The following is a 46518-nucleotide window of genomic DNA, read 5'->3' as shown; positions in this document are numbered from 1 at the left end:
GGCTGGAGGAGAACAAGACCATCAACCTGGTCAGCAAGGCAGGCGTGCAGCTCGCCGCGATCGGTTATCCGCACCTGTCGAAGGAAGACATCTATCACGAGCTCGAGCACTTCTATCGGGCCTTCTACTTCCGGCCCGCGAAGATCTGGGAGATCGTGCGCGAGATGCTGGGCAGCTGGGAGATGATGAAGCGGCGCCTGCGCGAAGGCGTCGAGTTCTTCCGATTCCTGCGCGCGCACGAGGCCTGAGCGCGATGACCACGTCGCCGTCGCGCGCGCTGATCTTCACCGCCGACGATTTCGGCCTGCATCCCCGCGTCAACGCGGCGGTCGAGCGCGCGCATCGCGAGGGCGTGCTGACGGCCGCGAGCCTGATGGTGGCGGCGCCCGCCGCGCACGACGCGGTGGCGCGCGCGCGGCGGCTGCCCTCGCTGGCGGTCGGGCTGCACCTGGTGCTGGCCGATGGCGCGGCGATGCTGCCGGCGCGCGAGATCCCGGCGCTGGTGGGGGCCGACGGCCGCTTCGGCGACGCGATGGCGAGGGACGGCTGCCGCTTCTTCTTCCTGCCGCGCGTGCGTGCGCAACTGCGTCGCGAGATCCGCGCGCAATTCGAGGCTTTCGCGGCGAGTGGGCTGCCGCTCGATCATGTCAACGCACACAAGCATTTCCACCTGCATCCCACCGTGTTGTCGATGATCGTCGAGATCGGGCGCGACTACGGGCTGCGCGCGGTGCGCCTGCCTTTCGAGCGTTGCGCGCCGGCCTGGCTGCGCCCCTGGATCGCGCTGGTGCGCGCCAGGCTCGACCGGGCGGGAATCGCGCACAACGACTACGTGGTCGGGATCGAGCACACCGGGCGCATGGACGAGCGCGCGCTGCTCGATGCGATCGCGGCGCTGCCGCCTTCGGGCGTCGGCGAGATCTACTCGCATCCGGCCGAGCCCGGCGACGGCCCGATCACGCCTTCGATGCACGACTACCGTCCCGGCGAGGAACTCGCGGCGCTGCTCTCGCCGCGCGTGGCGGCCGCGCTCGAGGCGGCCGGCGTGGCGCGCGGCGGTTTCGCGGCCGTGTTCGGCGAAGCGGGCGACGCGAACGGGGCAGGGCGGGGCGCGGCATCGCGCCAGGGCGACGCGCAGGCGAATGCGGAGCGCGCTTCCCGCGCGCGCTCGCGATGACGAAGTGGGTCCGGCGGCTGGGCTGGCCGCTCGGCATCGCGCTGCTGCTTGGGCTGGTGGCCCGCGAAGGCGTCGGCGACGTGGTTCGCATCGTCGGACGCGCCGGTTTCGCCCTGCTCTGGCTGGTGCCCTTCCACGCATTTCCCTTGCTGCTCGACGCGCATGCCTGGCGCCTGCTGCTCGACCGGCGCGCGCCGCTGGGCTTCCTCTGGTGGGTCGCCACGGTGCGCGAGGCGGTGAATCGCCTGCTGCCGGTGGTCGGCGTGGGCGGCGAGATCGTCGGGATCCGGCTCGCGCGCTGGCGGGTACCGGACGTGGCGTTCGTGAGCGCCTCGGTGATCGTCGAGGTGCTGGTCACGGTGGCCGTGCAGTACGCGTTCTCCGCGCTCGGGCTGGTGCTGCTGCTGGCCGGCACGGGCCTCGGCGGCGGCGCGAGGACCATCGCGCTGGCGCTCGTGCTGTCGGTGCCGGTGCCCGTGCTGGCCTTCGCGCTGCTGCGACGCGGCGGGATCTTCCACGCGATCGAGCGTTTCGCCGGCCGGCTGCTCGGCGATGCCGGCGCGCTGCTGCAGGGCGTCGACGGCAAGCGGCTCGACGTGGCCATCGAGGCGCTGATGTCGCGCACCGGCCTGCTGCTGCGCGCCTTCGGCTGGCAGTTGGCCGGCTACGTGAGCGGGGCGCTGGAAATCTACTGGGCTCTGGCCCTGCTCGGGCATCCCGTGTCCGCGGGCGGGGCGATCGCCATCGAGGCCATGGTGCAGGCCGTGCGGCACGCGGCCTTCATGGTGCCGGGCGGGCTCGGCGTGCAGGAGGCGACGGTGGTGCTGCTCGCGCAGATGTTCGGCGTCGATCGCGAGACGGCCCTGTCGCTGGCGCTGGTCAAGCGTGCCCGCGAGCTGCTGTTCGGCGCCCTTGCGCTGGTGTCGTGGCAGGGCGCGGAGATCGTCGTGGCGCGTCGCGAAGCCGGGCGCGAGGCAAAGCACGAGACAAAGCACGAAGCCAGGCACGAGACGGCCGATCGCGACCGGTGCGAGCGACGCGAGAGACGCGAGAGACGAAGCGGCTCGACCGGGAATGCCTGAAGGCCGCCCCGCCGGAGCGCGGCCGCAGCATGGGCGACCCGGCCCGAAGCAGTCCTGATCGCTCGGCCCGGCCCGAATCCGGCGACCGATGTTGTTGCACGCCCCCATAGGCGCGTATCCTTCCAGCTTGTCCTTTTCCCCGCGCGAACCGCGCGCCCGTAATCGATGATGGAATCGGTAATCCGGCCGGCCCGGCCCTGGCTGCTCGCCTCGGCACTTGCCGCGACGTTTCTGCTCGGCGGCTGCGACAGCCACGAGAACGAGGTGGTCGTGCATCGACTCAAGGAATTCTTTCGTGCGATCCAGCCGGCGCCGTTGCTGCTGCGCGGCCTGAAGCCCGGCGTCTCGACCGAGGAGGAGGTGCGCTCGCGCCTGGGCAAGCCGGAGACGGAACGGCAGGCGATCGACGGCTCGAAGCGGCTCGAGTATCCGCGCGGGCCGATGGGCGACGAGACCTACATGGTCGATATCGACCGCAACGGCTTGTTCCTCGGCGCGACCCAGGTGCTGACGGCCGACAACTTCGCGATGATCCGCCTCGGCATGACGCAGGACGAGGTGCGCCAGTTGCTGGGCAAGCCGACCGAGGTCGCGCAGTATCCGCTCAAGCCGGAAACGGTCTGGAGCTGGCGCTGGCGCGAGGACGGCGTGAACCAGGACGCGTTCTTCAACGCGCATTTCGGTCCCGACGGGCTGGTATCGACGACCTCGCGCTCGGACCTGCCGACGGGGCGCTGAGCGGGGCACGCTGATGGTGACGACGATGAAGGCCGGCCCCCGAAACGATGCCCACTACTGGCGCTCGGAGCTGATTCCCGGCGCGGACATGGTGACGGCCCGCTTCACCGATCACGCCTATTCGCCTCACTGGCACGAGGCCTACACGATTTCGCTGATCGAGGGCGGCGCGGAGCGCTACGACTACCGCGGCACGCGCCACGTGGCCGATGCCGGCTCGCTGCCGATCATCAATCCCGGCGAAATCCACACCGGGTCGAGCGCGGCCGATGCCGGCTGGCAGTGCCGCACGTTCTATCTGCCGACCGGCTTCGTCCGGCAGGTCGCCGACGAGGCCGGGCTGGCCGGCACCGAGCCGCCCTGGTTCGGCTCGGAGATCATCAGGGACCCCGACCTCGCGGCGCGTGCCTTGCGCGCGCATCGCATGCTGGAAGCCGGCGCGGACCGGCTGGCCGCCGAATCCATGCTGCTCGACGCGGTCTCGACGCTGCTGGTGCGATACGCGCAGGCGCGGCCCCCTTCACGGCCGATCGGCCAGGACGGGGCCCGGGTGGCGCGCATGAAGGCGCGCATGCTCGACGACCTGACGGCCTCGCTCGAACTGTCGGTGCTGGCCGAGGCCGTCGGCCTGTCGAAGTTTCATGCGCTGCGGATCTTCACGCGCGAGGTCGGCATGGCCCCGCACGCCTGGCGCAACCAGGTACGCCTGTCCCGCGCCAGCGACGCGCTGCGCTCGGGCGCGTCGGCCACCGAGGTATCCGCCGCCTTCGGTTTTGCCGACCAGAGCCATTTCAGCCGCCATTTCAAGAAGGTCCACGGCGTATCGCCGGGCCGCTGGAGCCGGTCGCGCTGAACGGGCTGGCCGAGGCAGCGCAATAACGTTCAAGCGGCCGTCGCGGATCGCGGTCTACCCTCGCTTCGACAGGAGGACGCCATGACCGTGAATCAGCAGGCCGGCCCCATGACGGGGATCCCATCCACCGGCGGCAGCCCTGCCGCGCCCGAACCCGGCAAGTCGCGTCGCGGCGCCGACATCCTCGTCGAGGTGCTGCGCAGCGAAGGCGTGGAATATGTGTTCGGCAATCCCGGCACGACCGAGCTGTCCTTCGTCGATGCGCTGACCGGCGTCGATGGCCTGTCCTACATACTGGGCCTGCAGGAGGCCGCGGTGGTGGCGATGGCGGACGGTTACGCCCAGGCTTGCGGGCGTCCCGGTTTCGTCAATCTGCACACGATGGCGGGGCTCGGCCATGCGATGGGCGCGCTGCTCAACGCGAGGGAGGCAAACACGCCGCTGGTCGTGACGGCCGGCCAGCAGGACACGCGGCACGTGCATGCCGGGCCGCTGCTGCATGGCGACTTGCTCGATATCGCCCGGCCGGCGGTCAAGTGGGGGCATGAAATCCGGCATCCCGACGAGATCGCCGGGTTCGCCAGGCGGGCATTCCACGACAGTTGCGCCGCGCCTTCGGGGCCGGTGTTCCTGTCCTTGCCGATGGACGTGATGGAGCGCACCGGCACCGCCGAGCCGCCGGCGGCTTCCGTGATCCACCGCGGCGCGATCGCGGCCGCGCTGCCCGAGCTGGCGCAGGCGCTGGCATCCGTCGCGCCGGGGCGGATCGCGATACTCGCGGGCGACGAAGTGTTCGTGGCGGGCGCGAGCGAGGAGGCGGTGCAGCTTGCCGAGGCGCTCGGCGCGACCGTGTTCGGCTCGTCCTGGCCCACCCATCTGCCGTTCCCGAGCTCGCATCCGCTGTGGGCCGGCAACCTGCCCGGCACGGCATCGGCGATCCGCCAGGCCCTCGCGCCCTTCGACGCGATGCTCGTGCTGGGCGGCCATTTCTCGATCTCGATTCTCTACACCGAAGGGCCGGCCGTGCCGTCCTCCTGCCGGCTGTTTCAAGTGACGTCGGATCCGCACCAGCCGGGCCGCACCCATGCATGCGAGCTGGCTTGCGTCGGCGGCATCCGCGAATCGCTGCGCGCGCTGCTGCCCTTGCTGTCCCATCGCCAGGAGGGCCGGCGCCCGGGAGTCGAAGCCGCGCTGGCCCGCGCGGCGGACCAGCGCGCGCAGCGCCGCGGCGAGATTCGCGCGCGTGCCGAATCCGAGTTCCGCCGGCCCGAAACCACGCCCTGGGCGGCGGCGCACGAGCTGGCCAGGGCGCTGGGACGCGGCACGCCGCTCGTCGACGAATCGCCCGCGACGATGCCGCTGATCCGCGGCATGCTCGACACGGACGCGACGCGGCAGTACTACGGCAATCGCGGGGCGATCCTCGGCTGGGGCATGGGCGCGGCGGTCGGCGTGTCGCTGGGGCTCGGCCGGCAGCCGGTGGTGGCGGTGATCGGCGACGGCTCGGCCCTCTACGCGCCGCAAGCCCTGTGGACGGCCGCGCACGAGCGCCTGCCGGTGACCTTCGTGATCGTCAACAACCGTTCGTACGACATCCTGAAGAACTTCATGAAATCGCAACAGCACTTCGCCAGCGTGCGTGCCGGCCGTTTCATCGGCATGGATCTCGACGAACCGCCGATCGATTTCCTGGCGCTGGCGGCATCCTGGGGCCTGCCGGCACGTCGTGTCGAGCGCGCCGGCGAAATCGCGGCGGCCGTCGAACACGGCATCGCCTCGGGCCTGCCGAACCTCATCGAACTACCGGTCGTCACGGCCTGAATGTGAACCGCCGGGTGCTCACGCGCGGGTCGCGCGCAGGATGGCGGCGTGATTGGCCAGCTGGTCCAGCGTGACGACGAATTCGAAGCCCTTGTCGTTCTCGCGCGTGATGCGCAATCCCAGCTTGCGATGGAAGGCGATGGACAGGCGGTTGGTGCGGTAGACGTGGCTCCTGAATGCGCGGATGCCGCGCGCGCCGGCCAACTCGGCCAGCTTCGCCAGCAGCTCGCCGAGCACGCCATAACCGCGATGCCGGGGATGGATGCCGAACGCGCCTACGAACCAGCAGCTCGCCGATTCCGGACGCAGCATCGCGTAGGCCACCAGCTCGCCGTCGCGTCGCACCGAACGGATCTCGTAGGCGGCCAGCGCCTGCCGCAGCCGTTCGCGCTGCGCATCGGGATCGAAGGCGTCGCCGGCCTGCTCGGTATGCTCGCGCAGCGTCAGCGTATCGAACGCCAGCAGTTCCTCGACAGACGGCGGCAAGGGCTCGGTCGCGCACGTCACGATGCCGTCCCGGCGCGGGTGAAACATTGCTCGACGGTCTGGCTGCCCCATTGCGTTCCCTCGTGTTCCTCGCTCAGCACGAAGCCGAAGGACTCGTAGAGATGGCGCGCCGCGTCCAGTCCCTTGAAGGTGCTGAGCCAGGTTTCGCGAAAGCCCTGTTGGTCGACGAAGCGCATCGCCCGCGTCATCAGCTCGCGCCCCACGCCGCTGCCTTGCAGCGCCTCGTCGACGATGAACCAGCGCAGGCGCGCGATGCCCGTTTGCAGATCGCTGTCGATCGCGAGCGAGGCCAGCACGCGGCCCTGCTCGACATGCAGCCAGAGCGCCTTGCCCGCGGCCGGCAACTGGTTGGCGAATTCCGCCAGCTCGGTGGCCACCAGCTTCTCGAAGAACGCCGGCAAGCCGTAATGCTCGGCGTAGAAGCGCGCATGCAGGCCGGCGATGTCGCCGATGCAGCCCGGCAGGTAGCCCTCGACGATCCTCGAGGCCTCGGCCCGGGCAGGGGAGGGCTTGGCATCGTTGTCCCGGGCCAGCGCATCGGCATAGAGCGCGAAGGAGCGCAGCAGGTTCTGCTGGTCGGCCGGCGCCAGGTGGCGCAGCGCGTTCGACACCTGCTCGGTGGCGAAGCGGTCGATCCGGCTGCGCAGCTTCCGGCCCTCGGCCGTCAGGCTCAGCGCCGAGACGCGCGCGTCCTCGCTGTCGGCGCGGCGCTCCACGTAGCCTGCCGCCTCCAGGCGGGCGAGCTGCCGGCTGGTATTGGACTTGTCCAGGCGCAGCCGCTGCCCGAGGTCCTTGGCGCTGATGCCGGGCGCCATGCCGATTTCCAGGATCGCGTGCACCGCCGAGGGCGCGAGTTCGCTGTCGGCCAGCGTGGTGCGCATGAAGCCCAGCTCGCGCACCAGCTTGCGGGAGAAGTCCCGCAATTCGAGGATGGTCGCGTCGCGGCTCTGCTCGGGGAGGTCGATGAAATCCATGATGGGGCTCAGATGGTTGCGAGTCGCAACAGTATTGGTTGCGCCCCGCAACTCTGTCAAGACGAAATACGTCATGCGCCGCCGGATCGTGCCGCGCCCGCTATCGAAAAAGCGACCCGAAACTTGTAAAAACACGCGCGGCGGCAGCAGCGCCCGCAGCCGGCGCGCCCGCCCGTGCGCTCGCCCGGCTCCCCTGATTGCGGGCGCCCAGGCTTCCCGCAAGCTCGTCGCAAGCCGTTGCTGCGTCGCAGCATTCCGGCCGCGCCCCATTTGAGCCGGTTTTTTTCGCTTGCGAGTATCCGCCCCATTCCGAGGCCGTCCGCTCGACGGTCCCATTCGACTCGACAATCTCAGGAGACGCGCGTGTTCCTCTACGGATTCGGCCCCGTCATCTGGGCGGGCACCGTGCAGACCATCGAGCTGTCGGTGCTGTCGCTGGCCGCCGCGGTGATCCTGGGCCTGCTCGGCGCCGTCGCGAAGCTGTCCGCCAACCGCGTGATGCGCGGCATCGGCACCGCCTACACCACCCTGATCCGCTCGGTGCCCGACCTGGTGCTGATGCTGCTGCTGTTCTACAGCATCCAGATCTGGCTCAACGAGCTGACCGACCTGCTGGGCTGGGACCAGATCGACATCGACCCGTTCGTGGCCGGCGTGCTCACGCTCGGCTTCATCTACGGCGCCTACTTCACCGAAACCTTCCGCGGCGCCTTCCTGTCGGTGCCGCGCGGCCAGCTGGAGGCGGGCGCCGCCTACGGCATGAGCGGCCTGCGCGTGTTCACGCGGATCCTGTTCCCGCAGATGATGCGCTTCGCGCTGCCCGGCATCGGCAACAACTGGCAGGTGCTGGTGAAGGCCACCGCGCTGGTCTCGATCATCGGCCTGGCCGATGTGGTGAAGGCCGCGCAGGACGCCGGCAAGAGCACCTTCAACATGTTCTTCTTCATCCTCGTCGCGGCGCTGATCTACCTGGCGATCACGACGGTCTCCAACCTGGTGCTGCGGCAGCTCGAGCGGCGCTACTCGCTGGGCGTGAGGCACGCGGAACTATGATCGAGATCCTCCAGGAATTCGGCAAGGCCTTCCTGTTCTGGGACGGCCAGCGGCTCTCGGGCCTGGCCGTCACCTTGTGGCTGCTGGTCGCCTCGATCGGCATCGGCTTCGTCTGCGCGATCCCGCTGGCGGTGGCGCGCGTCTCGCGCAAGCGCTGGCTGTCGATGCCGGTGCGCGCCTACACCTACGTGTTTCGCGGCACGCCGCTCTACGTGCAGTTGCTGCTGATCTACACCGGCATGTACAGCCTGGAGTTCGTGCGATCGCACTCGCTGCTCGACGCCTTCTTCCGCAGCGGCTTCCACTGCGCGATCCTGGCCTTCGCGCTGAACACCTGCGCCTACACCACCGAGATCTTCGCCGGCGCGATCCGCGCCACCTCGCACGGCGAGGTGGAGGCCGCGCGCGCCTACGGCATGGGCGGCTGGACCCTGTATCGCCGCGTGATCCTGCCCTCGGCGCTGCGTCGCGCGCTGCCGCTCTACAGCAACGAGGTGATCCTGATGCTGCATGCCACCACGGTCGCCTTCACGGCCACCGTGCCCGACATCCTGAAGGTGGCGCGCGACGCGAACTCCGCCACCTACATGGCGTTCCAGTCGTTCGGGATCGCCGCGCTGATCTATCTTGCGGTATCGTTCGCACTCGTCGCGGCGTTTCGCCGGGCCGAGCGCCACTGGCTCGCGTATCTCGCGGCCGGCCGTCATTGAATCGACCTCATCCCGGGAGACGCCAGTTGGCTCAGACCACGCAGCCGAACGCCGCCAGCAAGCTGGCGGCCCACGACATCCACAAGCGCTACGGCGACAACGAGGTGCTCAAGGGCGTCTCGCTCGACGCCAAGGCCGGCGACGTGATCAGCATCATCGGCGCCAGCGGCTCGGGCAAGAGCACCTTCCTGCGCTGCATCAATTTCCTGGAGCGGCCCAATGCGGGGCAGATCGTGGTCGACGGCGAGACCGTGCGCACCAGGGCCGACAAGAGCGGCGCGCTGGAGGTGGCCGACCACAAGCAGTTGCAGCGCATCCGCACCAAGCTCGCGATGGTGTTCCAGCACTTCAATCTGTGGGCGCACATGAACGTGCTCGAGAACGTGATGGAGGCGCCGCTGCACGTGCTGGGCATCTCCCGTCGCGAGGCCGAGGAACGCGCGCGCGAGTACCTGGAGAAGGTGGGGCTGCCGCCGCGCGTCGAGAAGCAGTATCCCTCGCATCTGTCGGGCGGCCAGCAGCAGCGCGTGGCGATCGCCCGCGCGCTGGCCATGCATCCCGACGTGATGCTGTTCGACGAGCCCACCTCCGCGCTCGACCCGGAGCTGGTGGGCGAGGTGCTGAAGGTGATGCAGAAGCTGGCCGAGGAAGGCCGCACCATGATCGTGGTGACGCATGAGATGGGCTTCGCGCGCAACGTCTCGAACCATGTGATGTTCCTGCACCAGGGCCGTACCGAGGAGCAGGGCGACCCCGCCGAGGTGCTGTCGCGTCCGCAGAGCGAGCGCCTCAGGCAATTCCTGTCGGGCAGCCTCAAGTAAGGGGCGGCGCGGTGGTGGCAGCGATCGGTCGTCCCGGCGGCGCCGCGCGCGCGACGCAGGTCGCGATCGTCGCGTTGCCGCCCGTGTCGATGTCGGGCGTGGGCCCGATCGTCGATGCGCTCGCGCTGGCCAACGAGATCGAGGGCCGGGCGCTCTATCGCTGGCAGGTCTGCTCCTGGGACGGCAAGCCGGTGCCGCTCGCGGGCGGCGCGAGCTGGCAGGCCGACGCGGCCTTCAACGACGCTGTCGCCTGCGACTGGCTGATCGTGGTGAGCGAGCGCTTCCAGCAGTTCGCCGACTACCGCCTGTTCCTCGCCAGCCTGGCGCGCGTGGGCCAGCGCACGCCGCTGGTCAGCGGCATCCATCACGGCGTGTGGTGGCTGGCGATGGCGGGGCAGTTGGCCGGCTATCGCGTGGCCGTGAACTGGGAGACCTACCAGCAGTTCGCCGAGCAGTTCGAGCGCACCATCGTCACCCAGCAGATCTACGAGATCGACCGCGATCGCGCCACTTGCGCGGGCGGCCAGGCCAGCATCGATTTCATGCTGGCCATGATCGGCCGCGACCACGGCCCCGAGCTGCCCGAGCGGATCGCCGACGCGCTCGGCTGCGGCACGCCGCGCAGCGGCGAGTCGCGCCAGCGGATTCCCTTCGTGACCGCGCCGGGCGAGCGCCATCCGCGCCTCAACGATGCGCTGCAGCTGATGGAGGCGAACGTCGAGGACCCGCTCACCACGGATGAGATCGCGTCCCTGGTCGGCATCTCGCGACGTCAGCTCGAACGGCTGTTCCGCCAGTATCTCGGCGCGATGCCGTCCAAGTACTACCTGAACCTGCGCCTCTTGAAGGCGCGCACGCAACTGCAGCGCACCAGCAAGTCGGTGGTGCAGGTGAGCCTGGCCTGCGGCTTCTCCTCGGCCGCGCATTTCTCGAACGCCTACCGCGAGCGCTTCGGAGTGACGCCGCGCGAGGATCGCCGCGCCTGGCTGGAGAAGCAGCACGGCGGCGCGAGCGAGCCGCGCGCCGGCGCGCTGGTGGAGCGCGGCGACGAGGATTGAAGCGGCGGGGGCCGATGCCGCCAGGCTTGCAGCGTCGCCGCCGCGGCATGTTTCGTGATACCGGCCGGCACCGCGCGCCCGGCGCGAGGCGCCCCCGGCCAAGCCGATAGAACCCGTCGCAATTGCGCAAGACGTATCGCGCCCCGTTGCCTACACTGAACGCTGTGATTTCTGGACCAAGGAACCGCCATGACCTCCGAGAACGTGACCCGACAGACTTTCGATGACGTGATGGTGCCGGTATTCTCGCCGGCCCCGTTCGTGCCCGACCGCGGCGAGGGTTCCCGCGTGTGGGACACCGCCGGCAAGGACTACGTCGATTTCGCCGGCGGCATCGCGGTGACCGCGCTCGGCCACGGCCACCCGGAAGTGCTGAAGGTGTTCGAGGCGCAGGGCCGCAAGCTCTGGCACATCGGCAACGGCTACACCAACGAGCCGGTGCTGCGCCTGGCCCGGCGTCTCGAGAGCCTGACCTTCGCCGATCGCGCCTTCTTCGCGAACTCCGGCGCCGAGGCCAACGAGGCCGCGCTGAAGCTGGCGCGCCGCGTCGCCTTCGATCGCTTCGGCGAGGACAAGTACGAGATCGTCTCGTTCGCGCAATCCTTCCACGGCCGCACCTTCTTCACGGTCAGCGTGGGCGGCCAGCCGAAGTATTCCGACGGCTTCGGCCCGAAGCCGGGCGGCATCCACCATCTGCCCTACAACGACATCGAGGCCGCGCGCGCCGCGATCGGCCCGCGCACCTGCGCGGTGATCGTCGAGCCGGTGCAGGGCGAGGGCGGCGTGATCCCGGCCGATCCGGCCTTCCTGAAGGCGCTTCGCGAGGCCTGCGACGCGCACGGCGCGCTGCTGATCTTCGACGAGGTGCAGACCGGCGTGGGCCGCACCGGCCACTTCTACGCCTACATGGACACGGGCGTGACGCCCGACATCCTGACCACCGCCAAGGCGCTCGGCAACGGCTTCCCGATCGGCGCGATGCTGACCACCGAGGCACTGGCCGCGCACTTCAAGGTGGGCGTGCACGGCACCACCTACGGCGGCAACCCGCTCGCCTCGGCGATCGCCGACAAGGTGGTGGAACTGGTCAGCGATCCGAAGCTGCTGGCCGGCGTGGCCGAGCGCGGCGAGCGGATTCGCGCCAGGCTGCGCGAGCTCGACGGCAAGCATGGCCTGTTCAGCGAGATCCGCGGCAAGGGCCTGCTGCTCGGCGCCGAGCTGAACCCGGCCTTCGAGGGCCGCGCCAAGGACTTCGTCACGGCCGCCGCCGAGCACGGCGTGATCATGCTGATCGCCGGGCCCAACGTGCTGCGCTTCGTGCCCTCGCTGGTGATCCCCCTCGATGTGCTCGACGAGGGCCTCGAGCGCTTCGCGCGCGCGGTCGACGCGGTGGTCGCGGCGATCGCCGCGGGCCGCTGAGTCCCGCCTTCCTCCGTCCACAGGAACGACGATGCTATTCGTACGCCCCGGCAGGCTTGCCGATCTCGACGCGCTCGCGCAGATGGCCCGCACCGCGCGGCCGGTGCTGCATTCGCTGCCGCACGACCGTCGCGCGCTGGAGGCGCGCGTGGCGCTGTCCGAGGATTCGTTTCGCGCCGACGCCGATTTCCCCGGCGAGGAGTTCTACCTGTTCGTGCTGGAGGACAGCGAGACGGGGCGCCTGCTCGGCACGGCCAGCATCGTCGCGGCGGCGGGCTATTCGGAGCCGTTCTACGCGTTCCGCAACGACGCGCTGATCCACGCCTCGCGCGAACTGCACGTGAACCGCAAGATCCACGCGCTGACCATGTCGCACGAGCTGACCGGCAAGAGCCGGCTGGCGGGCTTCTACGTCGATCCCTCCCTGCGCGGCGACGCGGCGGCGCACCTGGTGTCGCGCGCGCGCATGATGTACATCGCCGCGCATCGCCGCCGCTTCACGCCCGAGGTGTTCTCGCTGCTGCTCGGCGTGACCGACGAGAACGGCGCCTCGCCGTTCTGGGAGGCGGTGGGCCGCAAGTTCTTCCGGCGCGACTTCGCCGACATCGAGGTCGAATCGGGCGGCCGCAGCCGCACCTTCATCGCCGAGGTGATGCCGGTCTATCCCGTCTATGTGCCGCTGCTGCCGGAAGCCGCGCAGCGCGTGCTCGGCGAGCCCAACCAGCACGGCCTGCTGGCCTACGACATCCATCTCGAGGAAGGTTTCGAGCCGGATCGCTACGTCGACATCTTCGATGCGGGCCCGGTGCTGACCGCGCAGATCGATCGCACCGTCTGCGTCACGCATAACGGCGCGCGCACCGTGCGCAATGCCGGCCACGCCGGCCAGGCAGGCAGTAGCGCCGATGCCGATGCCGCCGGCCTCACGCACCTGGTGGCCACCGGCGAGGGCGACGCGTTCCGCTGCGTGCTGGCCGACCTGCCCGAGGCGGCCGCGGGCAATGCGATCGACGCGCCGCTCGACGCGGCCGCGCGCGCCGCGCTCGGCGTGGTGGACGGCGACACCGTGCGCTGCGTGCCGCTGCATCGCCGCGACGAGACCAACACGCTTTCGGGAGACGCACGATGATCGTGGTTCGCGTGGTACAGACCGGCGACGTCGATGCGCTGGTCGCGCTCGCGCAGGAAACCGGCCCGGGCCTGACCACCTTCAAGCCCGACCGCGAGGCGCTGGCCGCGCGCATCGAGCGCGCGCGGCGCACCGTCGACGGCGCGGCCTCGCCCGCCGAGGCCGGCTATTTCTTCGTGATGGAGGACACCGCCAGCGGCGATATCGCCGGCGTGTGCGGGATCGAGACCGAGGTCGGCCTGGCCCAGCCCTTCTACAACTATCGCGTCAGCACGGTGGTGCATGCCAGCCAGGACCTGGGCGTGTGGACCCGCATGTCGCTCCTGAACATCTCGCACGACCTGACCGGTTATGCCGAGGTCTGCTCGCTGTTCCTGAGCCCGCGCTATCGCACCGCCGGCGTGGGCGGGCTGCTGTCGCGCTCGCGCTTCATGTTCATCGCGCAGTTCCGCGAGCGCTTCCCGGAGCGGATCTGCGCCGAGCTGCGCGGCCATTTCGACGAACACGGCAGCTCGCCGTTCTGGCGCGCGGTCGGTTCGCACTTCTACCAGATCGATTTCAACGCCGCCGACTACCTCAGCTCGCATGGCCGCAAGTCCTTCCTGGCCGAGCTGATGCCGCGCTTTCCCGTCTATGTCGACCTGCTGCCGCAGGACGCGCAGGACTGCATCGGCCTGACCCATCGCGATACGCTGCCGGCGCGCAAGATGCTCGAGGCCGAGGGTCTGCGCTACCAGAACCACGTCGACATCTTCGACGCCGGCCCGGTGCTCGAATGCCACGTCGGCGACCTGCGCACGGTGCGCGACAGCGTGCTGGTGCCGGTCGAGATCGGCACGCCCGAGGCGGGCGAGGGCGCGCCGCGCGCGCTGGTCTCGAACACCTCGCTGGCCGACTTCCGGGTCGGCATGGCCAGCGGCGCCGTCACCGAGGCGGGCCGCTTCGTGCTGAGCGCCGAGGACGCCGCCGCGCTCGGCGTGGCCGCGGGCGAGACGCTGCGGGTCTATGCGCTGAAGTCACAACCGAGATAACACCATGTCCGAACTCTTCATCGACGGCGACTGGGTCGCCGGCAGCGGTCCCGAATTCTCCTCGCGCAACCCCGGCACCGACGAGCCGGTGTGGCAGGGCGCCGGCGCCTCGCCGGCCGACGTCGACTTCGCCGTGGCCAGCGCGCGCCGCGCCTTCGCGGCCTGGTCGGCGCTCGACTTCGAGGCGCGGGTGGCGATCGTCAAGCGCTTCGCCGCGATCCTCGGCGAACGCAAGGAGGCGCTCGCCGCCGCGATCGGCCGCGAGACCGGCAAGCCGCTGTGGGAGGCGCGCACCGAGGTGGCGACCATGGCCGCCAAGGTCGAGATCTCGATCACGTCCTACCACGAGCGCACCGGCGAGAAGCGCACCGCGATGGCCGACGGCACGGCCGTGCTGCGGCATCGCCCGCATGGCGTGGTGGCGGTGTTCGGGCCGTACAACTTCCCGGGCCACCTGCCCAACGGCCATATCGTGCCGGCCCTGATCGCGGGCAACACGGTGGTGTTCAAGCCTTCCGAGCTGGCGCCCGGCGTGGCGCGCGCCACCGTCGAGGCCTGGCGCGACGCGGGGCTGCCGGCCGGCGTGCTGAACCTGGTGCAGGGCGAGAAGGAGACCGGCGTGGCGCTGGCCAACCATCGCCAGATCGACGGGCTGTTCTTCACCGGCAGCTCGGACACGGGCACCCTGCTGCACCGCCAGTTCGGCGGCCGGCCCGAGATCGTGCTGGCGCTGGAGATGGGCGGCAACAATCCGCTGGTGATCGGCGAAGTGGCCGATCTCGACGCGGCCGTGCATCACACCATCCAGTCGGCCTTCCTGTCGGCCGGGCAGCGCTGCACCTGCGCGCGCCGCATCTTCGTGCCGGAAGGCGCGCACGGCGAGCGTTTCCTGGCGCGCCTGGTCGAGGTCACGGCGCGGATCCGCGCCGATCGTTATGACGCCGAGCCGCAGCCCTTCATGGGCGCGGTGATCTCGGCGCGCGCGGCCTCGCGCCTGGTCGAGGCGCAGGCCTCGCTGCTGGCCGCCGGCGCGCAGGCGCTGATCGCCATGGAGCAGCGCGACCCGAAGCTCGGCTTCGTCAACGCGGCGATCCTCGACGTCACGGCGGTGCGCGATCTTCCGGACACCGAATATTTCGGCCCGCTCGCGCAGGTGATCCGCTACGGCAGCTTCGACGAGGCGATCGCGCTGGCCAACGACACCGCCTACGGCCTGTCGGCCGGGCTGCTGTCCGACGACGCCGATGCCTGGGCGCATTTCCAGCGCAGCATCCGCGCCGGCATCGTCAACTGGAACCGGCCGACCAACGGCGCTTCTTCCGCCGCGCCGTTCGGCGGCGCCGGCCGCTCGGGCAACCACCGGCCCAGCGCCTATTACGCGGCCGACTACTGCGCCTATCCGATGGCCTCGGTCGAGAGCGAACGGCTGAACATGCCGGCGAGCCTCTCGCCCGGCCTCCATTTCTGAGCAGGAAACGACCATGAACGCAACGCGCAACGCCATCGAGGCGAATTTCGACGGGCTGGTCGGCCCGACCCACAACTACGCGGGGCTGTCGTTCGGCAACGTGGCCTCGCTGAGCAACGAGAAGTCGGCGGCCAACCCGAAGGCCGCCGCCAGGCAGGGGCTGCGCAAGATGAAGCAGCTCGCCGATCTCGGCTTCGCGCAGGGCGTGCTGCCGCCGCAGGAGCGCCCCTCGCTGCGCCTGCTGCGCGAGCTCGGCTTCTCGGGCAAGGACGCCGACGTGATCGCCAAGGCCGCCAAGGAAGCGCCCGAGCTGCTGGCGGCGGCCAGCTCGGCCTCGGCGATGTGGACCGCCAATGCGGCCACCGTCAGCCCCTCGGCCGATACCGGCGACGGGCGGGTCCACTTCACGCCGGCCAACCTGTGCAGCAAGCTGCATCGCGCGATCGAGCACGAATCGACGCGCCGCACGCTGTCGGCGATCTTCGCCGACGAGTCGCGCTTCATGGTGCACGACGCGCTGCCCGGCACGCCGGCGCTCGGCGACGAGGGCGCGGCCAACCACACGCGCTTGTGTGCCGAATACGGCAGCGCCGGCGTCGAGTTCTTCGTCTACGGCCGCAGCGAATACCGGCGCGGGCCCGAGCCCAAGCGCTTCCCGGCGCGCCAGACCTTCGAGGCGAGCCGCGCGGTGGCGCAGCGCCACGGCCTGGCCGAGGACGCGACCGTCTACGCCTTGCAGAACCCCGAGGTGATCGATGCGGGCGTGTTCCACAACGACGTGATCGCGGTCGGCAATCGCGACACGCTGTTCTGCCACGAGCTGGCCTTCGCCGAGCGCAAGTCGGTGTACGACGCGCTGAGCGCCTCGCTCGCGGCGCGCGGCGCGCATCTGAACGTGATCGAGGTGCCCGAGGCGGCGGTGAGCGTGGCCGACGCGGTCGGCTCCTACCTGTTCAACAGCCAGCTGCTGTCGCGCGCCGACGGCTCGCAGGTGCTGGTGGTGCCGCAGGAATGCCGCGAGAACGAGCGCGTGGGGCGCTATCTCGACGCGCTGGCGGCCGGCAACGGGCCGATCGGCGAGGTGCTGGTGTTCGACCTGCGCGAGAGCATGAAGAACGGCGGCGGCCCTGCCTGCCTGCGCCTGCGGGTAGTGCTGAACGAGGCCGAGCGCGCGGCGGTGCGGCCTAACGTGTGGATCGACGATGCGCTGTTCGGCTCGCTCGACGCCTGGATCGAGAAGCACTATCGCGACCGCCTCGCGCCGTCCGACCTGACCGACCCGGCCCTGCTCAATGAGTCGCGCACCGCGCTCGACGAGCTGACGCAGATCCTCAAGCTCGGTTCGCTGTATGACTTCCAGCGCTGATCGCGGCGGCGCGCCCGCCTGGCTCGACGATTTCCTCGCCTTCACGCTGGCCGGCGGGACGCCGGACGCGCGCGAGGGCGTCTGCGCCGGAGGGGCGGTGCGCTACGCCTGGCACGGCGAAGGTCTGCTGGCGCTGAGCCCGGCGGCGTTGGTGGCGGGCGCAGCGATGCCGGCCAGCCTGCTGGTATCGGCCGGTGTGCACGGCGACGAAACCGCGCCGATCGAACTGCTGTCGATGATGGTGCGCGACCTGGCGCGCGGCGCGCTGTCCTTGGCGAACCGCCTGCTGGTGGTGCTGGGCCACCCGGCGGCGATGCGCGCCGGCACGCGCTACCTCGACGACGACCTGAACCGCCTGTTCAACGGCCGCCACGCGCAGCGCGAAGGCAGCCGCGACGCACCGCGCGCGGCCGTGCTCGAGGCCGCGGCGCGCGAGTTCTTCGCCGCCGCCCCCGAGTCGCGCCAGATGCGCTGGCACCTCGACATGCACACGGCGATCCGCGCCTCGGCCTTCGAGCAGTTCGCGCTGCTGCCGCATATCGGCGAGCCGCCGGCGCGCGCCATGATCGACTGGCTGGCGCGCGCGCGGATCGCGGCCGTGCTGCTGCATACCGAGCCCGGCAATACCTATTCGCAGTTCTGCGCGAGCGCCTGCGGGGCGCTGGCCTGCACGCTGGAGCTCGGCAAGGTGCGCCCGTTCGGCCAGAACGAGCTGTCGCGCTTCGCCGGCGCCGATGCGGCGGTGCGCGCGCTGATCGCGGGTGAAGTCGGCAGCGCAGCCGCGCATGCCGCCGCCGCGGCGCCCGCGTTGCCGCGAGTGTTCACCGTGATCGGCCAGCTCACCAAGCAGAGCGAGGCTTTCGAGCTGCTGGTGGCCGGCGACGTGGCGAATTTCACGCCGCTGGCGCGCGGCACCCTGGTCGCGCGCGACGGCGACTATCGCTACCTGGTCTCGCACGACGAGGAGCGCATCGTGTTCCCGAACCCGGCGGTCAAGCCAGGCCTGCGAGCCGGGCTGATGGTGGTGGAGACCACCGAGGCCACGCTGGCCGCGCTCGGCTGAAGGCGGCCCGGCGCGGTTTGGCTCGATGCGGCGCGGCCCTTCGCGCGCCGCGTCGCGCGGCAAGCCGGCCCGCTCGCGGCGGGGCGCGGCGCGCTCGGCGGTACAATCGCGCCCTTGCGGCGTTTTCCGCCGCATCACGGCTTGACCCGTGCGTAGTGTCCGGGCGCCCGTCCCACGAGGGCGCGCGCCCGTTTGTCCAAGAACCGATCTGTATCTCGAGGAGAACCTTCCGATGAAGTTGAACTGGCGAAAGATGGCCGCGGGCGCGGTGGCGACGGCCGCCGCGATGTCCACACTGTCCGGCGCGAGCGCCGCGGACCTGAAGCAGATCCGCTTCGGCGTCGAGGCCTCGTATGCGCCGTTCGAGTACAAGCTGCCCGACGGCAAGCTCGCCGGTTTCGACATCGATGTCGGCAATGCCGTGTGCGCGAAGCTGAAGGTCAAGTGCGTGTGGGTCGAGAACGACTTCGACGGCCTGATCCCGGCGCTGCAGGCCCGCAAGTTCGACGCGATCAACTCGGACATGACGATCACCGACCAGCGCAAGAAGGCGGTCGCGTTCACCGATCCGATCTACTCGATCCCGAACCAGCTGATCGCGAAGAAGGGCAGCGGCCTGCTGCCCACGCCCGCCTCGCTCAAGGGCAAGCGCGTCGGAGTGCTGCAGGGCACGATCCAGGAGTCCTACGCCAAGGCGCGCTGGGCCCCGGCCGGCGTCGAGGTGGTGCCCTACCAGACCCAGGACCTGGCCTACGAGGACCTGAAGTCGGGCCGCCTGGACGCCACCTTCCAGGATTCGGAAGCGGCCGCCAAGGGCTTCCTGGCCAAGCCGCAGGCCGCCGGCTTCGCGTTCGCGGGCCCGCAGGTGGTCGATGCCGAGATCCTCGGTTCGGGCGTCGGTTTCGGCCTGCGCAAGAACGACACCGACCTGCGCAACGCCATCAACGGCGCGCTGAAGGACCTGAAGGCCGACGGCACGATCGACAACCTGGCGAAGAAGTATTTCAGCGTGCCGGTGGTGCTGAAGTAAGCCGCCGCAGCCGGCGACAGGAAAAAACCGGCCGCTCCCGTCAGGGGGCGGCCGGTTTTTTTGTCCGTCGCGGGCGGCGGGCGCGGCTCAGTGCGCCTCGCCGTCCCGCAGCGAGAAGAAGCGGCTCAGCTCGGCGCCGATATTGTTGAGCACCGCCATCTCGCGATGGGCGATGCGCTGGGTGCGCTGCGGGCCCGACCAATCGCCGTAGAGCAGGGCCGCGCAGTGATCGCCGCTGCGCACCGGCAGCAGCACGAAGCCGTGCACGTCGGGCAGCGCGTCGCGGTACCAGGCGGGCAGGCGGCGGCGCATCTTCGGCTCGTGCGCGTCCTCGATGAAGATCCCGACCGAATTCGAGATCGCCAGGTGGAACACGTCGGGCTCGAAGGTCTCGTGAAAGCGCATGCGCGGCAGCGCGGCCTCCACGCCGAAACCGAAACCCAGCCTGGCCGAAAACACCCCGTCGGCATCGCGCACGAACATGATGGTGCGCGACAGCGCGAGGCCCGCCAGCACGCTTTCGGAAGCCAGCGCCAGCACGTGTTCCTGCTGGTTCTCGGTGGGCAGCGCGCGCAGGTCGGCCAGCCCGGTGTCGAGCGTGGCCTGCGGCTCGGCGGCCGCGCGTTCGAGCGCCGCCGCGTTGGCGCGCAGCGCCACGATCTCGCGCAGCACCGTGTCGCTGGCCTCGTCGTGGGCCAGCTCGCGGGCGATACGCACCAATTCGTCGGGCTCGATCTCGAGCGTGGCGGCGAAGCGCTGGGCCAGCGCCAGCAGGCGCGTGTCGCGCTGGCCGGCGCTCAGGCCCGGGGTGGTCATCACCGCGGCCACCTCGGTCGAGCAGTCGCTGACCGCGCGCAGCCACTGGATGCTTTCCGCGCTGGTTTCGTCGGCCGGGTCGAACGGCGCGATGCTGGCGCGGATCGACTCGGGCAGGCGCCAGCGCAGCGCGGCCTCCCGGCCGATCTCGTCGAAGCCCACGCCCAGCACGTCGACGCAGGCGGCGGCGTCGTTGCCGCCGAGTTCGGCCGCGCGGCGGCGGATCGCGTCCCACTCGCTGTCCAGGTAGAACACCACCAGCAGCTTGCCGACCTGGCGCATCAGGGTGCAGACGATCGCCTCCTCGCCGGCGCGCAGCTCCGCATCCTCGGTCAGGCTGCGCGCCACGCAGCCCGAGAGCAGCGCGCGGTTCAGCTCCAGCTTGGCATCGATGCGCTGCGAGGCGCCCTGGTGGAAGTGGTCGACCAGCTTCAGGCCGACCACCAGGTGGCCGACCGCGTCCATGCCCAGCACCATCAGGGCGCGGGTCACGGTGGTGATGTTGCCGCCGAACGCGATGTACATCGCCGAGTTGGCGAGCCGGATCACCTTCTGCGTGAGCGCGAAGTCGGACAGCACCACGCCCACCAGCGCGGTGAAGTCGAGGTTGTCGTTGTCGATCGCGGCCATGGTCGCGCGCAGCGAATCCGACAGCATCGGAAAATCGCCGCGGTCGTTCATGCGCGCCCACAGCTTGTCGAGCAGCGCCGCTTTCGGCAGGTGTTCGGTGTATGTCGTCATACGGTTAATGGCTCGGTGCCGGCCCTCAGGCCGTTTCGCGCAGGTGAAGCAGACGAGCCTCGAAACGCTGGGCGAGTTCGTCGGATGGTAGCGCACGACACACGAGCCAGCCCTGGATATGGTCGCAACCCATTTCCGTCAGCAGTGCGCGCTGGGCCTCGGTTTCGACGCCTTCGGCGACGAGTTCGAGGTCGAGCGTCTGCGCAAGTCCGACGACGGCCGACACGATCGCGCGATCATTGCGCGACGTCAACAAATTTTCGACGAAACTGCGGTCGATCTTCAGGCGGGCAAGCGGAAAACGTTGCAGGTAGGCGAGGCTGGAGTAGCCGGTGCCGAAGTCGTCGACGGCAAAACGAATCCCCAGCGCGGCCACCTCCTCGAGCAGGGCCTTGGCGCCGACCGGGTCGTGCATCAGCAGGCTCTCGGTGATCTCCAGCACGATGCGCTGCGGGCTGATGCCGGTCAGCGCGATCGCCTCGCGCACGCCCTGCACGAAGCGCGGGTCGCGGAACTGCTGCGGCGAGACGTTGACGGCCACGTATTCGAGCACGATGCCCTGGTCGTCCCAGGACACCAACTGCATGCAGGCGGCCTTCAGCACCCAGTTGCCGAGGTAATGAATCAGGCCGATTGATTCCGCCAGCGGGATGAAGGTGGCGGGCGGCACCAGCCCGTGCACCGGGTGGTGCCAGCGGATCAGCGCCTCCACGCCGGCCACCGCGCCGCTGCGGCTTTCCGTGATCGGCTGGAAGTGCAGCGAGAATTCGCCGTTGCGCACGCCGTCGTAGAGATCGGATTCGAGCTTGAGCCGCTCGGCGTCGGTCGGGTCGGCCGCGCTCTGGTGGAAGGCCAGGGTATTGCCGCCGAGCGCCTTGGCCTGCGTCAGCGCGTGGTCGGCGCGGCGCAGCAGCGGGCTGTGATGATGCGGGCGGGTGGCGGCCGGGCGCTCGTCCGGGTACAGCGCGATGCCGATGCTGGCCGACAGGTGCACCGACTGGCCGTCGTAGCGGTAGGGCGGCTGGATCGCCGCCTGCAGGCGCCGCGCCAGCGTCTGGGCGCGCTCGCGCGCGGCCTCGCGATCGGGCGCGTTGAACACGATCGCGAACTTGTCGCTGGCCACCCGGGCCAGCCGCTCCTCGTCGGCGATCGCGCCGCGCAGGCGCTGGGCGGTGTCGCGCAGCAGCATGTCGCCGGCGTCGTAGCCGAGCCCGCGGTTGATGCGCTGGTAGTCGTCCAGGTCGAGCAGCAGCAGCGCCGCGCAGCGGCCGTCCTCGTCGGCCGCGCGCTGCGCCTCCATCAGCCCGGGGATCAGCGCCGACAGGTTGTCGAGCCCCGTCATCGGGTCGTGGTGCATCTCGTAGGTGAGGCGCGCCTCCAGCGCGCGCCAGGCCGACACGTCGAAGGCGGCGATCGCGTAGCCGTCGACGCCGGCGTGATGGCTGCGCACCGCGCGCAGTTCCACGTCGAGCGGATAGGTCAGCGACTTGACGATGCAGACCGTGGCCTTCTCGATATGGCCGGTCTGGCTCGCGCGGGCGAGCAAGGCCTCGAGCGTCGCGGTATCCTGCTCGGGGATCAGGTCGCGCAGGGTCAGCGTGCGCAGGTAGTCGCGGTGATAGCCGATGAAACGCAGGCTGGCTTCCGAGACGTAGAGGAAGCGCAGGTCGCGGTCGACGTGGGCAAGAAAATCGACCGCGCCGACGGTCTGTTCGAGCCAGTGGCGGACGGTATCATCGTCGCGTGGCGCGCTGGCCCGGGCTGGCATCAAGGCGCCGCCGGACCAGGCGAGTCGGCGCAGCGCGCGTAGGGCGTGACGCCAGGTGCGCTTGTGCGGCGACGTGTTCCTGTTGGCTTCCATGTTTCTCGCTGGCTGGTGAGGCTGGAACCGTTGGTTCGGTTGCAATAACGGCTATCGGCTCCGATTCTTTAGCCAGTGGTGCGGTACTGGTATGCAAATCGCTTGATTTGGCTGGCGATTCGTTCGACAGGCGAACGAGCGGGGGCGGGACACTCTCGGACTTTATTGAAAACGAGGAACAAAATGAAGCGGAAAATTCTGTCGACCCTGGCCGTGGCGGCGCTGGCCATGCACGCGCTGGCCGCGCAGGCGGTGCTGAAGGCGGGCGATGCGGCGCCCGATTTCACCACGCAGGCCTCGATCGGCGGCAAGACCTACGACTATTCGCTGGCCGACCAGTTGAAGAAGGGCCCGGTGGTGCTGTACTTCTACCCGGCCGCCTTCACCACCGGCTGCACCATCGAGGCCCATGCCTTCGCGGATGCGGTGGACGACTACAAGAAGTACGGCGCGACCGTGATCGGCGTGTCGGCCGACAAGATCGACACGCTGACCAAGTTCTCGGTCAGCGAGTGCCGCAGCAAATTCCCGGTGGCCGCCGACCCGGACGCGAAGATCATCCGCGAGTACGACGCCAAGCTGCCGGCCGTGGAGCGCGCCAACCGCGTGTCCTACGTGATTTCGCCCGAAGGCAAGGTGCTCTACGAGTACACCAGCATGTCGCCGGACAAGCACGTGGAGAACACCATGAACGCGGTCAAGGCCTGGGCGGCTGCCCACAAGACGCAGTAAGCGCGGCCGCGAGCCGGACGAAAAAAAGCGCCCCTAGGGCGCTTTTTTCATGGCGGGCAGGCCACGCGCTTCAGGCGCGCAAGGCCTGCTCGATCGGGCTGCCGCCGCCGATGAAGCCGATGATCTTGCGCGAGATGCCGAGCTTGATCGCCTCGACGGCGGCCCAGGCGACGTCCTGGCGCGCCACCGGCGTGGCGTCTTCCTGCCAGCGGTCGGTCAGCGCGATCTTGCCGACGCCGGGCTGGTCCGACAGCGGGCCGGGGCGCAGGATCACGTAGTCGACGCCGGAGGCGATCACGCGATCGTCGCCCTCGCGCTTCATGCGCGAGTAATGGGCCAGCTCGGCCGGGCCGCGCTCGGGTTGGTAGGCGCTCAGCGAGCTGATCACCACCAGTTTCTGCAGGTTGGCGGCCTTGGCGTATTCGGCGGCGCGGCCGACCGCGTCGCGGTCGATCGCGGCTTCCTGGGCCTCGCCTTCCGATTCGGCGGAGCCCGCCGCGTAGATCGCATGGCTGATGCCGCGGAACGCGGCCGAGAAATCGCCGTTCAGGTCGGCCACCACCGGCTTCGCGCCGGGCAGGGCGAAGCCGGGCCGGCGCGCGAGCGCCGTCAGTTCGAAATCCCGCTGCTTGAGCAGCAGGTCCGCGAGCGCATGGCCGGTCCGGCCGGTCGCGCCGATCAGCAATACCTTCATCGACATGGAACCGCTCCTTCGTGACGCCGCGTCCTCGCCGGCCGCGCCGGGCGACGCAGGATCCACCAGTGTATGCCGAATCCGTCCCCGCACGCAGGCGTGGGCGGTGGCGCCCGGCCGGATGGCCGAGGGCGGCGGATCGATCGATATCTTACAGAATGCCGACGGGAAAGCGATGGCGAGTAGCCGGCGGCGCGGCGGGCAGGAACAGGCGCAGCACGGCGGCCTCGTCGGCCTCGCGCGCGAGCGCGCGCATCGTCAGCGCCTCCGCTGCGAGCGGCGCCGCGGCGCGGGCGGTTTCCCGTTGCCTCATCGCGGCGCGCGCCTCATTCGCTCGCGCCGGCCGGCCGCGGCGGCGGCATGCGGCGCGCGCGGCGCCGCTCGGCGGCCACGCGGATGCGGTCCATGTACAGATAGACCACCGGCGTGGTGTAGAGCGTCAGCACCTGCGAGACGATCAGCCCGCCGACGATCGCGATGCCCAGCGGCGCGCGCAGCTCGGCGCCGTCGCCGTGCCCGAAGGCCAGCGGCAGCGCGCCGAGCATGGCGGCCATGGTGGTCATCATGATCGGCCGGAAGCGCAGCCGGCAGGCCTCGTGGATCGCGTCGAACGAGGAATGGCCCTGGCGGGTGGCCTCGATCGCGAAGTCCACCATCATGATCGCGTTCTTCTTGACGATGCCGATCAGCAGGATCACGCCGATCAGGCCGATGATGCCGAACTCGGTCTTGAACAGCAGCAGGCCGAGCAGGGCGCCCACCCCGGCCGAGGGCAGGGTGGAGAGGATCGTCACCGGGTGGATGTAGCTCTCGTAGAGCATGCCCAGCACGATGTAGATCGCCGCGATGGCCGCCGCGATCAGCAGCAGCTGGTCCTGCAGCGCCTTCTGGAAGGCCTGCGCGGTGCCCTGGAAGCTGCCGGTGATGGTGGGCGGCATGCCGAGCTCGGCCATGGTCTGGTAGATCACCCGGGTGGCGTCCGACAGCGCCACGCCCGGCGGCAGGTTGAAGGAGATGGTGGTGGCCACGAACAAACCTTGGTGGCTGACCGACAGCGGCGTGGTGGCCGGCCCGAAGCTGGCGATCGTCGAGAGCGGCACCATGGTCGACTTCGAGGTCGAGACCGCCGCGCCCGAGGAGGCGCTCGACTTGCCGGTGGCCGCGATCGAGTTGAGCGCCGCGTTGCGCGCCGAATCGGAGGCGATCGCCGCCGCGCTGCTGGTGCTGGTGCCGGCCGTGCCGGTGCCCGCCGCGCTGCCCGCCACGAAGGTGCCGGCCGTGGCGTTGGTGGAGGACGAGCCGCTGGCCGAGCCGCCGGTGGTGCTGATCCAGATCTGCTTGAGCATCTCGGGGTCCTGCCAGTACTGCGGCGCGACCTCCATCACCACGTGGTACTGGTTCAGCGGGTTGTAGATGGTCGAGACCTGGCGCTGGCCGAAGGCGTCGTACAGCGTGTTGTCGATCTCGGCGGGCTGGATGTTCAGGCGCGCGGCGGTGGCGCGGTCGATGTTGACCATCGCCTCCAGGCCGCCCTGCTGCTGGTCGGAGTTGACGTCGGCCAGCTGCGGCTTGCCCTGCAGCGCCTCGGTCAGCTTCGGCCCCCACTGGTAGAGCTCGGCGGTGGAGTCGCCGAACAGCGTGAACTGGTATTGCGCGTTCGACTGCCTGCCGCCCACGCGCAGGTCCTGGGCGGCCTGCAGGAAGGTGCGCGCGCCGGCCACGCGCGCCAGGCGCGGGCGCAGCTGGGCGATCACCTGGTCGGCCGAGAGCTTGCGGCCCGGCTTGTCCTTGAGGGTGATGAACATGAAGCCGGCATTGGTCGCGCGTCCGCCGCTGAAGCCGGCCACGGTGGCCACGTTCGGGTCCGATTGCACGATCTTCATCATCTCGGTGAACTTGAGCTTCATCGCCTGGAACGAGGTGGACTGGTCGGCCTGGATGCCGCCGATCAGCATGCCGGTGTCCTGCTGCGGGAAGAAGCCCTTGGGGATCTTCACGTAGAGCAGCACGTTCAGCGCGACGGTGGCCACCAGCGACAGGATGATGAGGCGCGGATGGCGCAGCGCCCACACCACGGTGACGTCGTAGCCGTGCTGCAGGCGCGCGAAACCGCGCTCGAGCCAGCGTCCCACGCGTCCTTCCTCGCGCTTGGGATCGTGCTCGGGCAGCAGGCGCGCGCACATCATTGGCGTGAGCGTGAGCGAGACGAACAGCGAGACGAAGATCGCCAGCGACAGCGTCAGCGCGAACTCGCGGAACAGCCGCCCGACGATGCCGCTCATCAGCAGGATCGGCAGGAACACGGCCACCAGCGACAGGCTGATCGACAGCACCGTGAAGCCCACCTCGCGCGCGCCCTCGAAGGCGGCCTGCAGGCGCGGCTTGCCACTCTCGATATGGCGCGAGATGTTCTCCAGCACCACGATCGCGTCGTCGACCACGAAGCCGGTGGCGACGATCAAGGCCATCAGCGAGAGGTTGTCGAGCGAGAAGCCGAGCAGGTACATCGCGCCGAAGGTGCCGATGATCGAGATCGGCACCGCCACGCTCGGGATCAGGGTGGCGCGCCAGTTGCGCAGGAACAGGAACACCACCATCACCACCAGGCCCACCGCGATCAGCAGGGTGTGCTCGGTATCGGTCAGCGAGGCGCGGATGGTGCGCGAGCGGTCCAGCACCGGCGCCACGTCGACGTCGGCCGGCATGCCGGCGGTGAGCTGCGGCAGCGAGGCCTTGACGCGATCCACCGCGTCGATGATGTTGGCGCCCGGCGAGCGGTAGAGGATCACCAGCACCGCCTTCTTGCCGTTGGCCAGGCCCACGTTGCGCAGGTCCTCGACCGAGTCGACCACGCTGCCCACGTCGTCGAGCCGCACCGCCGCGTTGTTGCGGTAGGCGATCACCAGGTCGCGGTACTGCGAAGCCTGCGAGGCCTGGTCGTTGGTATAGAGCTGGTAGTGGGTGGGCCCGTATTCGATCGCGCCCTTCGGGCTGTTGGCGTTGGCCGAGGCGAGCGCGGCGCGCACGTCCTCCAGGCCGATGCCGTAGTGGAACAGCGCGTGCGGCTCGAGCTCGATGCGCACCGCCGGGTTGGCCGAGCCCGACACGTCCACCTCGCCGATCCCCTCGATCTGCGAGAGCGCCTGCTGCAGCACGGTGGAGGCCGCGTCGTACAGGCGCGCCGGCGAGGCCGTGTCGGAGGTGACGGCCAGCACCATGATCGGCGAGTCGGCCGGGTTGACCTTCTTGTAGGTGGGATTGCTCTTGAGGCTGGCGGGCAGGTCGGCGCGCGCCGCGTTGATGGCGGCCTGCACGTCGCGCGCGGCGCCGTCGATGTCGCGGTCCAGCCCGAACTGCAGGATGATGCGCGCGCTGCCCACCGAGCTGGTCGAGGTCATCTCGGTGACGTCGGCGATCGAGCCCAGGTGCCGCTCCAGCGGGCTGGTCACGCTGGTGGCGACCGTGTCGGGGCTGGCCCCGGGCAGCGAGGCCGACACCGAAATGGTCGGGAAGTCCACCTGCGGCAGCGGCGAGACCGGCAGCCTGACGAAGGCGAACAGGCCCGAGAGCGCGATCCCGAGCGCGAGCAGGGTGGTCGCGATCGGGCGCTCGATGAACAGGCGCGACAGGTTCATTTACGCGCCCGTTCCGTTGCCGCCGGCGGCCGGCCGGCGCCGTTCGAAGGCTTGCCGCACGCGGCGCGCCAGCGAATCGAAGCCGAGGTAGATCACCGGCGTGGTGAACAGCGTCAGCACCTGCGAGACGATCAGGCCGCCGGCGATCGCGATCCCCAGCGGCTGGCGCAGCTCCGAGCCCGCGCCCGAGCCGACGATCAGCGGCACCGCGCCGAGCAGGGCGGCCAGGGTGGTCATCAGGATCGGCCGGAAGCGCAGCAGGCAGGCCTGGTAGATCGCCTCGCGCGGCGACTTGCCTTCGTTGCGCTCGGCCTCGAGCGCGAAGTCGATCATCATGATCGCGTTCTTCTTGACGATGCCGATCAGGAGCACGATGCCGATGATGCCGATGATGTCGAGGTCGTGGCCGGTGATCATCAGCGCGAGCAGCGCGCCCACCCCGGCCGAGGGCAGGGTGGAGAGGATCGTGATCGGGTGGATGTAGCTCTCGTAGAGCACGCCCAGCACGATGTACATGGTCACGATCGCGGCCAGGATCAGGAACAGCTGGTTCGACAGCGAGGACTGGAAGGCCAGCGCCGCGCCCTGGAAGCGGGTCTGGAACGAGGCCGGCAGCCCGATCGCCTTCTCGGCGGCGGTGATCGCATTGACGCCCTCGCCCAGCGAGGCGCCCGGCGCGAGGTTGAAGGACACCGTGGCGGCCGGGAACTGGCCGAGGTGGGTGACCAAGAGCGGCGCGGGGCGTTCGTGGAACTTGGCGATCGACGACAGCGGCACCTGGCCGCCGCCCGAGGCCGGCAGGTAGATGCTGTTGAGCGATTCCACGTAGTGCTGCATCTGCGGCTCGGCTTCCAGGATCACGCGGTACTGGTTCGACTGCGTGAAGATGGTCGAGACGATGCGCTGGCCGAAGGCGTCGTAGAGCGCGTTGTCGACGGTGGCCGGCGTGATGCCGAAGCGCGCCGCGGTGGCGCGGTCGATCTCGACGTAGACCGACTTGCCGTTGGCCTGCAGGTCGGTGGCCACGTCGGCCAGCGAGGGCTCCTTCTGCAACTGCTGCATCAGCTTGGGCACCCAGGTGGCGAAGTCGTCGGGGTTCGGGCTGGTCAGCAGGAACTGGTACTGGGTCGGGCTGACCGTCGAGTCGATGGTCAGATCCTGCACCGGCTGCATGTAGAGCTGGATGCCGGGCAGGTTCGCCACCTGCTTCTGCAGGTCGCGGATGATCTGCGTGGCCGATTCGCTGCGATCGTCGCGGTTCTTCAGGTTGATCAGCATGCGCCCGCTGTTGAGCGTGATGTTCGAGCCGTCCACGCCGATGAAGGAGGTGAGGCCGTCGACGTTCGGGTTCTTCAGGACCTCGGCGGCCAGCGCCTGCTGCCGCTCGGCCATCGAGCCGTAGGAGACCGCCTGCGGCGCCTGGGTGATGGCCTGGATCACGCCGGTATCCTGCACCGGGAAGAAGCCCTTGGGCACGTACACGTAGAGCAGGGCGGTCAGCGCCAGGGTCAGCAGGGCCACCACCAGGGTCGAGCGCTCGCGCTCCAGCACCCAGCGCAGCGCCGTGCCGTAGCGCGCGATCACCTTGTCGATCACCACGTGCACGCGCGTCTCGAAGCGGTGCTCGCCCTTGGGCGGGGTGTGGCGCAGCAGCTTGGCGCACATCATCGGCACCAGGGTCAGCGAGACCACCGCCGAGATCACGATGGTCACCGCCAGGGTGATCGCGAACTCGTGGAACAGCCGGCCCACCACGTCGCCCATGAACAGCAGCGGGATCAGCACCGCGATCAGCGAGACCGTCAGCGAGATGATGGTGAAGCCGATCTGTTTCGAGCCCTTGAGCGCGGCCTCCAGCGGCCCCTCGCCTTCCTCCACGTAGCGGGCGATGTTCTCGATCATCACGATCGCGTCGTCGACCACGAAGCCGGTGGCGATGGTCAGCGCCATCAGCGAGAGGTTGTTCAGCGAGAAGCCGGCCAGGTACATCACCGCCAGCGTGCCGATCAGCGAGAGCGGCACCGACAGGCTCGGGATGATGGTCGCGTAGATGTTGGCCAGGAACAGGTACATCACCAGCACCACCAGCACCACCGCCAGCGCCAGCTCGAACTGCACGTCGCGCACCGCGGCGCGGATCATGGTGGTGCGGTCGGTGACGATCTGCACGTCGAGCGCGGCCGGCAGCGTCTCCTGCAGCTTGGGCAGGATCGCCTTGATCGCGTCGACGGTCTGGATCACGTTGGCGCCCGGCTGGCGCTGCACGTTGACGATGATCGCGGGCTCGGAATCGACCCAGGCGCCGAGCTTGGTGTTCTCGGTGCCGGCGATCACCTTGGCCACATCGGTCAGCATCACCGGGCGGCCGTTCTTGTAGGCCACCACCGCGTCGTTGTACTGGTCGGCGCTGGTCAGCTGGTCGTTGGCGTTGATCGTGTAGGCGCGCGTCGGGCCGTCGAAGTTGCCCTTCGGCGTGTTGACGTTGAGGTTCGAGATGGTGGTGCGCAGGTCGTCCAGGTTCAGGCCGTATTGCGCCAGCGCCAGCGGGTTGGCCTGGATCCGCACCGCCGGCCGGTTGCCGCCCGACAGGCTCACCAGGCCCACGCCCGAGACCTGCGAGATCTTCATCGCCAGGCGCGTGTCGGTCAGGTCCTGCACCTGCGAGAGCGGCAGGGTCTTGGAGGTGATCGCCAGCGTGAGGATCGGCGCGTCGGCCGGGTTGACCTTGGCGTAGATCGGCGGCGCGGGCAGGTCCGAGGGCAGCAGGTTGCCGGCCGCGTTGATGGCGGCCTGCACTTCCTGCTCGGCGATGTCCAGCGGCAGGTCCAGGCTGAACTGCAGGGTGATCACCGAGGCGCCGGCCGAGCTCTGCGAGGACATCTGGTTCAGCGAGGGCATCTGGCCGAACTGGCGCTCCAGCGGCGCGGTCACCGAGGAGGTCATCACCTCGGGGCTCGCGCCGGGGTAGAAGGTCTGCACCTGGATGGTCGGGTAGTCGACCTCGGGCAGCGCGGCCAGCGGCAGGAAGCGCAGCGAGACCAGGCCGGCCAGCATGATGGCCGCCATCAGCAAGGCGGTGCCGACCGGGCGAAGAATGAATAGACGTGACGGATTCATCGATCAGGCGTCGTCATTGCGCGGCGGATTGGGACGCGCCGTGATGGCGATGGCCGTGCGCGCCCGAGGCGCCCGATGCGGCATGCGCGGCCGAGGCCCCCGAGGCACCGCTGGCGCCCTTCGGATGCTCGGCCGGGATGGTGATCTTGGCGCCTTCGCGCAGCCGGTCGACGCCGTCGGTGACCACCCGCTCGCCCACCTGCACGCCCTCGGCGATGCTGGTGCGCTCGCCGTCCACCGGGCCCGGCTTGACCTTGCGAACCGTGACCGTGTTGTCGGGCTTGACGATATAGACGAACTGGCCGATCGAGCCGGTCTGCACCGCGGCGGTCGGCACGATCACCGCGTCCTTCAGCGTGTCCACCAGCAGGCGCGTGTTGACGAACTGATTCGGGAACAGCAGGTTGTTCTTGTTGGCGAAGGTCGCGCGCAGCTTGACGGTGCCGGTGGTGGTGTCGATCTGGTTGTCGAAGGTTTCCAGCGAGCCGGCTTCGAGCGGCACCGTGTTGTTGCGGTTGTAGGCCGTCACTGACAGCGACTGGCCGGCATTGACCTGCTTCAGGATCGGCGGGAGGTTGTCCTCCGAGGTGGTGAAGATCACGCTCATCGGCTGCAGCTGGGTGATCACCACCAGGCCGTTGGTGTCGCCCGGCGTCACGTAGTTGCCGGCATCCACCTGGCGCAGGCCGACGCGGCCCGAGACGGGCGCGGTCACGCGCGCGTAGGTCAGGTTCAGCTTGGCCGAGTCGATCGAGGCCTGGTCGGTCTTCACGGTGCCTTCGTACTGCTTGACCAGCGAGGCCTGCGTGTCGGCCTGCTGGCCCGAGATCGAGTCCTGCGCGAGCAGCGTCTGGTAGCGCTTGAGGTCCAGGCGCGCGGTGGCCAGCAGCGCCTGGTCGCGCGCCAGCGTGCCTTCGGCGGTCTCGAGCGCGACCTGGTAGGGGCGCGGGTCGATCTGCACCAGCACGTCGCCCTTCTTGACCATCTGCCCTTCGGTGAAGTTGACCGACTGCAGGTAGCCGGACAGTTGCGTCTTCACCGTCACGGTGGCCAGCGGCGTGACCGTGCCGAGCGCGGATAGCACGATCGGCATCTCGCCGCGCGAGGCGGTGGCCACCTGCACCGGCTGCGGCTGGTTGGCGAAGTCGGCCGGGCCGCCGTGGCGGCGCCCGCCGCCCTGGCCGGCCTGCTGGCCGTTGGCCGGCGCCTCGTTCTTCTTCCACGGATGCCACCACAGCAGCGCGCCCCCGATCACGACGAGCGCGGCCACGCCGATCGCGATCGGCCGGCGGCGCTTGCGCGGCGCCGGATCCTGCGGCGCAGGGGCGGGGGAGCGAGGCGTTTGCGATTCCTGATTGTTCATGTTCGATCTGGCTGACGCTGGCGTGAGCGGGCGTGGGAGGCGTCGTGCGCGGGTGCGCCAGGCAGGCGCGCCACGTCGGACGGCGAAAGAGCGGAGCGTCGGGCGGGCAGCGCCCCGGCGCGAGGTTGCATGATGCTACGTTGCGAGCCGGCCTATCGTCCAGAGGACTTTCTTTCAACGGTTTACTGGGGTAACCACATGTTTTTTCGTCGTGACGATCGGGTGACGCGAGCTTGACGATTGGCTGACGGCGGGCGCGGGCCGGCCGGCCCCGCTGCCGGCGGGGCGCGCACCGACATGGCGCCGACACGGCGGGCCCATACGATGCCCTGTCGCGCCAGGCGAAGCGGGCGGCGCCGGCCAGCCCGCCGGCGCCGCCCGCTCATTTCGATTTGGTCGTGCCGCGCCGTGCTCCGGCAAGATGGCGGTCGCCGTCGGCCGGGCCGGCTGGCGGCCGTGGCGGGGCTTCAGCCGCGCCGCGTCGGCACCGCGCCGCCGATCTCGCGCGTGATCTTGGCGATGCATTCGTGCATGGCGGGCACCGCTGTTTCGAGCAGCCACTCGGGCGGGTACTGCTGGGCGGCGCCGCCGCAATTGACGGCGTAGCGCTGGCCCGAGGGGCCGACGAAACCGGCCGCGATGGCATTGAGCCCGTCGCGCCATTCGCCGATCGCCAGCGAGTAGCCGTTGCGCAGCGTGTCGTCGAGGGCCGAGTTCAGGCGGGCCACCACCAGCGGCCAGTCGTCGCCGTGGGCGGCCTGCAGGGCGCCGAGCAGCTCGCGCCGCTCGCCTTCCTCGAGCGCGGCCAGGTAGGCACGGCCCACCGCGGTGCGGGCGATGTCCATCCGCGAGCCGATCTCGAGCCGCGTGACGAGCACCGCCGAGCGCGGCCGGATCACGTCGATCGCGACCATGTCGAGCCGGTCGCGCACGGCGAGATGGACCGACAGCGAGGTGCGCTCGGCCAGCTCGATCAGGAACGGCCGCGAGCGCGCGCGGATGTCGAAGTTGCGCAGGAAGCCGTTGCTCAGCTCGAGCACCGAGGCGGTCAGCACGAAGCGCTCGCTGTCGGGCAGCCGGAACAGGAAACCGGCGCTCACCAGGGTGGCGGTGATGCGCGAGACGGTCGGCTTGGGGATACCTGTTAATTCTGTCAGTTCGCGGTTGCTGACGGGAGCATCGGCGGCAGCGATCCGGCGCAGCACCGCGAGCCCCCGGGCGAGCGCCGAGATCTCGTCGGTGGAGGATTCCCGATCGCGCGCGGCAGCGGCTGCGTTATTCAATATCGACACGGAACACTCTCTTTTTTCCGAAACAAAATTTCAAAATTTCCGAAATAGTACGACAAATGCCGAGTCATGCACATTTGATGAGCAACATCTCATGTCGTGAGATATTGCCGAATGGCCCCTGTTTTCCAAGGTTAAATCCGGCCGGCATGTCGCAAAATTCGCAACGGGACTGTATTTTTCGCTTGACTTGTCCTCGGGAAACGGAAAAAATGTACCTGAATTTCGAAACAACGTTTCGCCAGATTTACCGATAACGTGGTTTCGATGCAGTCTCTCAGGTTCTAGCACGGCCCTCGGAATGGCTAGAACTTTTTTAGCGCCACGGTCCCCCGTGGCGCTTTTTTTTTGCCCCGATCGTCGGAAGCTGATTTCCCAAATGTTGGGATTTTCGACCGAAACGAGCTTGCCGGGGCGCGCCTGGCCCGCGGGGCAAAAGCGCAGCTTACACCGTGGCCACGGCCGCGGGCCGTGCCTGGCGCGCACACAAAGCCGACAAAAAGAAAAAAGCGCGCTGTCGGGATCGACAGCGCGCGGCAACGGCCGGGAAGGCCGCGACGGATGAAACGATGTTTCAGGATTGTGAACAGGACGGTCGGTCAGCGAGCCGGCTGCCCTGCTCGCGCCCTCAAGCCTTGCCGAGCTGGATGCCGGTCGCCTCGGCCGTCAGGTAACCGACGCTGGCGCCGAAACGATCCTTGTAATTGCTTCGCACCAGCGGGTCCAGGGTGGCCTTCACCTTGTCGTGCAGCGGCGATTCCCAATCGCCCACGTGCTGGAAGTTGCTCATGATGTAGGTCCAGCCGTTGATCTCGTCGACCGCGTGCAGGCCCGTCGATTCCGCCCCGGACGGGCAGGACAGCACGCGCGAGAGGGTCTTGGTGTCGACGTTGTAGGCCCACAGGAAGTTGTTCACGTGCATCCCGGAATCCTCGCCGATGAACAGCGTGCGCAGCTTCTGCGAGAACTTCAGGTTGTCCGGGTTGGCGATCTTGTCGGCATTGGCGGTATTGCCGAGCGCGTCGGCGGCGGCCAGGTCCTCGCCGACCAGCGCGGCCGGCGCGCTCATGTCGACCGGCACCCATTCGCTGTCGATCGCGGTGCCCGCGCTGTCGCGCTGGCCGCCCTTCAGGTTCAGCGCATAGACGGCGCCCGCCGAGATCTTCCTGTCCACCGCCACGTCGCGCGAGACCGCGTTGCCCTTGACCATCGAGGTCTCGACGCGCGACATCGCCGTGTACACCACCTTGTCCTTCGCGTCGACCGTGGTGCCCTCCAGCTTGGTGAAGCCCATGCTGCCGCCGATCAGCGCGGCGTAGCGGTGCGTCTCCAGGAAGGCCGCGGCCTTCTCCATGCCCGGCTTGATGCGCATCCAGTTGAACCTGCCGCCGAAGTGGATCTTCGTGTACGAGGCGTCGTTCGGATCGGCGGTGGCCAGGTCCATGATGTCGGCGGCCTTCAGCGTATTGGCGAGCGCCTCGATCTCGTCGCTGCCGGCGTGGCCGATGCGGATCCAGTTCAGCGTGGCCGCGCCGGCGCCGGCCGAGCTGGTCTGGTTCCACTTCGCCACGTAGAGCGTGCCGGCCGAGAGGTCGGCCGCCTTGTCGGCGATGAACATGAACAGGCCGCCGTTGGTGGCGTCGTCGCCCATCATCACGGTGCGCTGGTCGGGCATCACCTGGATCAGCTCGTGCGAGATCCGGCCCAGGCAGTAATGCTTCCTGATGCTGCCGGTGCCGTCGGGGTTGACCGTCACCTCGGGCAGGTGGCCGTAGTGATAGGGATTGGCCGCCGTGGGGCTGCCGAAGGTGTTCTGGCTGTAGGCGAGGAACTGCTTGTCGGTGGCGGCGAGGGTCGCGTCCGGCTCGTATTCCTCGCTCGACAGATGGGTGTTCCAGGGCGACAGGCTCGCGCCGCAGGTGATCCACAGGCCGTGCGCCTTCGAGGTGTCGACGTTGTGGTACTTGACCAGCGTGAGCGCGCCGGTGGCCGGGTCCTGGTCGAGCGTCAGCACCGCGATCGGCGAGGGCAGCTGGCCGTAGGTCGAGTCGCCGTTCTGGTTGCGCGTGGTGTATTCGAACTGCACCACCGCGAACACCGGCTTGCCCTTCACGCCCGGCACCTTGGCGTTGGCCAGCGTGAGCAGCGAGCTGCCGTCCGGGCAGTCGGAGTAGAACTGGCGCTCGCTGCCGGCCTTCGAGTTGTCGACGATCGGGCGATTGTCGATGTCGTAGTAGCCGCCGGCCAGGATGGTGCCGCCGGCGCCGTTCGGCACCAGGTCGCCGGTGGTGAAGAAGGGCTTGTAGGCCAGCTTGTAGTCGCGTGCGCTGCCGTCGGTGAAGGACACCTTCAGCGTCGAGCCCACCGTGGTGGTGGCCATCGCCGCCGGATTGGCCAGCGTGGGCGCTGCCATCGAGACGAAGCTGGCGGCCGCGAAGGAGGCCGCCGGGGTGGTGCCGCCGCCGGGGTTGCCCGCTGCCGGCGGGGTGTCGTCGTCGCCGCCGCAGCCGGACAGCAGCGCGGGCAGGGCGAGGCCGCCGAGCGGCAGCATCGGGGCGCCGACGAGGAGCTTCAGGGCCTGGCGTCGGGAGGTTTTGGGCAGCGCGGTCATGGGGTGTCCGGTTGTTGTGGTCGATCGAAACGGCCTTCGTTTGTCATGCAATGGAAAGCATATCGAAGGGTTTTGGAAAACTGGACGCGAGTGTAGGTGCGCTTCGTGAAAGTTTTTTGAATACTGAATGTATTGATTTCGGAATCTTGACGGGCGCAGGGCGAGGCGGCGGTGGGCCCGGGCATGTGGCGAGGGGCAGCGGCGGGAGCGACGCGATCGTGCCTGGAGAGCCGCGTCGCGGCCGGGGAGGCGGACAGGAACCGGTGACGAGGGCCGTCGACGGGAAGGGCAGGCGTGGCGGGGGGGAGCGGGAAGAGCGTGAAGCGGCGGGCAGGAAGGCGGGCAGGAAGGCGGGCAGGAAGGCGGGCGGCGCCCGGCTTCCTGCCCGCGAAGCGGGCGAGCGGAGGCGCGGTCTAATCCCGTTCGGGCGTGGCCGAGATGCGATGGATCGACAGGTCGGCGCCGTCGAATTCGGCTTCCTGGTCGAGCCGCAACCCGAGCGACACCTTCAGCACGCCGTACACCAGCGTGCCGCCGAGCAGCGCGACGGCGATGCCGCCCAGCGTGCCCACCAGCTGCGAGAGGAAGGACACGCCGCCGAAGCCGCCCAGCGCCGGCTGGCCGAACACGCCGGCGGCCAGCCCGCCGAGCGCGCCGCACAGGCCGTGCAGCGGCCACACGCCGAGCACGTCGTCGATGCGCCAGCGGTTCTGCACGCAGGTGAACATCACCACGAACAGCGCGCCGGCGGCCGCGCCCGTCACCAGCGCGCCGAGCGGATGCATCACGTCGGAGCCCGCGCAGACCGCCACCAGCCCCGCCAGCGGCCCGTTGTAGGTGAAGCCCGGATCGTTGCGGCCGGCGAACCAGGCGGCCAGCGTGCCGCCCACCATCGCCATCAGCGAGTTGACGGCCACCAGGCCGCTGATCTTGTCGAGCGTCTGCGCGCTCATCACGTTGAAGCCGAACCAGCCTACCGCCAGCACCCAGGCGCCGAGCGCGAGGAAGGGGATGTTCGAGGGCGGATGCGCGGCGATCCGGCCGTCCTTCGAGTAGCGGCCGTGGCGCGCGCCGAGCAGGATCACGGCCGGCAACGCGATCCAGCCGCCGAAGGCATGCACCACCACCGAGCCGGCGAAATCGTGGAAGGGCGCGCCGAAGGCGTGCGCGAGCCAGTCCTGGATGCCGAAGCGGTCGTTCCAGGCGATGCCCTCGAAGAACGGGTAGACCAGCCCGACGATCACCGAGGTGGCGATCAGTTGCGGGTTGAACTTGGCGCGCTCGGCGATGCCGCCCGAGACGATCGCCGGGATCGCCGCGGCGAAGGTCAGCAGGAAGAAGAAGCGCACCAGGGCGTAGCCGTTGTGCTGGGCCAGCGTGCCGATGTCGTCGAAGAACTCCACGCCGTAGGCGACCGTGTAGCCGACGAAGAAGTAGGCGATGGTCGAGACCGAGAAGTCGACCAGGATCTTGACCAGGGCATTGACCTGGTTCTTCTTGCGCACCGTCCCCAGCTCGAGGAAGGCGAAACCCGCGTGCATGGCGAGCACCATGGCTGCACCGAGAAGGAGAAATAAGGTGTCGCCGGCCGTTTTCAGACTGTCCATCCTGTTGCCCGTGTTTGCTCGAAAAGAGGGCATGTCGAGCAAGATTCGGGCCAATCAGGTGAAGCGATGCGTGAAATCGGTGCGAGCCGCACCGTGTCGGGACGGTGAAGCGCGAGCGGCTCGGTGGGTCGATGGCGTGTCGCGCGCCAGGCACGTGCGTGGTGCCGGCGCATGTCTGGAAGTGGTGCGAGTCTGCTGCTTGATGGTGCGCGGGATGCGCGTGCGTACGATTCCGGTGCGCCCGATATCCACCGCCCGGCGCGACTCCGTGCCCAGCGGCGTCAATGTGCCGAGAACAGGCGGCGCGGGCGCAGCAGGCGCCAGCCGAGGCTCGCGCAGCACGCCGACAGCGCGACGCACAGCAGGGCGGCCAGCAGCAGGGCAGGCACCGGGGGCAGGGCCGGTTCGTCGAGCCAGTCGAATGGCGCGAGCACGCCCTGCGTCACGATCAGCGCGGCGGCCCACAGGCCCGCCACCGCCAGCGACAGCAGCCACGCGGCGTGCCGGCGCCGGCGCCGCTCGCTCGCATCGGGCCAGGCGAGCCGCGCGCGCCGGCAGAAGGCAAAGGTCAGGCCCAGCGCGACAGCCAGCACCAGCAGCCAGTCGAGGACATCCATCATGCAGGGAACCCAGGGGCGGAATCGATGACGCGATCGACTATAGGCAGGCCATCGAACCCCGCCTATCAGTCGAATCCGAAAGATTTCGCGCCCGGTCTGAAAGCAATTGTCAGCTTGATGCAGCGCCGGTCCCCGCCCGTCGTATCATCGCGATTCCCGTATCGAGAGAGCGCAGGCACGCGCCAGACATCATGAAGCTTTCCTCCCGTTTTTCGGTCCGCCCGATCCCCGGCCTGCCGGCAGCCCGCGCGCTCGCCTCGCTCGCCGTCGCCGGCCTCGCCGCGTTCACGCTGGCCGGCTGCGACAAGCCCGCCTCGAACGCGTCCGCGCCCGATCACGCCGCCAGCGCGGTGGCCGCCGCCGCCGCGACCGCCGCCGGCAAGCTCGACCAGGCCGCCAGCTTCGTCGACAGCCAGATCGCCGCCGCCAAGGCCGGCGTGGCGTCGGCGGCTTCGGCCGTGCCGCCGGTGTCGGCCAGCGACGTGGCCTCGGCCGCCCAGGCGCATCTCAAGCAGGCCGCCACGGCCGCCTTCGGGCTGGCCGCCTCGGCTGCCGGCACGGGTCTGGAGACGGCCGGCCGCAAGCTCCAGCAATGGAGCCGCGACCAGGGCGCCTCGTCCGCGGATACCGAAAAATCCGCGAATCGCTGAGGCTGCGCTTGCCGGCCGGAATAAATGTAACTATGATGAGCACACTTTGTCGCCGAGACGGCCGCGCGATCACGCGGCCGGTTCACCGAGCATGAATACGAGCAGCCGGTTCGCTTTCGCCGTGCATGTGCTGACCTTGCTGGCGCAGCAGGAGGGCGTGCCGCTGTCGTCGGAGTACATCGCCGGCAGCGTGAACACCAACCCGGCGCTGATCCGGCGCCTGACCTCGATGCTGGCCGCCGCGGGCATCACCACCTCGCAACTGGGGGCCGGCGGCGGCGCGCTGCTGGCGCGCGAGCCGGGCTCGATCACGCTGCTGGAGGTGTATCGTGCGGTCGACGACGGGCAGTTGTTCGCCCTGCATCGCGAGGCGCCGAACCCCGATTGCCTGGTGGGGCGGCATATCCAGGGCGTGCTGACGGTCTATATCGACGACGCGCAGCGCGCCATGGAAGCCTCGCTGGCGCGGCGCACGGTGGCCGACGTGATGGCCGACGTGCTGCGCGAGCACGAGATGCGGCAGGACGGATAGCGGGAAGCCGGCGGCCGGGCCGCCGGTGGGCAGGATGCAGTTCGGGCAGTGCCGAGGTACGGGGAGCCGATCCCCGCTTTTTTTTGCCATTAAATGTAATTGAATCGATTACATATCACTCTGAGGATCAAGCAAATGACGCAGAAGACTTTGAACATCGCGCTGTTCGGCGCATCGGGCGGCATCGGTTCGCGGATCGCGGCGGAAGCGGCGCGCCGCGGGCATCGCGTGACGGCGCTGTCGCGCCGCGCCGGTGGCAGCGAAGGCAATATCACGGCGAAGACGGCCGACCTGTTCGATGCGGCCAGCGTGGCGGCGGCGCTGCAAGGGCAGGACGTGGCGGCGAGCGCCTACGGCCCGGGCGGCGGCGACGCGACCCAGGTGCCGAAGGCGGTCCGCGCGCTGGTGGACGGTGCGCGCGCGGCCGGCGTCAAGCGCCTGCTGGTGGTGGGCGGCGCCGGCTCGCTGGAAGTCGCGCCGGGTACGCAACTGGTGGATACCGAAGGTTTCCCGGATGCCTACAAGCCGCAGGCGCTGGCCCATCGCGAGGCACTCGGCTACCTGCGCGGCGTGAACGACCTCGACTGGACCTTCTTCGCGCCGGCCGCGCTGATCGCGCCGGGCGAGCGCACCGGCACCTTTCGCACCGGCACCGGCAAGCTGATCAGCGACGCCGAGGGCAATAGCCGGATCTCGAGCGAGGACTACGCGGTCGCCTTCGTCGATGCGATCGAGCAGGGGCAGTTCGTGCGCGAGATCGCCACCGTCGCGTATTGAGCGAGGCGGGCGGGGAGGGCGGCACCGGCTCGTGCCTGCTCGCCGTCCTCGCATGCGGTCCGTCGCGGCGGCCCGGCCGGCTCCGTATTTACCCCGGTCGACGTCGCGAATAAGTTTTCATAATGTTCCCCGTGTAGCATCCAGCGTAGAAAAATTTTCTATACCAACAGGAATGGGGAAATGGACCACATCGATCGCAAATTGCTGGAACTGCTGCAGACCGATGCGACGCTGCCGATCGCCGAACTCGCGCAGAAGGTGAACCTGTCGCAGACGCCTTGCTGGAAACGGATCCAGCGTCTCAAGGACACCGGCGCGATCCGCGCCCAGGTGGCGCTGTGCGATGCGCGCAAGCTCGGCGTGGGCACCACCGTGTTCGTCGCGGTGCGCACCAACCAGCACACCGAGGAATGGGCGCGCAGCTTCACCCAGGCCGTCTGCGACATCCCCGAGGTGGTCGAGGTCTACCGCATGAGCGGCGAGACCGACTACCTGCTGCGCGTGGTGGTGGCCGACATCGCCGACTACGACCGCGTCTACAAGCACCTGATCCGCAGCGTGCCGCTGTTCGACGTCAGCTCCTCGTTCGCGATGGAGCAGATCAAGTACTCGACCGCGCTGCCGGTGCGCACCGAGTTCGCGCCGGCCTGAGGGCCGCGCGTAGAATGAGCCCTTTCGATCGTCCGCCGCGAGGCGGCCACAGACCATGAGCGAGCAGCGCAGGAAGAACCCGGTACGCGGCGTGTCGGTGATGATCGTCGTGATCGTGCTGGCGGTGATCGGCACGGTGCTCTACAACGCGATCTCCGAGAAGCGCGCCTACGACGCCGAACATGGCGCGGCGCCGGGCGCGGCCGCCTCGGCGCCGGCCTCGGGCGCCTCGGGCGGGTGAAGGACGAAAGGCCCGGCAGGACGCCGGGCCTTTTTCCATCGGTGCCGCTTCCCCCGCCTCAGGCCGGCAGCCGGATCAGGCTCGCGTCCTTGCGGATCAGCAGCGAGGAAGCCAGCATCTGCTTGCACTGGTGCGCCAGCACCTTCAGGTCGTGCGCCAGCTCCGAGCCCACCTGGCTCGACTTCTCCGCTTCCACCACCATCGAATCGAGATCGCGCGAGAGCCGCTTGGTCAGCTCGGCCTGCCCGGCGGGCGGCGGCATGCCGGCCTCGGCCTGCTGGAGATGCTCGCGCACCTGCGCGAGCCCTTGTTCCAGCGCCGCGTAGGCATCGGGCGCGCCCTCGCCGGTGGCGCTGCGCAGCAGGGGCGCGGCGGCCGTGATCTGCGCGCCCAGCACGTGGGCCTGCACCAGCAGGTCGTTGAGCTCGGGCACGAAGCGCTGGTGCGCCTTGGGCTCCAGCATCATGCGCTGGAAGGCCTGGCCCAGGTTGGCGAAGGCGATGTGCACGTTCTTGCGCGCGAGGCGATACGGGTAGTCGCTCTCGAGCGGCGAGACCTTGCCGGATTCGGCCGCGGCCGCCACCGCCTGCACCACCGCCGCGCCGTCGGCGGCGGCCACCGAGGGCGCCGCCGGCGCACCCTGGCCGCGCCCGACCCGCCAGGCCGCCTCGAAATACTTGCGGGTGGTGCCCAGCACCTCGGCCACCAGCTTGCCCATCGCGCGGTATTCCCAGTAGGGGAACAGCCGGCTCGCGGCGATCGCGATCATGCAGCCCACCACCGTGTCGATCGCGCGCTCGCCGATGATGCGCATGCTGCCCGGCGCGAGCAGGTGGAACATCAGCAGCACGTAGGAGGAGGTGAACACCACGCTGGCCGCGTAGTTGAACAGCAGCAGGCTGTAGCTCATCACCATCGAGCCGAACATGATCGCGATCAGCAGCGCCGGCGACTTGACCGTGTAGATCAGCGCGATGCTGATCGCGCAGCCGAGCAGGGTGCCGACGATACGCTGCGCGTTGCGCTGCTTGGTCAGCGAGTAGCCCGGCTTCAGGATGATGATGGTGGTCATCACGATCCAGTAGGCATTGGTGAGCGGCAGCAGCCGCCCCAGCCAGAACGCCAGCGCCACCGCCACCGTCACGCGCAGCGCGTGGCGGAAGCTCGGCGAGCCGAGGTTGAGGTTGGAGAAGATCAGCATCGGCGAGACGCGGCGGCGCTGCAGGAAGCGCGCCAGGGTCTGGTCGATCTTCAGCTCGGTCTTGCTGGTGTCGGGCGTCTCGGCGAGCGCGCGGCGCATCTTGTCGATCAGGCGCGTGGCGCTCCAGATGCGCCGGAAGGTGGCCAGCACGGCCGCGTAGGCCTCGGGGTTGGTCTGCGCGAAGTTCTTCTTGCGCATCAGCTCGATCTCGTACTCGATCGCGCGCAGCTCGGCCTTCACGCTGATGCGCGGCTGGCTCGCGCGATTCTCCAGCACCGAGAGGCCGACCGTTTCGAGGTCGGAGGCGGCCTTGCGGATCAGGTCGCGATAGAACAGCAGCATGTCCGAGCCGCCGAAGGTGCTGCGCACCAGCGGGTAGTCGGTATGCGCGCCGACGAACATCTCGTGCAGGTCGACGCTGTTGATGAACAGGTTGAACATCATGGTGCGCGCCGGGTCGAGCTTGCCGTGGCGCAGCTTGGGCAGGTTGCGCAGCACGATGTCGCGCGCGGTTTCCTGCGATTCGACCGCCGCCACCTGCTTGATCACCAGGTTGCGGTAGCACTCGTCGAGATCGGCATCGGGATCGTAGAAATCGGCGCGCGCGAGCAGGTAGCCGGACAAGGCGAACAGGCTGTCGGCCAGCGCCTGCTGCTCGATGCGGCGCGCCTGCCAGCGCGACACCAGGGTGGCCCAGTAGGTGTACCAGAGGCCGCCGGCGAGGATCCAGGCCGCGTTGACCAGCGCCTCGAGCGGCGTGAAGCTGTCCTCCAGCGTCATCACCATCATGAACAGGGTGGCGAAGCTGATCTGCGGCCAGCGGTTGCCGTACACCACGATCAGCGACAGCACGAAGGTGAGCGGCACGATGGTCAGCCACAGCGCGAAGATGTTCGGCGTGGCCAGGCCGGTGGCCAGCGCCGACAAAAAGCCGATCACGCTGCACGCGAGCATTTCGTTGTGCTTGTACTTGAGCGGGCCCGGCATGTCGACCACGCAGGCGCCCAGCGCGCCGGTGGCGATGGTGAAGCCGAGGTCGCGTTCGTGGAACACGATCAGGCAGAGCACGGCCGGCAGGGACACGCCGACGGCGATTCGCAGGCCGCCGAAGAAATACTGGCTGTACAGGAACTTCCTGATTTCGATCGAATAGCGCATCGAGGACGGGTTGAGGAAACGGCGCGGGGGGACGGACGAGTCTATCGTATTTCCCCGGGCCGGCCGTCTGGCCGTTCTCCGAATATCCGGGCGCGGGCGCGTTTGCTATCCTTGGCGCTTCCTGCGCGGTGTCGTGCCGCGCCTCGTCCGTTGCGCCGCCCGCATGCTCCATCTCTTCTTCTCGAACCGCCACGAAACCCTCGCCGATGCGCTGATCGAGCATCTCGCCTCGCATCCGGGCGCGGCGGGCCCGTGGGCGCGCCAGCAGGTGATCGTGCCGAGCGCGGCGCTGCGGCGGCGGCTCGAGCTCGACATCGCCGGGCGGCACGGCATTTGCGCGAACCTCGAGTTCAGCTACCTGGCGCAATGGCTGTGGACGCAGATCGGCCAGGTGCTGCGCGTGCCGCCGCGCTCGCCGTTCGCGCCGGACCGGCTGGTGTGGCGCTGCTACCGGCTGCTGTCGGAGGCGGCGGGCGAGGGCGGCGAGGGCGGCGCTCATGGCGGTCTCGACGAAGCTGGGGCAGCGCACGGCGCGGCGCCCTGGCTCGCCTCGCCGCGGCTCGCGGCCTACCTGGCGGCGGCCGATGCGCCGATGCGCTATGAGCTGGCCCATCGGCTCGCCTCGGTGTTCGACCACTACCTGACCTACCGGCCCGAATGGCTGGCGGCCTGGCGCGACGGCGGCTCGATCTTCGCCTTGGAGGGCACGCCTTCGCGCGGCGCCGAGGCCGCGCGCGACGACGAGCACTGGCAGGCCGCCCTGTGGCGCGCGCTGGTGGCCGAGCTGGCCGAGGACGGCGAGCCGCCCGCGCATCGCTTCCTGCGCGAGGCGCCCGCGCTCGCGCCCGACGCGCGCACGCTGGCCGCCTGGCCCGACGCGGTGAGCGTGTTCGCGCTGCCGACCATGCCGCCGCTGCACGTCGCGCTGCTGCGCGAGCTGTCGCGCTGGATCGACGTGCGGATCTACGCGCTCAATCCCTGCCGCGAATTCTGGTTCGACATCGTCAGCGCCGCGCGCGTCGAGTCGCTCGACGCGGCCGGCCAGCTCGACTACCAGCAGGTCGGCCATCCGCTCCTGGCCGAGTGGGGGCGCCAGACCCAGGCGCAGCTGCACATGCTGCACGAGCTGACCGAAACCGCCGCCGCCACCGATGCCGCGCAATACGACGGGTTTGCCGGCGACACCTGGCTGGCGCGGATCCAGAACGCGATCCTCGACCTGCAGCCCGAGGCCGAGCTGGGGCCGCCGCCGGCCGAGCGCGGCATCGAGGTGCATGTCTGCCACGGCCTGGCGCGCCAGCTCGAGGTGCTGCACGACCGGCTGCTGGCCGCCTTCGCCGAGGATCCGACGCTCGCGCCCTCGGACGTGCTGGTGGCGGTGGCCGACCTGGCCGCGGCCGGCCCGCTGATCGACGCGGTGTTCGGCACCGCCGCCTCGCAGGAGGCCGCGCGCGTGCCGTACCGGATCACCGGGCTGCCGCCCTCGCAGGCCAACCCGGTGGCGCGCGTGCTGCTCGACTGGCTGGCCCTGCCCGATCGCGAGGTGGGGGCGCCCGAGCTGGTGGAGTGGTTGCGCGTGGACGCGGTGGCGGCCCGCTACGGCATCGACGCGGCCGCCTTGGAGACCGTGCAGACCTGGCTCGCCGCGGCCGGCGCGCGACGCGGGCTGGCGGCCGCGAACGATGCCGCGGGCGGCGCGGTGGACGGCGACGCCGTGCCGGTGCGCCGCCACACCTTCGCCGATGCGCTGGCGCGGCTGTTCCTCGGCTACGCGATGCCCGACGGCGCGGCACCAGTCGGCGCCTACCTGCCGGTGGACGGCCCCGAGGGCGGCGAGGCCGAACTGCTGGGCCGGCTCGCGCGCTTCACCGACGATCTCGACTGGTTCGCCGGCCGCATCGCCGGCGAGGAAACGCCCGAAGCCTGGGGCGAGATCTTCGCCGATGCGCTGGCGCTTTTCTTCGATTCGGGCGCGGCCCATGCGGACGCCTTGTCTGGCGGGCGCGACGCGCTCGACGCGCTGGTCGCGACGATCCGCGAGGGCGCGCGCGACCTGCCGGTGCCGGCCGCCGTGATGCGCGCCGGTTTCGCCGCCGCGCTCGACGATCCGGCGCGCGGCGGCGTGCCCTGGGGCGGCGTGACCTTCTCCTCGCTGACCAGCCTGCGCGGCCTGCCGTATCGCGTGGTCTGCCTGGTCGGGATGGACGACGGCGTGCTGCCGAGCCTGGCGCGCGCCGACGAATTCGACCTGATGGCGGTGTTCGCCAAGCTCGGCGATCGCCAGCGCCGCGACGACGAGCGCAACCTGTTCCTCGACCTGCTGCTGGCCGCGCGCGACCGGCTGCTGATCACCTACACGGGCCGCAGCATCCGCGACAACGCGCCCTTGCCGCCGGCCGCCCTGGTCGACGAGCTGCTCGACTACGTGGCCGAGGTCACGGCCGGGCCGGGCGCGGCGCCGGCCGCGATCGAGGCGGCGCGGCGCGCCTTCGTGATCGAGCATCCGCTGCAGCCGTTCTCGGCCGACTACTTCGAGACCGGCGGGCGGCTCTATTCCTACGACGCCGAACGCGCCACGCTGGCCGGCCAGCTCGCGCGCGGCGTGACCGAGGACGTGCCGCCGTTCTTCGCCGCGCCGCTGCCGCCCGAGCCCGAGGCGCCGGTGGCCTTCGGCGACTTCGAGCGCTTCTGGCGCCATCCGGCGCGCGCGCTGCTGCGCGACCGGCTCGGCGTCGCGCTGTTCGACGCGCAGGCCGAGCTGATCGACACCGAACCCTTCGCGCTCGACTACGCGGGCAGCGATGCGCTGGCCGCGCGCGTGCTGCCGATGTTCGTCGAGAGCGTCGAGCATGGCGCCGGCGAGAGCGTGGGCGAACTCGCGCGCCGTGTGGCCGAGGCGAGCCCCGAGATGCCGGGCGGCGC

The 46518-nt window shown here is 69.6% G+C and carries 37 protein-coding genes and 1 pseudogene; 24 read left to right on the top strand and 14 right to left on the bottom strand.

The genetic code is table 11. The annotated features are described in order from the left end of the window. From F3J10_RS13855 to F3J10_RS13830, 6 genes and pseudogenes are all read left to right on the top strand, one after another. Positions 1-248: pseudogene (locus tag F3J10_RS13855) on the top strand (hopanoid biosynthesis associated radical SAM protein HpnJ); the annotation flags it as partial. Positions 249-253: 5 nt separating this feature from the next. After that, positions 254-1177 carry a hopanoid biosynthesis-associated protein HpnK gene (gene hpnK / locus F3J10_RS13850; protein ID WP_167242316.1) on the top strand — a complete coding sequence of 308 codons (924 nt, stop codon included), beginning with the start codon at positions 254-256 and terminating at the stop codon, positions 1175-1177. After that, positions 1174-2259: a lysylphosphatidylglycerol synthase domain-containing protein gene (locus F3J10_RS13845; RefSeq protein ID WP_167242315.1), complete on the top strand. Its 1086-nt coding sequence runs from the start codon at positions 1174-1176 to the stop codon at positions 2257-2259. The genes hpnK and F3J10_RS13845 overlap by 4 nt, the downstream gene beginning before the upstream one ends. A 165-nt stretch (positions 2260-2424) precedes the next feature. Further along, on the top strand, positions 2425-2997 hold the full coding sequence (locus F3J10_RS13840) for an outer membrane protein assembly factor BamE (RefSeq protein WP_167242314.1): 573 nt from the start codon (positions 2425-2427) through the stop codon (positions 2995-2997). 25 nt (positions 2998-3022) lie between these two features. Next, positions 3023-3850, top strand: a complete 828-nt coding sequence (locus tag F3J10_RS13835) for an AraC family transcriptional regulator (RefSeq protein WP_167242313.1) — start codon at positions 3023-3025, stop codon at positions 3848-3850. Positions 3851-3931: 81 nt separating this feature from the next. Beyond that, entirely contained in the window at positions 3932-5671 is a 1740-nt protein-coding gene (locus F3J10_RS13830; protein WP_240155580.1) for a thiamine pyrophosphate-binding protein, read from the top strand. Positions 5672-5689: 18 nt separating this feature from the next. Here F3J10_RS13830 and F3J10_RS13825 read toward each other — a convergent pair whose 3' ends face one another. After that, a complete protein-coding gene (locus F3J10_RS13825) occupies positions 5690-6178 on the bottom strand; it encodes a GNAT family N-acetyltransferase (RefSeq protein WP_345791208.1) in 489 nt (162 codons plus the stop codon). Beyond that, positions 6175-7152 carry a helix-turn-helix domain-containing GNAT family N-acetyltransferase gene (locus F3J10_RS13820; protein WP_025099705.1) on the bottom strand — a complete coding sequence of 326 codons (978 nt, stop codon included), beginning with the start codon at positions 7150-7152 and terminating at the stop codon, positions 6175-6177. The genes F3J10_RS13825 and F3J10_RS13820 overlap by 4 nt, the downstream gene beginning before the upstream one ends. A 363-nt stretch (positions 7153-7515) precedes the next feature. Here F3J10_RS13820 and hisQ point away from each other — a divergent pair, with 363 nt between their 5' ends. The 11 genes from hisQ to F3J10_RS13765 all read left to right on the top strand — a co-directional run bounded on the left by hisQ (position 7516) and on the right by F3J10_RS13765 (position 19300). After that, positions 7516-8205 carry a histidine ABC transporter permease HisQ gene (hisQ, locus tag F3J10_RS13815; RefSeq protein ID WP_025099706.1) on the top strand — a complete coding sequence of 230 codons (690 nt, stop codon included), beginning with the start codon at positions 7516-7518 and terminating at the stop codon, positions 8203-8205. After that, entirely contained in the window at positions 8202-8915 is a 714-nt protein-coding gene (locus F3J10_RS13810; RefSeq protein WP_013697178.1) for an ABC transporter permease, read from the top strand. Before hisQ ends, F3J10_RS13810 begins: the two co-directional genes overlap by 4 nt. A 26-nt stretch (positions 8916-8941) precedes the next feature. After that, positions 8942-9736 (top strand): ATP-binding cassette domain-containing protein, encoded by a 795-nt coding sequence (locus F3J10_RS13805; RefSeq protein WP_105859049.1) that lies wholly within the window; start codon positions 8942-8944, stop codon positions 9734-9736. Positions 9737-9825: 89 nt separating this feature from the next. Then, a complete protein-coding gene (locus F3J10_RS13800) occupies positions 9826-10794 on the top strand; it encodes a GlxA family transcriptional regulator (RefSeq protein WP_240154683.1) in 969 nt (322 codons plus the stop codon). A 189-nt stretch (positions 10795-10983) separates the two neighbouring features. Beyond that, positions 10984-12213, top strand: coding sequence for an aspartate aminotransferase family protein (locus F3J10_RS13795; RefSeq protein ID WP_166911395.1), 1230 nt, complete (start codon positions 10984-10986; stop codon positions 12211-12213). Between the two features lie 31 nt (positions 12214-12244). Next, positions 12245-13342 carry an arginine/ornithine succinyltransferase subunit alpha gene (aruF, locus tag F3J10_RS13790; RefSeq protein ID WP_167242311.1) on the top strand — a complete coding sequence of 366 codons (1098 nt, stop codon included), beginning with the start codon at positions 12245-12247 and terminating at the stop codon, positions 13340-13342. Beyond that, the gene (astA, locus tag F3J10_RS13785; protein WP_025099711.1) at positions 13339-14373 is read left to right on the top strand and encodes an arginine N-succinyltransferase; all 1035 of its coding nucleotides are present in this window, start codon (positions 13339-13341) and stop codon (positions 14371-14373) included. Before aruF ends, astA begins: the two co-directional genes overlap by 4 nt. Positions 14374-14377: 4 nt before the next feature. Then, positions 14378-15841, top strand: coding sequence for a succinylglutamate-semialdehyde dehydrogenase (gene astD / locus F3J10_RS13780; RefSeq protein WP_167242310.1), 1464 nt, complete (start codon positions 14378-14380; stop codon positions 15839-15841). 13 nt (positions 15842-15854) lie between these two features. Next, positions 15855-17207, top strand: a complete 1353-nt coding sequence (gene astB / locus F3J10_RS13775; protein ID WP_025099713.1) for an N-succinylarginine dihydrolase — start codon at positions 15855-15857, stop codon at positions 17205-17207. Next, positions 17191-18270 (top strand): succinylglutamate desuccinylase, encoded by a 1080-nt coding sequence (gene astE / locus F3J10_RS13770; RefSeq protein WP_167242309.1) that lies wholly within the window; start codon positions 17191-17193, stop codon positions 18268-18270. Before astB ends, astE begins: the two co-directional genes overlap by 17 nt. A gap of 232 nt (positions 18271-18502) precedes the next feature. Beyond that, entirely contained in the window at positions 18503-19300 is a 798-nt protein-coding gene (locus tag F3J10_RS13765) for an ABC transporter substrate-binding protein (protein ID WP_025099715.1), read from the top strand. A gap of 87 nt (positions 19301-19387) precedes the next feature. Here F3J10_RS13765 and F3J10_RS13760 read toward each other — a convergent pair whose 3' ends face one another. Together F3J10_RS13760 and cdpA are read right to left on the bottom strand one after the other, a co-directional pair. Further along, entirely contained in the window at positions 19388-20857 is a 1470-nt protein-coding gene (locus F3J10_RS13760; protein WP_013697188.1) for an HDOD domain-containing protein, read from the bottom strand. A 25-nt stretch (positions 20858-20882) separates the two neighbouring features. Next, positions 20883-22625: a cyclic di-GMP phosphodiesterase CdpA gene (gene cdpA / locus F3J10_RS13755; RefSeq protein ID WP_200873221.1), complete on the bottom strand. Its 1743-nt coding sequence runs from the start codon at positions 22623-22625 to the stop codon at positions 20883-20885. 276 nt (positions 22626-22901) lie between these two features. Between cdpA and F3J10_RS13750 the strand changes: the two genes are divergently transcribed. Continuing rightward, entirely contained in the window at positions 22902-23450 is a 549-nt protein-coding gene (locus F3J10_RS13750; protein WP_025099717.1) for a peroxiredoxin, read from the top strand. 70 nt (positions 23451-23520) lie between these two features. On the opposite strand, the gene F3J10_RS13745 is transcribed toward F3J10_RS13750, so the two are convergent. The 9 genes from F3J10_RS13745 to F3J10_RS13705 form a co-directional block, all read right to left on the bottom strand. Further along, positions 23521-24150 (bottom strand): SDR family oxidoreductase, encoded by a 630-nt coding sequence (locus F3J10_RS13745; protein WP_025099718.1) that lies wholly within the window; start codon positions 24148-24150, stop codon positions 23521-23523. Positions 24151-24295: 145 nt separating this feature from the next. Continuing rightward, positions 24296-24457, bottom strand: coding sequence for a hypothetical protein (locus tag F3J10_RS13740; RefSeq protein WP_167242308.1), 162 nt, complete (start codon positions 24455-24457; stop codon positions 24296-24298). Positions 24458-24470: 13 nt separating this feature from the next. Further along, positions 24471-27779: an efflux RND transporter permease subunit gene (locus F3J10_RS13735; RefSeq protein WP_167242307.1), complete on the bottom strand. Its 3309-nt coding sequence runs from the start codon at positions 27777-27779 to the stop codon at positions 24471-24473. Continuing rightward, a complete protein-coding gene (locus F3J10_RS13730; protein ID WP_167242306.1) occupies positions 27780-30896 on the bottom strand; it encodes an MdtB/MuxB family multidrug efflux RND transporter permease subunit in 3117 nt (1038 codons plus the stop codon). It abuts the gene before it with no gap. Positions 30897-30909: 13 nt separating this feature from the next. Next, complete coding sequence (locus F3J10_RS13725) at positions 30910-32259, bottom strand: MdtA/MuxA family multidrug efflux RND transporter periplasmic adaptor subunit (RefSeq protein WP_025099721.1); 1350 nt, start codon at positions 32257-32259, stop codon at positions 30910-30912. Positions 32260-32726: 467 nt separating this feature from the next. Beyond that, positions 32727-33551 carry an IclR family transcriptional regulator gene (locus F3J10_RS13720; protein WP_013697196.1) on the bottom strand — a complete coding sequence of 275 codons (825 nt, stop codon included), beginning with the start codon at positions 33549-33551 and terminating at the stop codon, positions 32727-32729. A 625-nt stretch (positions 33552-34176) separates the two neighbouring features. Then, positions 34177-36159: an alkaline phosphatase PhoX gene (locus tag F3J10_RS13715; protein WP_167242305.1), complete on the bottom strand. Its 1983-nt coding sequence runs from the start codon at positions 36157-36159 to the stop codon at positions 34177-34179. 413 nt (positions 36160-36572) lie between these two features. After that, complete coding sequence (locus F3J10_RS13710; protein WP_025099724.1) at positions 36573-37766, bottom strand: ammonium transporter; 1194 nt, start codon at positions 37764-37766, stop codon at positions 36573-36575. A 281-nt stretch (positions 37767-38047) separates the two neighbouring features. Continuing rightward, positions 38048-38386, bottom strand: a complete 339-nt coding sequence (locus tag F3J10_RS13705; protein WP_167242304.1) for a hypothetical protein — start codon at positions 38384-38386, stop codon at positions 38048-38050. 191 nt (positions 38387-38577) lie between these two features. Between F3J10_RS13705 and F3J10_RS13700 the strand changes: the two genes are divergently transcribed. From F3J10_RS13700 to F3J10_RS13680, 5 genes are all read left to right on the top strand, one after another. Next, the gene (locus F3J10_RS13700) at positions 38578-39036 is read left to right on the top strand and encodes a hypothetical protein (RefSeq protein ID WP_025099726.1); all 459 of its coding nucleotides are present in this window, start codon (positions 38578-38580) and stop codon (positions 39034-39036) included. A gap of 91 nt (positions 39037-39127) precedes the next feature. Further along, on the top strand, positions 39128-39568 hold the full coding sequence (locus F3J10_RS13695) for an Rrf2 family transcriptional regulator (RefSeq protein ID WP_013697201.1): 441 nt from the start codon (positions 39128-39130) through the stop codon (positions 39566-39568). A gap of 135 nt (positions 39569-39703) precedes the next feature. After that, on the top strand, positions 39704-40345 hold the full coding sequence (locus tag F3J10_RS13690) for an NAD(P)H-binding protein (RefSeq protein ID WP_025099728.1): 642 nt from the start codon (positions 39704-39706) through the stop codon (positions 40343-40345). 180 nt (positions 40346-40525) lie between these two features. Further along, entirely contained in the window at positions 40526-40996 is a 471-nt protein-coding gene (locus F3J10_RS13685) for an Lrp/AsnC family transcriptional regulator (RefSeq protein ID WP_167234489.1), read from the top strand. Between the two features lie 55 nt (positions 40997-41051). Then, complete coding sequence (locus tag F3J10_RS13680) at positions 41052-41237, top strand: hypothetical protein (RefSeq protein ID WP_013697204.1); 186 nt, start codon at positions 41052-41054, stop codon at positions 41235-41237. Positions 41238-41295: 58 nt separating this feature from the next. On the opposite strand, the gene F3J10_RS13675 is transcribed toward F3J10_RS13680, so the two are convergent. Then, positions 41296-43596, bottom strand: coding sequence for an FUSC family membrane protein (locus F3J10_RS13675; RefSeq protein ID WP_167242303.1), 2301 nt, complete (start codon positions 43594-43596; stop codon positions 41296-41298). A 163-nt stretch (positions 43597-43759) separates the two neighbouring features. On the opposite strand from F3J10_RS13675, the gene recC reads away from it, so the two are divergent. Next, positions 43760-46518, top strand: a 2759-nt coding sequence (recC, locus tag F3J10_RS13670) for an exodeoxyribonuclease V subunit gamma (protein ID WP_167242302.1), incomplete at its 3' end; no start/stop codon positions are given.

Source organism: Burkholderia sp. Cy-637 (genome assembly GCF_011753175.1).
In the GTDB taxonomy this organism is placed as follows: Bacteria; Pseudomonadota; Gammaproteobacteria; order Burkholderiales; family Burkholderiaceae; genus Burkholderia; species Burkholderia gladioli.
Note: the sequence above shows the minus strand (reverse complement) of the source record. Positions and strands in the feature narration are given on the sequence as shown.

Bases quoted from the DNA above. Each gene is read 5' to 3' on its own strand.
- F3J10_RS13675 (WP_167242303.1), bottom strand. From the start codon at position 43,596: ATGCGCTATTCGATCGAAATCAGGAAGTTCCTGTACAGCCAGTATTTC.
- astA (WP_025099711.1), top strand. From the start codon at position 13,339: ATGATCGTGGTTCGCGTGGTACAGACCGGCGACGTCGATGCGCTGGTC.
- F3J10_RS13710 (WP_025099724.1), bottom strand. From the start codon at position 37,766: ATGGACAGTCTGAAAACGGCCGGCGACACCTTATTTCTCCTTCTCGGT.
- F3J10_RS13680 (WP_013697204.1), top strand. From the start codon at position 41,052: ATGAGCGAGCAGCGCAGGAAGAACCCGGTACGCGGCGTGTCGGTGATG.
- F3J10_RS13700 (WP_025099726.1), top strand. From the start codon at position 38,578: ATGAAGCTTTCCTCCCGTTTTTCGGTCCGCCCGATCCCCGGCCTGCCG.
- F3J10_RS13735 (WP_167242307.1), bottom strand. From the start codon at position 27,779: ATGAACCTGTCGCGCCTGTTCATCGAGCGCCCGATCGCGACCACCCTG.
- F3J10_RS13750 (WP_025099717.1), top strand. From the start codon at position 22,902: ATGAAGCGGAAAATTCTGTCGACCCTGGCCGTGGCGGCGCTGGCCATG.
- F3J10_RS13715 (WP_167242305.1), bottom strand. From the start codon at position 36,159: ATGACCGCGCTGCCCAAAACCTCCCGACGCCAGGCCCTGAAGCTCCTC.
- cdpA (WP_200873221.1), bottom strand. From the start codon at position 22,625: ATGCCAGCCCGGGCCAGCGCGCCACGCGACGATGATACCGTCCGCCAC.
- F3J10_RS13810 (WP_013697178.1), top strand. From the start codon at position 8,202: ATGATCGAGATCCTCCAGGAATTCGGCAAGGCCTTCCTGTTCTGGGAC.
- astB (WP_025099713.1), top strand. From the start codon at position 15,855: ATGAACGCAACGCGCAACGCCATCGAGGCGAATTTCGACGGGCTGGTC.
- F3J10_RS13745 (WP_025099718.1), bottom strand. From the start codon at position 24,150: ATGTCGATGAAGGTATTGCTGATCGGCGCGACCGGCCGGACCGGCCAT.
- F3J10_RS13760 (WP_013697188.1), bottom strand. From the start codon at position 20,857: ATGACGACATACACCGAACACCTGCCGAAAGCGGCGCTGCTCGACAAG.
- astE (WP_167242309.1), top strand. From the start codon at position 17,191: ATGACTTCCAGCGCTGATCGCGGCGGCGCGCCCGCCTGGCTCGACGAT.
- F3J10_RS13840 (WP_167242314.1), top strand. From the start codon at position 2,425: ATGATGGAATCGGTAATCCGGCCGGCCCGGCCCTGGCTGCTCGCCTCG.
- F3J10_RS13795 (WP_166911395.1), top strand. From the start codon at position 10,984: ATGACCTCCGAGAACGTGACCCGACAGACTTTCGATGACGTGATGGTG.
- F3J10_RS13740 (WP_167242308.1), bottom strand. From the start codon at position 24,457: ATGAGGCAACGGGAAACCGCCCGCGCCGCGGCGCCGCTCGCAGCGGAG.
- F3J10_RS13765 (WP_025099715.1), top strand. From the start codon at position 18,503: ATGAAGTTGAACTGGCGAAAGATGGCCGCGGGCGCGGTGGCGACGGCC.
- F3J10_RS13685 (WP_167234489.1), top strand. From the start codon at position 40,526: ATGGACCACATCGATCGCAAATTGCTGGAACTGCTGCAGACCGATGCG.
- F3J10_RS13820 (WP_025099705.1), bottom strand. From the start codon at position 7,152: ATGGATTTCATCGACCTCCCCGAGCAGAGCCGCGACGCGACCATCCTC.
- F3J10_RS13800 (WP_240154683.1), top strand. From the start codon at position 9,826: ATGTCGGGCGTGGGCCCGATCGTCGATGCGCTCGCGCTGGCCAACGAG.
- aruF (WP_167242311.1), top strand. From the start codon at position 12,245: ATGCTATTCGTACGCCCCGGCAGGCTTGCCGATCTCGACGCGCTCGCG.
- F3J10_RS13830 (WP_240155580.1), top strand. From the start codon at position 3,932: ATGACCGTGAATCAGCAGGCCGGCCCCATGACGGGGATCCCATCCACC.
- hpnK (WP_167242316.1), top strand. From the start codon at position 254: ATGACCACGTCGCCGTCGCGCGCGCTGATCTTCACCGCCGACGATTTC.
- astD (WP_167242310.1), top strand. From the start codon at position 14,378: ATGTCCGAACTCTTCATCGACGGCGACTGGGTCGCCGGCAGCGGTCCC.
- F3J10_RS13695 (WP_013697201.1), top strand. From the start codon at position 39,128: ATGAATACGAGCAGCCGGTTCGCTTTCGCCGTGCATGTGCTGACCTTG.
- F3J10_RS13835 (WP_167242313.1), top strand. From the start codon at position 3,023: ATGAAGGCCGGCCCCCGAAACGATGCCCACTACTGGCGCTCGGAGCTG.
- F3J10_RS13690 (WP_025099728.1), top strand. From the start codon at position 39,704: ATGACGCAGAAGACTTTGAACATCGCGCTGTTCGGCGCATCGGGCGGC.
- F3J10_RS13705 (WP_167242304.1), bottom strand. From the start codon at position 38,386: ATGATGGATGTCCTCGACTGGCTGCTGGTGCTGGCTGTCGCGCTGGGC.
- F3J10_RS13730 (WP_167242306.1), bottom strand. From the start codon at position 30,896: ATGAATCCGTCACGTCTATTCATTCTTCGCCCGGTCGGCACCGCCTTG.
- F3J10_RS13725 (WP_025099721.1), bottom strand. From the start codon at position 32,259: ATGAACAATCAGGAATCGCAAACGCCTCGCTCCCCCGCCCCTGCGCCG.
- F3J10_RS13845 (WP_167242315.1), top strand. From the start codon at position 1,174: ATGACGAAGTGGGTCCGGCGGCTGGGCTGGCCGCTCGGCATCGCGCTG.